Below are 57,671 nucleotides of genomic sequence, written 5' to 3'. Positions count from 1 at the left end.
TCCGGTGGGCGCGGCGTCGATGCTGGATGCGTTCGTGCCGCTAGATGCGTTTTTACTTTGAGTTCCAGCGTACCACTCTTCCCACTCCTCTTGCGGGAGCACCGTGATTTGACCAGTCATCGCGGAGTGACCGGCACCACATAGCTCAAAGCACTCAACCCTGTACGTTGCTTCGCCTCCCTGTTTTTCCACTTGTTCAGAACTTACAGAAAACCAGACATTGCTGTACTCTCCGGGGATGGCATCAGATTTTATCCGCAACTCCGACGATCCGAAGTTGTGCCACACATCGCGTGAGGTCACATTGAGATCAACACGCTGATCGGCCGGCACGATCATCTCGCCGGTCGTGGTGTGACCATTCGGGTACTCGTACTCCCAGCCGAACTGGTACCCCTCAACGAGAATCTCAATGTCACCCTCGTCGCTCGTGTCGGGCCCCTCTTCGACGTAGAGGAGAAGCCCATACGCGTACACCACGAGGCTGATGACGACGATCGCGCTCAACCCGAACGACAGGAAGAGCTTCTTGGCTTTGGGACCGCCCTGTCCTGTCGGAAGCTCTCCGACTGTGGGCGCGTCGAAGTCCGCTTTTGGTTCACTCCCATCGTCACGGTACTTATACACATTCCACAGTGTGTACGTGACGACAATCGTACCGACGAGCGTCCCGAGTGTGAGGAAGACGAGAAAGATCTCGTCAAAGACCTCAGCCTGTGCCCGCCAGTCACTTCCCTGTTGTAGGACGGTTGGGTTTATCATACGTGTCTCACGACTCTTGCGGGGCGCTTCACGAGGATTCACTTATTACTTTGTTTCGAATGCGTTATTCAATCCGATCACGGCGCCAAGACACTGTTGCCGTCTATCACGAATAGGATATCAAGTACGTCGACGACGAAAAATCCTCGCGGGACCGCATCGTCCTCGGTCACGAAAAACACCTCAACGCATCTACCTACGATACGCAGCTGGTCCGAGCTGTCGAGAGTATATTATTTCGCTTTGACTGGAACAGGAGCGACATCCGACACGAGCTCAGTGGAATACGTGTAGTTGATTTCACGGACTGGGTCTGACCTCCTCCCGATTTTGAGTTGTAAACTCGTGACGAGGGGAAGGAGTGAACAGGAAGAGGAACCACACGGGCTCGCAGTAAAGGCCGAACTCGACGACTACTACGAACAAGAGATCAACCACGGGCGGCTCTATCCAAACCTCGACGACCTCGTCAACAAAGGACTGCTCGAGAAAGGTGAACTCGACAAGCGGACGAACGTGTACACGGTCACGCAACGCGGATTGCGGGAGATCGAGGCGCGACGTGAGTGGGAAAGTCAGTATTTAGAAGACGTGAACGCACCCGCTACGTCGTAGAATCATTATAAAAGCGGGACTGCTTTACCCACTTCCCACGAATACACAGTAAGATGGCTCGGCTCGTCTTCTATCACCACCCACAGGCCGAGAATTTCTCACTCAAATATAGCTCGGCATCGGTAGCAGAAATCCTGTCTCAGCGAGAGCAATCCGACGAGTCGACAAAACTCATCGGGTACCCCTTCGAAACACCGGTCTATGTGCTCTACGAAGGCGATTCAGAGATCGAATCTGCCCAAGATATCGACTTCGATCAGGAATGGCTAAGCGACCGTATTCGTGACCTCCCCCGTCCTGGGCAAGTTGTCGCCTTCCGGTTAGTGGAGTTGCTCGAGGCAGCTGTCGATGTTCGAGATGAGGATGAGTTTCGGCTCTACAAGGAGTTCGAACCGCAAAAAATCCAACAGGCACTCGATCACGTGTCCTGGGGAGCCCCACTTCCGACCGTCGCTGGAGAGGTGATGTCAAATTTGATCCTCCGCCATTCCCTCCCGAATGCGAATCATCGAACTGGCATCGCGATGCTGCAGTTCTGTATTGAGAGTGTGGACCCGGATTTTGAGATGCCACGAACACACGTCGACGACGATACCTGGCGAGAGTGGGTCGATCCCTACATCGTTGATTCCAAGCGGCTCATCACGGTCCGCCGGAATAACCTCCGTTTCAAGCAACTCGAAGACTTGGACGTCGACGTCGTTGAACGGAAAGACGGGATCCAAATCCGATTAGCCGAGTTCGAGCTGGATATGCACTGGCGAGAAGCCCTCTCAGAATACGTTGAGCAGCACGAATCGCACTGTACGGACTTCGCTCAGGCGGTCCTCCAACGCGCAGAACGGGACGATCTGCTCGCTCGTCAGGGACCCACGAAACAAGAGTTCATCACGTATCTGGAGGACGGACTCGTCGAACGAGACTTCAGAGAAATGTTCTGATCAGTCGCGAAGCTCAGCGACCGACTGACCGACCTCACGGACGTGTTCACTTCGCTCGAGGTCAAGTTCCTCAGCGAGGTAGTCAACTGTCTCTTCCAGGCTCATATGCGAAGAAAGTCCGCGAAGAGGTATAAACCTAGTGCTGAACGCTTCAGCACAGGCTGGTTGTAATCAATCCATCATCTACCGAATACGAGAATATCGATAGCTGTCTTTGATTCGGCGATGGTGATACTTTCCGTGAGAGGATGCCGCCATCAGTCCTTGATAGATTCTCTTAGGGACGTTGTAGTATTGATAGACTCGGCCACTGTGGAATTCGATCTCGAGGGTGTTCGAACTCTGATCGTAGCCGACACTTTTCAGGTTACTCGACGAAACGGGTGTTCGGTTCATAGCTGTGGGATATAGCGGGCTACCGTACTCTTGATACGAGCGAGTAGGCTATCCTCTTTGGACGAGTCAGCACCTTCAGGTTCAGCCTTGTCCTCGGCTGGCTCTTTCTCGACGACAGCATCGAGACCCAGTTCTGCGACACTCCCCGTCTCGACAGTCGACGGCGTTGTCCGATAGAGTCCTGTCTTCGCTATTGGAACGCCACGATCGCCGGCAGCTGTGAACGCCCCATTACAGAACTGGCAGTCGGGAGCAGCCTCTGCGTCGCTCACAAGGCGGTCTGAAGTTGCGCTGTACGTGCCGGTTCGGAATCCGTGCCGGTCGGCGAGGAGTCCCGTGAGGAACCGGTGCAGCGCGAACGTCAACCGTTGTACTGGTTCCTGATTGATCGTGATGACCGACGGTTGCTCTCCGGCAACGAGTTCAAGCCCGTACTCGAGATTGTCTTCGTCTTCGCCTTCGGCATCAATTCGATCTTCGTTAATCGCATCCAAGCAGTCCAGACACGCCCGGTTCGCGCCGGACACCTGAAAGCTGGTCGCGATGCTTCGGAGTCCAGCGTCGTCGTCAACATCGATATCCGTGCCTGCGTTGAACAGTGGCCGAAGGTACTGCTGGGCGGCCTCCGACACGAATCGACGTGACGTGGCGGTATCGGTGCCAGTGACAATCACGTCTGCAGCGACGACCTGTTCCAGAGCTCTCGGAGCCTGTACTTCCTCGTGGATGCCGTGATAGTAGATCGACGGATCAATATCGGAGACAACGCGGCCCAAGACCTCCGCCTTGGGCGTCCCACATCCGTCGATGGCCTCGGCCCACGCAGCTGGGACGACACCATCCTCGTCGGGCGTCCGCTTGGGATCACCAGCATCAGCCGGGCGTGCGCCGACGATTCGCGAGCGGTTGGATTCTTCCACGACGTCGGGATCAACGACCGTGATTGCGCCAACGCCGAGGTGAGCGAGCGTCTGGACTATTGGTGCACCAAGTCCACCAGCACCGACTACGGCGACGTGAGCGTCCCGTAGCCGATTGTTACCGCCGTCTCCGTGGAGCAACGCCTGCCGGTCGCGCATCTCGTCGTCACGGTTTGAAACCGGAGAGAGTCGTGAATCCGTCGTCCGAATCCGCTCTAGTTCACGGTCGTGAATAACAACGAGTTCATCAATCGGCGACGCGGCGGCCGTAATTGGCTCATGCCTGATCGTCGGGACGTCAGAGAGCCACGCCCGGCCGGTCAGACCTCCTTGGCCAAAGATGAGGCTTCCGTGCGGACCAGCAGTTCGACCGGTCAGTGATGCCATATGGGCCGGTTCGTTCTCGTCGTCGGTGCCGGAGTAGCACGGCTGGCTCGAGCGGGGATGGCTATGGCACATCAGGAGGGCCATATCGTCGAGATACCGGTGGTCAGTCTCGCTCCCCCGCATCATCGACCGTATCGTTGTGTGATCGAATCGGACGATTCCGGTCGACTGGTCGAGATATTCATCCCGATCCAGCAGGTGAACCTCTCGAATGAGATACTCGAAGACCCGCTGCCCACGATGAGTGTACTCCTGTGTACCGGCAACGAGATAGGCGGCATGTTCTTTCGGACAGTTCTGCTCTGGACGTACGAGGTGCTCGCGTAGCCGCTGGTAGTCGGAGCCTCGGATCCGAACCCGTATCCGGTCAGCGACCGGCCACTCGTGATCAGGGTCTTCTAGCACAGAGCGAAGCCAGTGAGATACTCGTGACCTGCTCCCCGTCGCCCGCTCTCGGCTGCCGTCAGTCTCATGTCCCTGCATAGATGTATTATCGGAGGGGTGATCGCCAGCGGGAGGGGTCGCGTCAGTCACCCTGTCGGAGTCGTCCGTTCGCGACGGTCTCCAGATACCACTCGAGATCGGTCTCGTAGGGTTCCCACTCGATACCGTCCAGTTTGTTGATGTGCCAGGAAAGAGCCAACCAGCCCCGGACTTGGTCGTCGCGAGATTTCCGAAGCTCGCCGCCTCCTTCAAGCCGGAGATCCTCGTCGACGTAGACCCAGTCCGGAGCCTTCTGGGGGTAGTTCTCGTGGACGCGGATCATCACGTCTGTCGTGTCCGCACTGTAGGCATCCGACGGGATCTGGTAGTCCCGAACGGTGACGTGGACGAACTGCGCCTCGGCCTCGGTATCGACATCGACCTCGTGGTTTTCTCGAAGGGCTTCGATGTCCGCTGCGAGCACGTCGTCGAGCTGGGTGCTCCCGTAGGCAGTATCAACGGGGATCGCGTCGAAGACGTTCTCTTCGGCGAGGTTGATGTCGCTGTCTTTGGGGACTCGATCGTCCTCGTCTGGAGGGTAGAGGACGTATTGGTTGGGATCGTACTCGAACGTGCGCAGCAGTTCGATCGGCTCGATGTACTGCTGATCGAGTACTTTCGTTTCCCCACTGACGGTCACCTCGTAGCCGTCAGTCTCCTCGTCATCCTCATCATCATCACCTTCATCAACATCTTCGAGCGCCTCGTCAAGACCGTCCTCGACTTCTTCAATGGCCTCTTCGAGTGCTTCGAGTTCCTCGGCGTAGCTAACATCGAACCCAGCCGCGTCCTGGAGGGTGTCGATGTCGTCTTGTGCTGACTGAATGTAGTCGGCTGCCCGATGGAGCGCGTCGTAGCGGGATTGATCCTCGTCGGTATCTTGAGCCTCGTCGATAGCGTCCTCTGCGGCTTCGAGTGCGGCACGGAGGTCGTCGGCCGTCCCTTCGTCGAGAGACTCGAGCTGATCGTTCAGTCCTCGGTAGCGGTCTTGGGCATGCTGAGTTGCTTCCTCGAGATCAGTTGGTTGCATGCACTTTCGCCTAACAGCGTCATCCCCTTAAGCACCACGCGGACTCTACCATCAGTAGCAGCATTGAGCGCACAATCCGCACCAAACGCATAAATCACAGAATCCCCAACAGCGAGACATGCGCCCCAGTGAACGAGTCCATATCGCGCCACTCGGGTTCGAGCGCGATCGTGTTGTCGAGGCTGCGAAACAATTGAAAGCTGATCGATTAATCCTACTCGAATGGGGTGAAGGGGAACGACCGCCATTTGTCGAGGAGCTGTATGAGGATATCGAGGCGGCTGGGATTGACCGAGAGATCCGATCCTGCAACATTTTCGATCTGTATGAGGTTGTCCGGGTAACGGCACGAGAGATCCAACAGCACGCAGATGATGACGTGTTCGTGAACATTGCAACCGGGAGTAAAATATCCGCAATCGGCGGGATGATCGCGTGTATGGTAACCGACGCTGTGCCGTACTACGTCGAGCCAGAACGATATGGTGAAAAAGACGCTCAACGGGTCAAACCGGTTTCCCACGGGGTGAAGAACATCAAGGAACTGCCGGCGTACCCAATAGATGCCCCCGAGACACAGCTCATCTACGTGATGGAGTACATTTACCGAAATGGCCCGGTCACGAAGAAGGAACTAATCGACTTCGGCCAGGGGAACGGTAAATCAATCCCAGCAGGAACGCCCGCGGAAGGGCTGCCATTCATAACGGACCACGAGGCAGACTCAGACCGAGCTCGCTACCGATTACTCGAAACGCACGTACTAGAACCACTGGCCGAGAAAGGGTTCATTCAAACCAAAGAAGTGGGTCGAAGGACCGACGTAGATCTTACCGAGGAAGGAGAAAATACACTTTCCGCGTTTAGACACCTCATCGAAACGTGACCAATTCGCTCAGCCGTCTACCGAATCGACATCTTCGAGAGCTTCTGTAGCGACATCACCTAACTCGCCAGCTTCGATATGCGAATACCGTTCACGGACCATTTCCTCGGAGTTGTCGAGATATCGAGCCGCGACGGTATACCCGAACGCGCGGACTAGCACCTCGCCCATCCCACGACGGCCACCGTGTGGAGCAAGGTAATCGTGTTTCGGATGTTCGATGTCGATCTCTGCAGCCTCCGAAAGCCGTTGGAGAATCGACCGTGCACCGTCCGTCGTGATTGACGGCGGCCGGATATCCTCATCGAGCGCCAGCAGGAGGTCGCGAGCGTACTCATCACGCCGCTCAGCAATTGCCTCTGGGGGTTCCCCTCGGTCGGCGAGCTCTTCCCGGACGAGCTCCGCGAGCGTCCGTTGGTCGAACGTCGGAAACACCGGCCACCGCTCCGTCGCTGGGTCCATCAGCTGACGATAGCTCCGCAGCGGCGAGATCACCGGGTCGGGGAGGCTGGCGGCGTCCCACTGCTGTTTCTTGCGGTAGACGTCCATACTCCCGTCGTCGAGGGAAAGGTCCTCCCAGCGAACGCCGCGCCGTCGCGGATCGTTCGGATCCCGGAGTAGCTCCCCGACGCGGACGGCGGTGTACGCGAGGACGAACACCAGCGCTCGGTCACGAGCGGCTTTCAGCGCCGCGTAGCGCGCTCGCTGCTTGTCGAGGGGGTCAGTATCCTCTGGAAGGGTCGTGTACGCCTCGACGGCGTCGCGGGCCTGTTCGTCGACGTGGCGGGTGAGGGCGTGGCGCTGTTCGGACGTCCAGGCCTGCTGGTCACCGGGCTTGCGGCCGTCGTCCTCGGGCAGCGGCGCCATCGCACTGGCCCGCTGCGCGTAGTGGGCCTCTAGATAGCCCTCGTTGACGCACCAGCCACACCATGCAGAGATATAGCGGTAATAGGTTTGTACCGTGTTCTGCTTGAGTCCCCGATCTCCACTGAGATGCCGGGCGTACTCCCGGAACACGCGGTCGTCGAGATCGTCGAAGGTTGGCTCACGGTCGACGTCGTCGGGGACGATCCCGGTCCAGTCGTCGTCGCCGCGGTCGCCGGCGACCCACTCGGCGAACCGCTCGAGCTCGCGGGCTGCGTTACGTCGATAGTTCCCACCGTCCCCACCGCGGCCTTTCCCCTTGTCCTGGAGGTAGCGCTCGAAGGAACTCGCGAGTGACTGATTAGTGCGTTCTCGAGGTGTCATGGTTCTTCGTTCGCGTACTGGTAAGTCGGACGGACGTCCTCGAGGAGCGCTTCGACGATTTCCCAGAGGATTAGGGAAGGAGTCTCGTATTCAAATGTGATCCCCCAGCGGTCCTCCGTATTGGCGGCAGAGTACTGGAAATGCGCCCGTCCGAGATCGGGATGGTCCTCGTCCTGGTGCCAGCCGGCGTGAAAGCCCGTGTTCGGATCGGTGTAGTTGATACGGAACCAATCGTGTGGGTCCTGTCGATACCACTTGACGGTCAGTTCCGGCGAATCAGGGCCCGTTGGGGGATTAAGGCGGGCTGGATCAAAAACCGCCCGCAGCTGCTTGGCCTCGATATCGTCAGGAACGTACTCGACGGCCGTGATCTGGGGGACACGGTCGAGGACGTCCCGCTTCAATTGGGCGTAGAGGTTCGCGTTCGGGTCACCACCTGGATGCGGGACAGACATCCGTTAGCTGCTGGCCTCGGCAGGCTCTGTCGTTGGAGCGAGGAAGTCCCATTCGCGGATGGCGAAGCCAACGATCTGGATACGCCGTTGAAGGTGCTCCCACTCGCGGGCGATTTCACGGCGCCGATCTTCCTCGTCACCGTCAAGGGATTCGTCAGCGAGCGTCCCGCGAAGCTGGTTCGGTGACTCGACGCCGAATTCGTCCTCCCAGTCGCGGATCTGCGTCTTCATATCGGCGAGACGGTCCGTAAGCTCCTCGACAGTGTGTCCGCTGTCTCGAAGGCGCATCGCCTCCTGCATCGCTTGGCGGCGATAATCAGGGTAATACGTCGTGTGAGTACCGCTTTCGTCACGGTGGAGGATGCCATCGTCGACGAGCCGATCGAGGACGCGCTTAGTTGGTTCGTGTGACCAGCCCGCTTCGGAGGCGATCCAGTTGGCCGTCTGTGGCTCCGACAGCTGCCGAGCAACCATCCGCACGCGGTCTTCACCCGTGGTCTGGCGTTCCATCAGGCCCTCGGAGTTCGATTCGTCTTCGGTCATACAACACCCTTCGGACTGTGTCTTAATATAGATTGAGGTCATTAGTCCTATATCGAATCCTCTTTTTCGCCATCGCCCTGATCTCAGCTGAGGGTAGCCAGAGCAAACTCGGAGCCCGGTCTTGGCGGCTCTACCCCGGGGGAAGCGCCGTCGTGAGGTGGTTACAGCATTCGTGCTTACCCGACGGCGGCGGGGTACTTCAAAGTGGTCGTGATTATTGGCATAATCAGAACCACTTGTTATTTTCGAGCCATCGGGAGAATTCGGGGGTCTAGAGTCTCTTAGCGCCGGAACTCCGCACTTCAGAATATTGTATATCGTATATCGCTATACAAAAACTCGGTCCCCGGTCTGCCAGACAATCCGCGTTTACGAAACTACAAATTGGGATTCGAGTTGGCGATCTCTCGATAAAGGTCATGTACCACCACAGTTTTGAGAGGATTTGATCCGATCACTACTGTTGTATCGGAAATTCCGGAAGTTGGGTTGTTCCAACTGTTCCCAGAATCATAGAGCTAATAATTCGAGCGAAGAAAGATAGGACAAGCTCTCCATGAACGTTGCAAAACTACTCCCGGTGGTTGTAGCTGTTTACGCAGTCACGCTACTTGCTGGGTTCTTCGTCATCCACAAGATATGACTCTCGATGCTCATCGCCACCGCTTCGCTTCTCGTAGGTGCGATCGTGTACATGGCTCGGAAATACCTCAGAGGCTCAACTGGGAACCAAGGTAGCTAGAGTCTGTCACCGAATTTTGTACGATGCGCACCGTATTCAAGCACACTCGCTGAAACGTGTCACAGGTAGAGGATTTCAACAGAACCGAGTATATTTCTATTTTTCCTTAGATACTACAGGTGATAGGCTCGGGACAGATCGTCGTAACACATACGCAATAGTGGAGGTTATAATCCCTATTGGTGCACCATACATGATTGCTGTCCCCACCCCGGTTAAAAGTCCATAGTCAGGTTGAGGGTGACTAAGCGAGAGGACACCATACAGGGCATAACCGCTCATGGTGATGACGGCGACAGCGATGCTCACCAGTATTCCGTTGTTTCGATATGTATGTATCCCTGCCAAGATAATCGCTGATACTGTGACTCCAAGTGGACTCATAAGTAAACTAGATGAGTTTCCCATCTCAAAATTCCCAGCAAGATAGAGTTGACCGAAGAACAAGGCCATGAGAATGACTGAATACCCGAGATATCGAAGAGATAGTTTCACCGACTTGCCTAAAAGAAACGATTTTAACCGCGAGTCCATACATAATGATGGTTCGCTAATAGTATAAGCTTTTCATCTAGAGAGTTCCCGGGAAATCAGACATATAGATAGTAGGTATATGTAGCTCTGTCATCCATATCACCGACACGCGGTTTCGACACATGTGTTCTACACTCCGGAAATTCCGGAAACCTGGTCCATCCGCTTAATACGATCATCACGCTCGTGTCAACCATGATCACTGACGCGCGCGTTCTCGACCCGGAATTCCTCCCGAACGACGTGGTGCAACGAGACGCCGAAATTAACCTGCTATCAAGTATTCTCCGTCCAGCCGTCGAAGGGAACCCATCCGATTCAGCAGTGCTTCACGGCCCCTCTGGAACCGGAAAGACGTGCATCGCACAGTACACACTCGATAAACTCCACCAGTCTACACTCAAACTGAACACGCAGTACGTGAACTGCTGGGAAGACCACTCGCACTTCTCTGTTCTCTACCGCATCCTCGACGGCCTCGACAAAACGCTCGACATCCACCGGCAATCAACACCACAAGAAGTTCTCCTCGACCGCCTCCACGACTACGACGGCCCACCATACATCATCATTCTCGACGAGGCCGACCAGCTCGACACCACCGACGTCCTCTACGAACTCGTGCGCACGCGGAAGCTCTCGATGATTCTCATCGCGAACGACCCTGACGTGATGTACACAAGGTTCGACGACCGCCTAGACAGCCGACTTCGTACTGCAACACGCATCGAATTCGACGCGTACTCAATTGATGCACTCACCGCGATTTTAGAGGACCGAGCGCGCTGGGGGCTGCATCCGGATGCAGTCACGACTGAGCAGTTGCAGTGGATTGCAGACGCGGCGGTCGGTGATGCTCGCGTGGCAATCGGGACACTCCGGCAGGCTGCTCAGCGAGCGGCTAGAGAATCCGAGACGATTCTTGATGAGCATCTTGAGGCGGCGGTTCCGGAAGCGAAAGCGGAAATCAAACAGAAGAACATCAGCCGCCTCACCCGCGACCAGCGCATCCTCTACAACATTATCACCGACACAGACTCGATCTCGATGGGTGACCTGTACGACCAGTACACCGCCGAGGTTGAGAACCCGAAAACGAAACGCATGGTTCGAAACTACCTGCAGAAACTCACTCACTACAACCTCATCGAATCGATCGGCAAACATCGAGGAAGACGCTACCAGCCTGTATAGCGGTTTCCGGCTCTGTTGAAATCCTCTTTTTCAGACACAATACAGCATGAAACAGCCGGTCGCTGAAGAGTGCGAATTTAGCAATGGTTCCGATAATATAGACATATCTCCTACGAACACTTTTCTCTACAGCGACCAGATACATCATCATGGATAGAAATAGAATTGGAGTTTTAGCTGGACTTGTCGGCGTCTTCGGGCTTGTCATTCAGTCCGTACCGGATATTATTCTCGGACGGGGGATTGACCGTGGATTTGAGGGCGCAATCCCGATGATAGGGAGTGTCGGGCAGACCGTGACGGTCTACAATGACATGGGCGGAATCGTTGGGTCGTTGGTGACGCTCGCTATGGCAGTCGGCCTTGGTTTGTACGTCGCCCGACGAGTCGATTTCTCTACAGAGTATCGGCGGGTCGGTGAGGCAATCGCTATCGGGAGTACAACCGGCGTCCTCGTCGCCGCCGTTCCGATACTACTCCAAATGTCGGGCACAACGTCGATGAATCTCATTACCGGCATCATATTAGTCGCAACCGTCGTTAGGATGCTCGTTGAAGTGGCACTTCTCATCACAATCGGCGCTATTGCTGGAGGCGCAATCGTCACGTTCCAGACGGATGAGGGGCGACCGGTCACACCGACCGGTGCGGATGATTCTCCATCAACCTCCCCGTCTGGATCTACACAGGAGGACTCACGCCCTGAATCTCAGCCTGCTCACTAATCACCGACCGTTATCTAGCTGAGCTGTATTGACCGAAACAGTGTCAGAATATATCCCTTGCTGAGGATTTCAACAGAGTCCGGTTTCCGGAAGGTGCGCCCGTATTGATTCATTATCACCAGGGCATTCGTTCTCTATGATCGACCGAAACAATGGTCGGAATCATGTTGCATGGGATATCGAAACAACAGGGTTCGGTGCAGACGATGTGTTGAGTGTCGCGGGGTTCTGGTTCCCCGACGGTCACGCAGTGTTATTCCTCAACGTCTATACAGACACCGACGCTGACAAGAGTGAGCTCGAAGAGCAACTGAGTGATCGAACAGATGGATTAGATGTCACAGTTACGTGTGTGAAGGTGGACGAGACATCTTGGTTGGAATACGGGAGCTGATGTTCGACCGGTTTTCAAAGGACTACGACCGCCTGATAGCGTATAATGCTGAGTCGTGGAAAGGCGGGTTTGACCTTCCGTTCGTACGCACCCGCTGTATCAAATGCGACCTCGAATGGGTGTTTGATGGCATCCAGTTTGCCGATCTCTACGACCCGCTGGCCAAACGCATCAACACCACCGTCACGACTCATGGCGCATCTGCGGACGCTAATACACTCACAGGCAGCCACGAACTCCTCGCACCCTCTCAACACAGCCTAGATACTCTTTCCGAGTATGTCTCGAATGACCACCCGTGGTACGCTGAGCGGTGGTATGACCCATTCAAATCATCTGCAAGCGCGGTCGATGCCTACCACAACGATAGCCATCTCGATGTCCTTCTGCACAACCTCGCTGACATCCACCGAACGTGGGAGCTTGGCGAACTCATCCGCCACTACGTCCCCAGCAAAGACATCTCAACAAAGAAATTGTAGACAGGCTAAGCTCCTACATTCGCTATGTGGAAAGTTCCTCATCGTACATCTCAACCACTGCTTCTATCCCATGTTTCTTAATCATATTCGTCATCTGTTCTCTCTGACGTTCGAATTCCTTCTCTTTTGCTTTGAGCTCGGATACAATCTGTGGTAACTGATGAAAAGCTAGGAGAATCTGTATTTTCTGACCCATCTCAGTAAGGAAATAGTCGTACCGTCCACCCTCCTTTCGGTGGCTTGGTTTCCGTACCCAAATCTCCAAGTCCCGCCCGCGTTGGAGTCGAGAGCCAACGGTCTTATTCGTGATTCGAACTTTTGGCTCGATCTCCTTGCGAGATATCCCTTGAGTGGGAATTACACTTAGAATATCTATTGTTCCTTTCTCTTCTAAGAAGCTAGCCACTATCTCTTCCATTGATTAGTTACCACAACTTGCACATCGTGCCAATTATAGGTTACACTCAGACGTAATTTACACTCAGAAGTACCTTCTCATTCACCGCTCTCCCCACCAATATCACCCCCAAGTACGACTCTAAAGCTGGAATTACCGGAAACTACACGCGGAACTGTAAGTGTAAACTACATCTTGATCCAGAAAACGAGTCATCGATGACCCCAGACACAACCGAGGAACCGATCGATACCGTGGCCGAGCAGACAGAAGACCTCTGCCATATTCACGACCATATCACACGCGTCATCGCAGCTCTCGACATACCTACTAGCTCCTTCAGCGGGTACGAGGAAGAGTACCGGGCCAAGTACGACCTGGAGGGGATTATTAAGGTGTTCTTGTACCAGCATGCGCGCGATGTCAACCAATCAGAGCTATCCCGCCGACTCCAAGGTGTAGCCTTCATTTATCAGCGATTCAGACTCTCGTCCCCTCCGGTCCAGCAGATCATCAGCCACAACTGGCGAAATCGCTTCACTGGTGAAGAGCGGGCCAGAATTGTGGAAACTGCCGAGCGAATCAAAACGATCTGTGCAGAACACGACGTTATTAAACCGTACGAGCCCGCGCACCCACCGGACGACATCGAGGAGGACGTTGGCGAAGAGCAAATCCGTGAGTCAGTTCAACGCGCGGTGGACCTTGGCTTGGACGGCTTCATCGATCCTCGCGCCGACAACATCACCTATTCCCTCGAAGCGTACTTCGAGCGGCAGAGCTACCTCAATCTTGCTAAGGCGGGAACCACAACGAAAGCACGTCGATTCGCTCGACTCAGCAACCGTTCAAAAGTTCCGCACGGTACAACGCACAATCGTACCTTGAAGAAACTCGCCACTCCCGAAGAACAGACGAAGCTGTGGGACTTCATCGGTGACAAACGCCAAGACTGGAAAGCGATTCGCGATACAGTCCTCCCCGCCTTCCACATCGGGGTCGAGAACATTCTCAACGCTCTTGAAGAAGGCGACAGCCCAGGCATCCGAGAACCAGTTAACGTCGCCTTCGACATCACAACCTGGCCGTACTGGTCATCACCGTTTCGCGACGAGAATGACGTCGAGTGGTGGGAAGAGCCCGTCACAATTGAGTACGACAGCGGCGCAACGCGTGATGTCTATCCGAAAGAGGACTACCCAGAGATGGTGAGTGGCACCAAGGAATCGCACCAACGTGCATTCAAGTTCGCGACGCTCACCATCATCGCAAACGACACACCGATTGTCATCGCAGTCGAGCCGGTCCGCGACAAACGGCAGTGGGAGCCCGACAGCGTTGAAACGCGTACACGCGGTGAGCTCGTTGATGCCCTCCTCAAACAGGCGAAGCAGCACGTTGATATAAATAAGGTGCTTGCCGACCGTGAATTCGACAGCCTGGAAGTCAGGCATCAGATCGATCAACACAACGGGTACTACATTATCGGGAAGCGTAAGCAAGCAAATAGCGATAAGATTGCGATACAAAAGACCATTGAAGACGAAGTATCTGATGTGAGCGTTGAACAGGGGACACTCACATACGATGGTGAAACGCACGATATCTCGTTTATCTACGTGCCGAAAGACACAGCAAAAGACAGTGAGGAGTACATTGAAGGTGATTATGCGATATTCACGATCAATGCGCACGTGTCACCTGATCGGGCGCAAGGGCTTGCACAGCAGTACCGCGACCGCTGGATGATCGAAAATGAATACAAGACCATCAAGAAGCACTTTCTACCAACCTCAGCGACAGCTGACTTCCGTAATCGCCTCCTCTATTTTGTCATTGGTGTGGCGCTGTACAATGTTTGGCGGATGGCGAACTACCACCTACGAGATGAGGTGGATGTGAACTTAGGAGAAGATCCGCCGATCCTGGCTGGAGAGATCGTTGAGCTGGTCGGTCTCTGCCTCTTTGACCCTGGGGGGTAGCGAAGAACACTTTTTGTCAGGACGCGTTGTTGTGTAGCGACTGCTCTCGATCCAAGTTGTATATTTCTGTGTGATTGGATAGGAATATTCACAACACAACTTATCGTTTGGTAGCGCGCCGATCACACCCGGCGCTGACTCGGTGATTCAACACGCATAGATAATTCCATGCTGCCAGATTTGTGTATCAAGTTATCCTAATCAGGTTGTGGTCTGCGCGAGGTCATTCAGTCTCCGAGTTCCGAAAGCCGAGCCTGAATTTCCTCAGAATCCGCCTCAGAGAGCGCCTCAACACCGAACTGGACGAGTAGCGGGTAGAAGTGGCGATTTTTCTTGAACTCGTCCTGGCCCGCCTTGCGGAGCTTCAGCTGGGACTCGAGGTAGGTATCCTCCATCTCGTCGAGGACATCGTCGGGAATGTAGATCGTCCGCCCATTCCACTCGTCCTTGATGTTCGTCTTCGTTTTGCTCGTTTCGTTCGTTTCACTCGTTGAAGTCGATTCGGTCGTTTCGGTCGATGAACTGGTTTCCACCGTTTCACTCACCTCACTCGTTTCGCTGGATTCGACCTCATCGTCCTCCTCCTCGTAGTTGCCCTCGATGCCGGAAGCATCACCCCAGCCATCGCTCATGCTTCCACCTCCTCAGGTGCGGTCTTCTCAAACGTCTCGTCGAACAGGTCGGCGATTTCGTTGAACAGGTCGCGTGCATCCTCAACGCGCTGGTTCTCCTTGCCGAAACCGAAGACGGACACCCCTTCGCCAATCGACTGAGAGAGGTCGGTCCGCTTCGGGATCTCGAACACCGGGAGAGAGTACGCCGACTTGATCTCCTCGATGGTGTCGCGGTGTTCGGCGTTCTGCTCGACGCGGTTACAGACGATTGCGAGCCGATTGATGTCTCCGTACGCCTGTTCGAGGGAGCTCAGCTGCTTAGCGAAAATCTGGAGGCTGTTGGCGTTGAGTTTCTCGGGAATGACGGGGATGACAACGTTGCCAGTCGCGACGAGCGCGTTGTCGGTGAGGACGTTCAGAGATGGCGGCGTGTCGACGATAATGTAGTCGTAGTCCTTGTCGAGCTCGTCCAAAGTCATCTCCAATCGCTCGCGACTCTTCGGCGCCTCAAGCAGCGTCTGGATGTTCTTGTTGTTTGCGAGTTTCTCGCTGGCGGGAAGGATGTCGAATTCCTCGTGCTCGACGATGATGTCGTTCACCGATTCCATCTGGTCGAAGTCGAGAACGTCGAACAGCGTTGTACGGTCGGTGTCGTAGTACAGATCGTTGTAGCCAAGCGAGCAGGTGAGCCCTCCGTGGTAGTCGATATCGACTAGGAGGACGTCGTGGCCTCGGGCAGCGAGTGCGCCGCCAGTATGAATGACGTCGGTTGTCTTCCCCGCGCCTCCCTTCTGATTCGCCACCGTGATTCGTGCGGTGTTGGTGTCAGTCATTATCTTCGTTTCTCTCGTTGTGTTCGTTTCGTTCGTTTTGCTCGTTTAGTTCGGTGCGTTCGGTGAGGTTGTTTCACTCGGTGAGAGGATTACTACGATGTTAAAACCACTGTTCGTTTCGCTCGTTGAACTAATTGCGTTCATTTCTATCACTCAATTCGTTCCGTTCGTTTTGTTCGTTTCTGCTAAAGGCCAACCAGAGACAAACCAGTTCGTTTGAAGAGTTCAATTCATCAATCTCGTTTACTTCATTCCATTCATTCTATTCGTTTCGTTCGTTCCTTTCGTTTCGGCAAAGGAGGTCGACACCTTCTGTGGGGATGGCGAAGCTGGATAGGATAGTCAGCTGAGAAGGCTTCGACAGGTACTCGCAAAACCGACTTCTCAGAGGGGGTTAAAGCGATCGGATGGACAGACGTTTCTCAAACTCTTGGTCCGTCTTCTCTCGAATTTCGTGGCGTACCTCATCTTGGTCGGATTCAATCCCGAACTCGTCCTCAAACGAATCGAACCCAAGCGTCGACAGAATATCCAAGAGGAGCTCGATTCGTCGATCCTGCAGAGTCTCGTAGGTCCAGAAGGAGTTGAAATACGCCACTACATCGGCGTCCACATTCGAAACGTCACCGCCATCGTGCTGCTCACGGAGTTTGTCGAGGGAGTCGCGATCGACGTTGCCGTATTCGGCCGTGAAATACCGATTGGGGTAGATACTGGCGAAACCGTCGATCTCGGAGTAGTACTGCGTCATCTTCTCGGCGAGTGGCCGATTACTCGCCCCGATATTATCGGTGTCACGGAGCAGGAGGAAGTTCCCGATATCGTCGATGAACCCCTGCGTGATGAACTCCGAGATATTGTCTTTCAGTCGCTCCTCCTCTTCGTCGAGATCAGAGCGCTGCACCAGCTCGATATAGCGTTCGATCTCTGACGCGATCTCGATGTCCGGCTCCGAGTCGAGTTTGAAAAACTCCCGAAGCCACGTCGGGTCTTCCGGGTCGCTGACGGGAGTCTGCGGGAGGACGTGTTCGAGATGGATGTTCCCCATGTTCAGGTCTCGCTCGACGGCACGACTACTGTCGTCGAAGTGATCCTGGGCGAACTTCCCGAAGAGCAGTCGCGCCGTTCCGGTACTCCAGGACTGCGTCTGAACGACCGTATCGACGAACCGGTCGCCGAACAGCGTCGGCGTAGAGGAACGCATCTCGGTGATGAGGTACTCTCGAGAAGCCTCGTATACACTATCTGGAGTGGCGTCGGCAGTTGGTGCGAGATTGAACTCCTCGACGGCCTCGATGAAGACCTCGCGGAAAATACTCGGTCGTTCAGAGATGAGGAGGCGTCGCAGGTTGAGTTTCTCGATGGTCTCTAGTACGCGGTGGAACTGTGCTGCATCCGGTTCCGATTCAGGATTGGTGTGATAGTAGAGCGCCAGGACGAATGGCCGCCACTGGTCCATCTGTTGGTTATTGAGGCGAACAAGGATTTCCCGACACTGCTCTCGGTGACTGGCTAACTCAAGGTCCTCGGCGGCGAGCTCCGTGGTTGTGATATCTTGGTAGTAGTCGACGAGGTCGTGCGCGTAGTCGAGGAAGGCCTTCGCTTCATCGAGATTCCGAAGGCGCGGGACGACATCCGAGTCGATGTTCCGCGTGTCGAAGGCGTTGGTTAGTTCGGCGCTGGCGTCACCAATCCTGTCGATGCCATCGTCGACGATACTCAGATAGATCGAGAGGTAGTCGTCGATGGCATCACCATCGGTCGCGAACGCCACCACGATGTCCTCCCACTTGTCGACGTACTCGTCTTTCACGTCAGTATCGAAGAAGGCGTTCACAACCGCCGCCCTGATACGGTCGATCTTCGTCAGATCGACGCCGCGGTCGTTCAAAATCTCGAATATCTGCATCCGGAAGTCCGACTCCGCCTCTCGAATCAGGTACTCCCCGACGTGGTAGGAGTTGTAGACGTAGTTGAGGATGTTCACGAGCGCTCGCACCGTCTCGTCCGGCGTGGCGGCGTCGGCGACGACGCCGCTGATCTTCTCGTCGTAGAACTCGTAGGCCTTCAACAACCGCCGGTGTGAGCGGTACAGTTTGAAGAACGCCCCCAAGGAGAGCGAGTCAGTATCCAAGTCCGCGAGGTCATCGTCCGTGGTGCCGAACCGGTCCAGACACTCCGAGACTTGCACCGCATCGCTGTTGTTCCCGTGGATGCTGAAGTCGGCTTCATTCTTGAGATAGCCCACCTGGGCGGACGGCCCCATCATGAGGGCTTTGAAAAATTCAGCGTCGTGTTTGTTCAGCGTGAGCCGAGGCTCACGTTTGCCGAACGACTCCTCTACATAGAGGATATCGGTGATTCGCCCGATCCCGTAGTCCCGGAACTCCGCCAGGGTATCGTCCTCGATAGAGGCTGGATCGACGTCCTCGAGGTGCTCCATAAGGACGCGCAACAGCAGGTGCGTCGTCGTCAGCCGCTGTTGGCCGTCGATGACCTCATACACCTGTTTGTCGTCGTTGACCGCGAAGTACATCGAGCTGAAGAACACGTCAGACACTTCGCGTCGGTCAGCGACCAGGTCGGCATTCACGAACTGCTCGATGTCCGACCAATACTGTTCGTGGTGGATGTTCTTCCACGAGTACAGTCGTTGGTACTCTGGTACGTTGAACTTCTGATCGGTGAGGACCTCCCCCAGAGTCCGTTTCTCCATCTCGAAATTCTCGGCCGTAATCGGCCGAACTACCTTCCCATCACCGACATTCCGGGTATCGAGATCTCTGCCATCGTAGTCGATGTACTTATCATACAAATCGTCAGCCTCGTCCGACATTATTGACTGCTGTTTGTAGTCCGTCCATTTACCGTTGTGGGCGGGTTTCCGGGCGAGTCAGGTCACCCCAGATGGTTAGCCAGTTCGTGGAGACTCTCTTTGAGATTGCGCTTGAACTCGGTAGAGACGGTAATGAACTCGCCATCGTCGCTGTGTTCCTTGTACTTTCCCAGCGAAAGAGCGAGCTCCCCGCTCGGAGTTGCAACGAGCTTGAAGATAACTGAAGTGCTCTGTAAGCCGGTTTCCAGCCACGCCTTTTCGATATCTGCCCATTCGCCAGCGGAGGTATCTGCTGAATCCACCTCGTAAGCCAAGCTGTGAACCTTCCCCCGATTCCGAGAGTGTCCAGTCTGAACTGGAGCGAGCACGTGTTCAGTACCGCGGACCTGCTTCCCGAGCTGAAGCATCGTCCGCCCATCAGGCGTCTCGGTGAGTTTGAACCACTTCTGGTACGGGTCATACGAGGCACTCAACCACCAGAATCCGAGATCATTCCAGTCCGATTGGCCTCCCTGATCGAACTTCCCGTACTCCCATGCTCGACGAAGACCCTCGCTGTGTTCAGCTAGATATTCTCGCGGCAGGACGACGTCCATCGAGGGATTGGCTGGCTTTGATTGTCGGAGCCAGTGGATGACGCCGTGATACCCGTCGCTGAAGTCGTGTTGGACCGCGTGAGGCCAGGTCGGGAGAATGCCAGAGAGATCGACGTTGAGTCCGGAGAAGTCCTCTTCTCCCAACCAGAGGGCGCTGTACCCTGCAGCGAGATACTCAGCGGTTACTGCGTCGACATCCTTGTCCTCGTGTTTGTGCTGTACTTCGACGCCGATGCCACGGCCCTCAGGGAACCGAGGCTGTGGAAACTCAACGAGAATATCGGCACGCCGGTCACCCAGCTGCTGTTCTAGTCCTATTGTAGCGTCGGGATACTCGGTCGTGAGCTTCGAATACGCGATCGACTTCATCCGCAAATGAGGTGGAGATTCACCGCCACAGTCAGTCTCCTCTTCAGCAGCGTGGTAGAAATGCCGTGCGACGAACGATCCCTTACGGCGATGGGAATCGCGAATTTTCAATTGATCGCCGCACTTCGGGCACTCGAGGAGACTCCCTTTCTGTACCTGATTCGGAATGACCTCGGTGCCGTCGTGGAGGGCCAAGAACGGCATTCGAATTCTACATTCCTAGTGGTCACCGATATTGATTGATGAGGTTACGGATGTCATCAGAATCTACATAGAGACCTTGTAGCCGAGTGGTTCTGTCCGCTTCTTTCAGTAGCATGTCTCCGTCTCCGCCAAGTTCCTCTGCTCCACCTTCGTCGATTAGAATTCGAGAGTCAGACTGCTTTGGAAGCCGGAAAGCCACCCGAGTATCCAGATTAGCACGGAGGTCCGTGTCGATAGCTTCGTGTGAAGGTCGCTGGGTAGAGATGACGAGATGGATACCCTGTGCCCGTGCGATTTGGGCGATTCGGCGCACGTTGTCCTCGGTGTCGTCAGCGTCTTCTCCAAGTTGCTGGAGTAGGTCGCTGTATTCGTCGATGATGACGACGATCGGCTTCATCTGGTCATCAGGGTTCTGCTCGTTGTACTCTCCGATGTCACGGCATACGCTTTCCCGCAGCAGCTGTTTTCTACGTGGGATTTCGTCCTCGACGAGCCACTCGAACAGGTTGGCAGCATCTTCGGCGTCAGTGATCACTTCGCCGTTAGAAAGGTTTGGCAGAGCATCGAAGAAGATGAAGTCGGTCTCCTTCGGATCAACTAAGGCGAACTCGACGTTGTCTTCGCCTTTCTGCTCCATGAAGTTCATAATCAAGGAGTACAGGAACACGGTCTTCCCGCTGCCTGTTGCTCCGCCGACCAACATGTGTGGTGCTTCAGAGAGATCAGAACGGTAGACATCACCGTCTGGTGTAACGCCTGCTAGGAAGGGTAGTGAGGATGTCTCAATCTCGTCGGACGGCTTGTACCGGTCTCTGTAGTCGCGTTGAGGTACCACAACGTTGTTTTCCCGGGGGACGTCCAGAGCTACGTACTCTGTTCCAGGCAGTCGCTGGACGATCGGTTCTTTCTCGAACGCCATTTCCCGGGCGATGTCCTCTGTCCGTTGCTCCAGGGAACTCTGTTTCTCGCCTGGTGCCAGACGGATCTTGAAGCGTACCACGTTTGGTCCGACATCGATATCGTCGGGATCGATGTTCCGGATGTTGATCTTGAACTCGTTGAGAACCCGTTTCAGGGTTTCTACCAAGTCAGTGTATTCTTCGGGATCGCCGAACCGGTCAGCAGATTCAGTATTGACGTCTGTCTTTTCGTCGTCGCCGACGGTGTCTTCCTCTTCCCCACCGGTTTCCTCTCTGTCGACTTCCGTCTCGCTTTCGTCGATTTCGTCCGTTTCCTCTTCTGCGACAGCTTCCTCTTCGGCATCCTCTTCCGGCCGTTGGTCTTCCCGGTCCTCGATGCCGCTGACAATCAGCCGCTTGATTGATTGTCGGGGAAGCTTGTCAACCCTGATGGACTGGGCGTTCGGAGTTACGCCGTCAATCCGTTCGTCCGAAGTGGCTTCGCTGGTGACTTCGACCGATACGATCCTCGGGTTGATCTCGATTTGGGCATCCCCGTTGAATACGTCGTTAATCCGGTCTGCCCACTCCTGCTTACCCTCCATCCCTTCTGCGGAGGTCAATTCGTAGTACAGTTGTTCGCGGAGAGCCTCTTTCCGGGGCGACGTGGTGAGGTTTTTGTCGCCTGTGAACAGGCCACGGATTGTGTCTGTCGTCTCGAAGACTTGGTCGACAGCGTTTCCTTCCACGACCTTGGTGCCATCTTCGTCTTTGACGGTGTAGGCGCCGCTAGTTTCTTCCAGAGTCTTGATTTCGATGATGTCGAGGATAAGGCCACCATCATCGTCGAACTGGACAGTAAGGATGTCGGCCCGGCTTTCGCTGTCCCCCAGATTCAGCCATTCCCGGGTACGCGGGTTGTCGATGGAGAAGATCAGCTTGGGATCTGCCAGCGTCTGCTGGAGCCACTGGACGGCGATAATGGAGCCAAGCAGGCCCTTCGTATTTCTGGATTTCCCGCTGCCGAGGGTTTCCCGGGTGATGAGGCGGAGAAGGCCGCTTTGTTGTAGGTCAGCGATTCTCTCCGCGATATCCTCCAAGTCGGTGTCGTCAGGCGCGAGACGGTATTCGGTAATAATGCGGCGGAGAACCCGTCGGAAGTAGTCGATATCCTCTGAGTACGTGGCGAAGTCGCGTTCGCCGCGTCGTTCTCTGGAAATCAGGTTGTCCTTCCAGAATGGGTTGCCGTTCATCGGCGGTGAGGATATGGAGACCCAGATCGCGGAGTCGAGGAGGTCGTCGATAGTCTCCTTTTCGACGTTGAGTTCGTTGACCTCAGCATTGTGGATGGCCTGCCGCTGATTATACAGCTGGTTGATCAGGTCCTGGTATTCGGAGAAGAGGACTCCTTCCTTCGACGGCGAGATATTGATTTTGTCCTCAAGCAGGTCGTAGTCGAACTCTTTCGGGACGTACAGCGGGTGGATTGTGGTCTCAGCATCACGCTCAAAGGTCTGGATGCTGAAGTTGCTCTGGTCGTTAATCAGGATGAAGTGCTGTGGGTCGCCTTTCAGGCTCTCGGCGTATGAGTCATAGCTGGGATGTTCGGTTGTAACGATCTCGAACTCCCCAGAGTCGTTGTCTGGGCCGAACAGATTAGTGATATCCTCGGAGACGCTTGGTGAGGCAGTGCCGTTGAGGACAGGTTTCTCTTCGTCCTCGATGAAGGCGAACTCCACTGTTGCGCCTTGGATTTCTTCTTTCTCCGCTAAGTCAGCGATGTCAGAGAGAAGGTCCACAGGATCTAGAGGATCGATGACGCTGATCTTGAGGTGGCGTTGAGACGGTGGGTATGCTGACGTGAACTTGTCGAGGACGTAGTCGTAGAACTTGGAGTTCGTTCCTTCTGCAGCATTCTCGATTCGGGTATAGACAGGCAGCCTGTCGAGCTCCGCGGATTGTACGAGATAGGTCTCATCCGCCAGTCTGTAGTTCCCGCCGACGTGGATGCTACGGAGGACGTGTGGCTGTTCTTCGACGCTGTTGATGAGGAAGTTGCGTTCTTCCTCGGTCAGCGACTCTTTTTCGTCCTTCATCTCCCGCGCCAGTTCGGAGTACTTCCAGAGGTGGAGCGGGTGGAGTGGGGAGAGGACGAGTTCTCTATCGTCTTCGTATTCGAGAATGACGGTGTCGAATAGGAGGAAGTCGGAGAGAAGCTTGGAGGAGCCTTCAGAGCTAACGTCCTGAATCTCCCGGTACTTCTTGTCCAGTTTGTCCTGGACCTCACGGTAGGCCTCTATGTAGTTTTCTGCGGATTCGAGCAGGTCATCGTCTCCGAGAAGCCGGATAAGCGGTGCGGATAATAGTCCTGGTAGGGCGTCGACGAGTTCGCTACGGGCTGTTACGTATCGGTCGATGGATGCAACTAAGTCCTCGAACTTGCCGCTGTTCTCAGCCACTCTACGGAGTTTTTCGAAGCTGCTGTCTTCGCCTCGTGGCTGGAACTTCTCGGTTCTCAGAGCCTGGAAGTTCTTGATCGCGCTTTGCCTGTCCTCTGGGTTGTGGATGATACCACCGAAGGAGTCCTCGGTGACGAAGTGCTCAATAAAGTAGTAGAGGTCGTCGTTGACGTCAAAGGCCAACTGTTCATCTCCGGTGAACTCCATGTCGACCCGGTTTTCTTCTTCCTCGACGGCTTCTCGGTATTGGTCATCGAACTCTTCTGAAAGCCGTTCCAGTTCCTCGTTGTTGTCGTCGAAGACTGCCTCCACGCTAGCGGATTCGACGTCTCTCCGAGTGCTGGTGGTTGAACGTCGCTGGCTGGACTGGCCGGAGGTGGAGAATATCTCGTTGACCTCATTGTACGTCAGGTCGGCGAGGATCTCCGAGTCACCTGTTCGTTCGAACCGTCGAAGCTTGGCTACAGATTGTTCCCGTTCTTCCCTTTCGCTGTCATCGACTTTGGTGACACTGTTAGTGAGCCGGCGTCGATCCCTATTCGACATATGGGAGACCCGCAGCACGAGATCCAGGTTATCGGAAAGCCTGTCAGGGATTTCATCGGGGTTGTTAAGCCCCGGATCATTGAACAGCCGCAGTCTGTAGAGTTCGGTTCCGAGGGCGTCGAGTGAACCTTGTTCTGATTCTTTGAGCGTCGACGTTGCGTAGTCAGCAACTGCAGGGATTTCGAACCTGTCGTAGAGGTCGGAGCCAAGGGTTTCCCAGATAGCTTGGGCTGGGGGACTGTCGGTGAACTGTTTCTGGGCCTGCATCTGGTCGGTGATTTCTCGCGTGATTTCTGCCAGAGGCAAGTCGACCATACCCTCGAAATCTTTCATCGAATTCAGGCGGGCGTGGTCTCCCCGAACCAGAATCACCAGTTTCTCTGGTTCGATGCGTCCGTCCCATTCGAATCCGGTGTCGGTCCCATTCCGCCAGTTGACGGCGACACTAACTTTGTCTGTGAGTCTGACGGAGGAGTCCTCTGTCCGTGACTGGAGATCGTCGATGTCTGCTTCATCGATGCTGACCATAGCAAGGCCGACATCGTACCGTGCGTTACTGCAGAGAATATCGACGAACTCCTCAGCGTCGAATCGGGGTGGCGATTCGATTATAACTCCGATGTTTTCCTCGGTCAGCTGGTCGACTGTCTCGTTAGCGATTGCTTTGCCGATCAGATCCTCGTTGCTCTCGAATGAGCTGTCTTGTGTCTGTGTGGTTTCGCTCATATTTCCTCCTCGGGGACAGAGACGATGGTAACGCCGTCCGCGTATTCCTCAGCATATCCAAGGCTTGATACTGCTTCTTTGAAGCCCTCGTAGTTCTGGTTGTTCAGCGGATCACTTTCGGATGCGCTGGCACCGAGGCGGATGTCCCACTCCGCCAGGTGGCTACGGTCCTGTTCGGTTCCGCCCACGATGATCCCGTACCGTTCCCGGAGTTCTTCTGAGAGATCTTGGAGAGACATGCTCGTGCCTGGTTCGATTACGGAGAGTAGGACGGGTTCCAGCATCTCGGGGTCGGGCCGATACCTACGTTTGTTCGCCCGGTTTCCTCGTGGTTTGAGGATCCCGGCACGCCAGGCGAAGGTCTGGGCTGTGGATTGCGGTGTGTATGTGTCGAATCGGTTCGAGAAGTCGTGGATGACGTTGCTTACAGCATCCACCAGCCTGTGGAAGGTGGTATCCTTCTCGGGGTCTCGCGAGGCTCGGAATACCTGCTCGAATTTTTCGTAGTCCTGCTCGATCTTGTCCTCCTTATTCCGGTTCAGTTCTAGGAAATTGTGGTTCTCGAGCTCTCGGAGGACGTCTTCCTCGCTGTAGTCTTTGAAGCCCTGCAGGTCAAGGACGTGCTTGACACCAAGCCTAGTGGCTAACTGGATTTCCGACCCGACGACGCGGAATGATTCAAGGCTGGCGTCGGCTACCGGGTTGTTCCTGTTTCCGGTGTAGTTCAGCACGATTGGGACAGGTTCGTCTTTGCCCTCGTCATCCCGGATCTCATTATGCCGGTTGGCCATATAGACGTAGAGCAGGAACCCGCCGAATTTGATGGTGCGTCGAAGGTCACGGGCGTAGTTCAGGTCGTAGTCGCCGTTGGAGTCCTTCAGATGCTTCGACAGGGTTTCGAAGCCTTCGACGAATTCATCCGCAATCTTCCCGTCCCCGAATGCGTCTCCCAGGACAGGTTCTTCCCAGGGTGAGACCGTGACGTTGCCTTTCCCTCCGTCTTTGGCCAGTGGCCGGAACAGGAGAGAGATAGCGTCGTGGTGATCCTGAAGCTGGTCGGTCAGCTTCTGATTGATGTCACTGTCAGATTCGTCCAGTACGGTGTAGATGAACTGTGACGGTGTTACACCGATTCGGCGGTAGGCGACGAACCAGTCGCTCATAGAGGTCATTGCAGAGTGTCGTGGACTACTTGCGTAGAGGGCGTTGTCGTTGTCCAAGACCTTCCGCATCCTGTACCGAAGATTGTCCATTTGTTCGTCACTGAGATCGCGGGAGGACTCGAACAGGCCGTGGTATTTCTCGTCCAAGTCGCTGGAGGGGGTTTTCCCAGGTTTCTCGACGAATTTGAACAGGTCCTCCGACTGGTGAGTAGATCCCAGAACGTTACTGAAGACGACCTGGGAGAGATGCACCGGTTTTAGAGAGGCAGAGGTTGCTTTGAATCCGAATGCGGCTTCCGATGCGTCGGAGTTTACGTCGTTAAGTCTCATTGGCATTGGTGTTCACCTCCGCTCCATCTGGTACCGGTCATCGTTGACTGTCAGAATCTCGAGTTCGCCAGTTTCCGTGTCCATGATATGGACGGTGCCGTAATCTTCATCGTGGCTTTCCCTGTACTCGATTTCTTCCATAAATTCGAGCAACTGCTGTTCTTCTTCCCTTCCACGTAGGATGTAAGGGATGTTGCCGTTCAGGGCACCGAGTGTCTCTGATAGGTCTGGATCAATCCGAAGCCTGACTGTTGAGTCACGTCCTTCGTATTCGAGAACGTGGTGGTCGTGGTTGTAGTCCATTGCATCGCTGATTTCGGGATGGAGCTGCGGGACTCGGCGGTTCAACTCGCGCTTGGGAATTTCTGTCCGGGAGATAAGGGATAGGGAGCTTTTAGATCGATAGTTGTGGGAGAGCCAGACGCGGAGATCGGAGCCCTTGGAAGAATCCGGCATGAAATAGCTGTTAATCATCTCTATGACGTCCTCTTTCACGCTTTCAGCCGAACGGTCCCTGTTCCGCTGGTTATGGAAGGAGTAGTTGGTCTCGTGATAGAGGTCGCGAGCGTCGTAGTCTTTGATGGCTACGTCCTCAAAGTAGAACTGACGTTTCTTCTCGATGAATCGTTGGTCGACTTCTTCCTCTGAGTCTTCTTCGTCTCTCCGTGAAACCTCTTCTTCAGCGTCAGCCCAAAGTTTGCTGTCGATAAATGGATGAGTGAGGTCACGGGGATGGAAGTATTCGTTCAGGAGGGTGAAGATCTTCCCGCTGCCACTGAAGGCGAGGTTGTAGTATTTCAGATCTTCGTCAAACTCGGTGATGCTCTCTTCTTTGGCTCCAGTAATGCAGTAGGCGAGAAAGTTCAGGAGGTCACGAACGGTGACGTGGGCGTCCAGATGGCCCACGGACTGTAGGAGCCGGATTATATTTTCTCGGACACGATCATTCCTCATCTTATCCATATTGTAGGCGATGTGTCCGTCGATGTCGTCGCCGTTGTTCTCTTTGAGGAACTTATTCGAAGTCAGATTCTCGATGGCTTGGCCGATGACCTTTCGGGTGAGAATGTTTCTGTTGTTGAGATCGATGACGACGATAGAGTCGAAATCAGCGTTGCCAGCTTGATCTTCGTCGTAGATTATCTGGTTTTGGAACTGGCTCCGAACTTTTTCCAGGAAGGGATAGTCGTCGGCGTGTTGGGTAGTCATCTCGTAAAGAGGGCCGTCATTAATAGCGAGAATACCAGGTCGGTCGTCGTCGAGGGCGTCTTTCCATTTGTCAAGTAGGACAGTATAGTCGTCGTACTCGGAGGCGTCAGAGAGATAGAAATAGTCCGGTTCCGGGTACTCAGGCTTCATCTGCAGGATGTACTGTGTTTTACCGTCTCCAGGGTTCCCAGTGAGAATGACCTGCTTCCCATCTTCTAGTGCGTCCTGTAGGTATTCCTCACCATCTAGACGGGTTGTAATGTGTATTTCTCTGCGTTGCTCGTCAGTGAGCTGTTCAGCGAAGCCTCCCTGTGCCAGCTGTGAAAGGAATCGTAGATTCAGTGTCGATGCTTCAATTCCCATATTTATCGTTGATGTTGGTGACCGAATGTTCCCGTCATGTTAACTGTTGCTTATAATGAACTCACTGAGACTGGCTTGCCGTTTGTCGAAATCGATCTCGCTGCTCAATTTGAATTCTTGCTTGTCAAATTCCCTAATATTCTCCAAGACGTCTTGTTTCTGAGCTCTCATGCTTGCCCACCTATCAATCCAATACTGATAGATTGACTCCTGCTCCTTCTGTGGGTCGTCGAACTTCCAGTAGTATTCTGGGTTGTCGTCGATTCCCAGTAGATAGTCTTGGGAGTTCTCCGCCAGATCGATTCCGTACACAATCCGTCTAGACTCGTGTTTCAAGAGATCCGTCTCTAAACCGCAGTTCTTCAGGCCACGGCGGATTTTCCGGATGCGAGGAGAGACACCTTCTCCGAACCGACCTCGGACCACCTTGCGACCTTCCTCTAACTGTGTGACCTGACTAATCCGTTTTCGTGTTTCGGGACCGAACTGGATTGAACCGTATCCTTCAGTGTACCCGATCTGGTCGTATTCGATCTCGCCGTTTTCGGTTGGAACCCGGATACGGTCGTACTGGGCACTTCCAATCTCAAACAGGCCAGTGGTGTCGAGGAAAACCAGTTCATTCCGTTTACTCACTGCTTCGCCTTTCATCGAGCTGGCGATTTCGCTCTGGTAGTCGCCGTATTTGTCCTGGTACATGTCGATGACCTTGGGACCCGTCAAGGCCATCGCCACAAGCTTCCCTCCGAGAATACGGTTATAGGGAGGGATAGCGCCACAGACCATGATGTTCATCATCCCGGCACCGACCCGCTCCTTTTTGATCTCCTTCAGAGCTGTTTTGATAGCTCGCCGCCCGGAGTCGTTATTCAACCCAGTTCTGATGAACTCGACATCGTCCTCTTCGCTGTGTTCTTGGAAGTATTTTCGGTCGCGGAGAAGCTTTTGAAGTGCTCGAGCACGTTTTTTCCGGAACAGGGCTGTTTCACTTCTTTCCTCCCAAGACTCCATCTTCTCCGGGTTCTCGTCCTCACCATTTTCAATGGTCTGCTCGGCTTCCTCTTCTATCTGCTCAAGAATCTCGATAACCCGTTCGTCGGGATTGACGAAGCTTTCCTCAGAGAGTTCAGGGTGCTCCTCGGCAAAGTCGTCGTGTCGGATGTTGGATATTGCGTCCTTAATGGCGTCCTCTAGGGCTTCTCGTATATCGGAGCAGAACTCGCTGACCCTCTCTTCGTATTCTTCCTCGGTCTCTAGCCATTCTGTATTGGTGACTGTCCGAGTTTTCTTGTCCGGCGTCCGCTTCTCTTCTGGCAGCTGCTCCTCGTATTCGTGAACCCGTTTCTTCCGCTGGAGTTTATCTTCGACCGCGTCAATAGTCCAGCCGATATAGTCATCTCTGACTGACAGGTTCATCATCGGGCTTGCCAGTGTCGCAATCCCCATCACCGGGTCTTTCGGCTTCGCTGCATTTCTAATAAGGAAGTTGATGTTTCTTCCAGGGACCGTGTTATATGGTGTTAGCCAAGTGTAGCGGAAATACCGCCAGATATCCATCAGGTCCAACTCGGTGTGATCACATTTCTCCCCAGTCTCTACTTTCTGTATGTAGGGTTGGACAACGTCTTCTAGATCTTCGGCGATTTCCTCTTGGTCCTGGTCCTGAAGCGGTGCTAAGTCTTGGTAGAGTTCTTCCCCATCGGTTATTAGTTCAAGAACACTTCGCCCGCCATTCGTATTTACGCGGGTGTCTCGCTCCATTTTCCGGACGAACTCGCGGACGCTTTCCTCTCGGAACTGCGCCCGTCGTTCTTTCTGAAGGACAGCGCGTTCCTGTTTCTTGAACTCTTCTGGGTCGTCTTTGTAGCGATCAGGATCCGGCCGAACTACGTGTAGTTCGGAGTTTTTGCGAATGTCATAGTTGATCTCAATAAGATCTAGGAGAACCTCTAACGCTGCGAGATATCGAATCTGGCCTTCAGTTACTTCATCCTCGATTTCGTTCTCGATATAGCGAATCTCGTCCTTGATGGCAACTTCCCTGTCGAGGTCCTCCTGAAATTCGATCAGTTCATCGGTCAGAGCCTCAAATCGGCGTTGGTACTGGTCCGGGAGATTAGGCGAAAAATCCACTTCTCGTTCAGAATTCGCACCCATAGTAATCTGGTTGATGTGGCAAATCGTTCTCTGCTGAAATCCAAAAGAGTATCGACTCAGATCAGTCCACACCCCTAAACGACCCAAGGGGTCCTGCCACAATTGTTTGGAGGATTATATGTTTGTGTTTCTTCAATAGATTTATTCTATCTGTCCCTCAGGTTTGATAACACATGCGTAAGGGAACTATCAGGACTTACACCGGAGGGCTCCGATCCATTCGTGAGTAAACTTTCTATCCCCTTCGGACTCGACCCGGAGGGAACGAAAACTCCAATAGAAGAGGCCCAACGTAAGTCAGACTACTACCGGTGCCCAGAATGTGGTGAATTTCTAACCCCTCGTATTGGGACTCAGCGCCAGTACTTCGCTCATAAGCAAGGCGTTCTGGAGGACATTTCCTGTTCACTGTCCAGCGACGAGGGTGTTGAAAAGATGATCGAGGATCTCCGTACCTCGGACATCGAAGAGGGTGAGCGTGAGCGGTCGATTCGAACCTATCTAGGGCAACGCCATGACGGTGGCATCGAATTATTTGGCATCGTTCCATCACTCGATTGGGATCAAATCCAAGAAGATGAGGACGTGGACACACTCTTAGAAAACGTCGAAATCGAGGCAACAGGAATCACACATCCCCCCGTACCGAGTAACTTCCACCCATCGGAGGCAGAGGTCACGCTTGATCTTGACCCAACAGCGGATAGTTACGAACTTCAAATCTCAGGTCCAGATGCCCTCGGAAGTATCACCGGCACTTGGACTACTTCGGGGCTCCAACATGGTGATCTCTTTGTTGGTGACGAAACTCGGGCGCAGCGATATAACTCGGATCACCAAGTGCGCAAGGATATGTGGGTATATCTGGTCTCAAAGAATCCCCCGAAATCCGAAGTGTCGTTCGTGGACGTCTACGACTTCGCAGATGTATCCTTAGTCGGGTTCCGGGCGTCCGAAAAGACGGAACCATTTCTCGACCGCTATGGGGGAGGCCTTAGTACAGAAAACTACGGCTTCGATGCTGACGTTGTATTACCCGCACACACAAACCCAACCGTTGAGGCACCCCTATACGCACCACCAAAGGAACCAGTTCTCGTTGGAGTTACTCCCTCCGAGGAGGTCGATCCAATATTCGAGGTCGTTTCCATCCCCAAAGATGCAAACGAGACAGTCGAAATCGATCGGACTGGAGCGGGAAATCCTCGTTACTACACAACTGAGATACCCTCTGATGGATCGCGTCGTGTGAGTATCCACCAGCGGAACTCCGATCGGCATCGTCTGATTCACCTCCACCCATCCGAAGAATCGACGTTCATAGACGCAACCGAGCCAGAATCACGACGAATTGGTATTGAAATCCAAGATGAGGAACATCGTGACTTTCTCTCACCTATCGAAGGTCCGTCCTCAAAGCGTATGCCCGTTGGTTTCAATCCTCATTTATTACATACCAACCTCGAATATGTCGGGCCAGAAGACCTTGAACTGGAAGTGATCGCTACATTTGCTGAAGGCGCATCGCTCGGTCCGACAATCAGCCGAGACGTAACAGCAATCAGTGATATTATCTCGGAGGTCATCCACTGGGTAGAGAGCGGCTGTAATGAACTCGAGATCCGGTTCAATGGTATTGGGGCTGTATCGATCTGCTTTCCGCAGGGGGAACAATGAATCTGGAACCCGGTGACGAGTTTACAGCGGAAGTAGACAAGATTACGAAACGGAGAAAACGGAGAACTTGTACTGTCAAATACGAAGGAGAAGGAATTAATATCGGCCCGGTGACGTGCCAACCCGGTCGTTCGGTTCGATTGCGGTACCTTGGGGCAGATTCAGTAGCTGGAACATCGATTCATTTCGCACTTTGCCTGACCGAGGAAGTCCTCGCGGACGATTACAAAGACCACATTCGACGCCATGTAAGCGGCCTTCTTCCTGACCAACCTCCACAAGAGGGCGAACAAACCTATATTGAGGTGGATAAGATCGATGAGTATGGCCTCGGACTCGCCGTTGCCGGTGGTGAAGTCGTCGAACTCGGACCAGTACAAGCAGATGAAGGCGACTTAGTGCACGTTGTAGGACGCGAACCGGGATATGCAGAGATCCTGAACGCAAGAGCACGTGGGAAACGCTACAGGATCCGCTTCAATATCCTCCGTGAGCGCTGGGACAAACTCCCTATCAAAAAGGGCGAGTCATTCACGGCAACGATAGATGACACCGACGGCAGTAGTCTCATCGCGTATGTGGACGGGTTGCCTGTCTACTTTTCTGGAGAGAAAGCCCGAATCGGACAAAAAATCGAAGGGGAACTCATTAGATTTCACCGAGACCGCGGAGTTGGCAAAGTGACAAAAGTATATGATTCGGTGGGTGATATCGAAGATCCAGGGCACGATACTCGGATGCAGCAACTTCAGCAAGCGGGGTTCGGCCAAGAACCATTTCGTGCGTTTGCTATGCGGTTTACTGGCGTGAGTGGCGACCAACTACCATCAACTGAGATCGGTATCCGAGACGCCATAGCTGGTGAGGCAATCCGACTCGGTCTTGCGGAGAAAGCTGAATCGGGTGGCCAACAGTATCCACAAGCACACATCACCGCAATCCGCCACTGGGTTGTTCATAAGCTGGCAGCTGTTCTCGGACAGCCGGTCGCTGGTGCCGATGAAGTATCCGATGATGTCGGGTGGTTTCGGGCAGCATTAACAGAGCGTACCGGCCCCACAATCACGTTCCTCGGTGATGTGATACAACTCTCACAGGGGTACTATGCTCCAGCACCGACGCGAGCTGTAATGATCTCCGAATCTGAGGCCGTGCTCGTTTCAGGAGATCCAAGTCGTCTATTCATAGAGTCCGGTTTTGATATCGAATTCCGAGGGTTGACGCGGATTCTTACTGACACCAGTGAAGAAGAATTGCGTTCGAGAGAAATCCCTGTTCAATCTAAAGACGAATACATCGGTCTGGACGAGGCGCCGATTACGACGCCAGCCACACTACGTGAGTACATCGAACAGCGACCGCAGGAGTCGTGGGAACCGGAGGAGGATTGGGCACCATACACTGGACAGTACTATGGATTTACCGTAGACGGTGAGCCGCTCGTCATTGAAGAGGCAGACGGAACTGCGATCAGCTTGTGGCGAGTTCCAGTCGAATACGGTGCCGATACCTACCAGTTGAAGGTTCAATCGGGCGACGGCAAAACCAGGGCTGTCAGTGTTTCGCCGAAATACCGCAAGCATGCGTGCCTAATTCTTGACTCAATGGCTGAGGACCCACAGACTGTTGAACTCACCGGATATGAGGAGGAGGTCTTATTGAGTTGTGACTTTGCACCGCCGCGGGCACAGATGCGTTGGCTGTACGCAGTCGGAGCAGAGTGGCTTGAAACATCGTCGTATCAGCTTCAATGGCGAATTTCGGACACCGATGCTGATTCAGTGCGGGAGGTCTTTGACGAACTGCCCGTGACCATCATCGATAACACATAACATGAAATCAATCAAAGAAGTCTCGGAAGAGCTCGAGAACGACCTTCAACAGTACATCGAATCACGTTACCACCTCCATCATCCGCGGCTTCTCAAGGAACGTCGTGCCCTGATGGACGAGGGAGAGACGGCCACCGAACCGTGGGTCGAGGCTACTCCGACCTATGTTTCGGGGGATTCCCTCAGAGAGTTGGGCTTGCCGAGCGAAGTCGTCGATTTGCTGAAAGATCTCGAAAGCGACGATCTCGATATCTTCGATCCGCCGTACAAACACCAGGCCGACGCTCTCCAATCGTTCTTCAACGACGAGGACGACCTCATCGTATCCACTGGAACAGGATCCGGAAAAACCGAGATTTTCCTCTACTCAATTCTGGGTCAACTCGCACAAGAAGCAGCGCGAGGCGAAACAGCCGACAAACGTGGGATACGGACATTAGTTCTCTATCCAATGAACGCTCTCGTCGCGGATCAACTCTCGCGGATGCGCCTACTCTTCGGTAATGAGGACGGAGCAGATACACTTGAGGACTATATGGGTCGGCGGGTACAGTTTGGGATGTATACGAGTCGTACACCCTATCACGGGGAGTATGACACCAGCAAAAACGATAATTTGGTCAGGCCGGTCATCAAAAGGTACGTTGAGTTAGAAGAAGAGCAGCCAGACCTCTACGAACAACTCGCAGAGAAAGGCCGTATCCCGGCCAAGAATCTGGAAGGATTCTTGAATAATAATAACAGACCAAAAGAAACAAACTTTCGTACCCAACCAGGCGACACGGAACTCTTCACGCGTCAAGAGATGCACACTCGCGATGGAAGCAATCCCCATGGCGGGACGCCTGATCTCCTGATTACGAACTACTCGATGCTGGAGTACATGCTACTTCGGCCAATCGAACAACCCCTCTTTGAGGATACCCGTGAATGGCTGGCCGAGGACGAAGAGAACGAGTTGAATATCGTCCTCGACGAAGCTCACCTCTACCGAGGCGCCCAAGGAGCAGAGGTGGCACTCTTGTTGAGCCGCTTGCTCCAGAAGCTCGGGATATCTCGCGAACGTGTGCGCTTCATCCTCACGAGTGCGACGATGGGCGAAAACGTAGAGGAAGCAGCCCCAGAATTTGCGGCCCAGCTCACAACCGGAGATCCGGACGATTTCTCAGTAATCACCGGTGAGCAGGTGGAGTACGAAGGTGGAGAACCGAGCGAGAAACGCACGGCGCAACTCCTAGAGCGGGTTGGTTACCAACTCGATGATCCGTCGAAGATTCGTAACGTTGCGAGCGAACGAGGCTGGGATCCTCTTGAAAGTAATGACGTAGAATCGGTCCGTTCGTACCTCGCTGACCAGTTAGTCGATGACCCACTCTTCAGGTTAGCACACGAATATCTTCGTGAAGAGCCGCTGCGCCTATCGGCGCTTGCCGAAGAGTTGTTCGAGGACATCGATCAGGAGCTGGCTCGTGAGGCGACGGGTAATCTTCTGTATCTTTGTACCGAGGCCCGCCAGGGGGAGGATCAGGCGTTGCTTCCGACACGCCTGCATATGTTCCTCAAAGGGCTCCCCGCCCAGTATGCGTGTGTCAATCCTGAATGCAGCGGCCGCCGGGTAACAGAGGGGGAGAACCTCCTCGGGCGCATCTACAGTAATCCGCACACGACCTGTGAGTCCTGTGGCAGTCGAGTCTTCGAACTGATTAGCCACCGCACCTGTGGAGCAGCATATCTGCGTGCCTATCGACGCTCTGACGACGACCGCGGGCCGACGTTCCTGTGGTCAGATCCTGAGAGCAGCGAGGACTTGGACGAGCTTCATCTCTTAGTTGAGGAACCTCGGGATGACCCGAATCCAGACCACGAACACGGACGCTCGCTCGCCGAGACGACGACCTCACGAAACCTCTCGATTGCCTCCGGCCATCTTGTTGATGATCGGCATGTGGACGACGAAGGACCGACCACTCATATCGAGGTTCAGGTCCCGACTGAAGAGCCGCCGGACGAGGGCGGTGCATGGAGTTGGACCCAATGTCCGGCGTGCGGGATCAAAGAGCGACGTCGTCCGAATGGCGACACGAAGGTCGAAGATCTGGTCACCAAAGGTGAGGAACCATTCGCGCACAGCGTCCGCTCGATGTTCGGTATCCAGCCGACCGACCCACTCAAAGAGGAGTTCCCCAACGAGGGGCGCAAGGTATTGTGCTTCTCTGACGGTCGACAGAAGGCGGCCCGCTTAGCTCGCGACCTCCAATCGAACGTTGAATCCGACTCGTTCCGCGAGGTCTTAACCGACATTATTGGATCCGCGGATGATGAAATCACGATGGATCGGTTGTTCGCCGAGTTCGCAGTCTACTGTGCGAAAAACAACATCGTATTCTTCGACGACAGCGACCAATACACGAATCAGTCGGGTGTCGTGTATAAGGGTTCACGCTCCCACTTCGAGGATATTCGTGGGAACCTGTCCGATATTGTCGATGAGTACTACCTTGAGTCCATCGACGATATTCCGGAGGTGCCAGCCGCACGCAATGCGTTGTCGGAGCGTCCCCGCCAATATGAGGAACTTCTCCTCCGATCGTTGGGCGATGAACAGTACTCCATCACCGGCGCTCTCGTCGGGTACATTGCGCCGTCCGAGGAAGTGTTTGAGAAAATCGATGAGGCCGTCCCTGAAATTGAGACAGACCAACTCAAGAGCATCCTCATCGAGGCGCTTCGTCATGCCTGCGAGGAACGGGCATTTGATTCAAGCATTGAAGCCAGACGACGTTCGAACTCCTATCCCTACCAAAATTGGATTGACCCGGACGATACGGGGCTCCCCCACAGCGAGATAATCCCTGAATATGTTGTAGAATCACTCGACGACGAAGTGCCGGAAGAGGCGTGGAATAGTCTGAGACGGGCGTTGATGACGACAGAGCCTGTGTTGTTTGGGGCCTCCCACGGCAATTACTTTGTCAATCCAAAAGCAACGACAATCGATCTCCGACTCGACGACGATTGGTACCGGTGTGAAGGATGTCGCCGGTTCTCGGTAGTGTCTCTCAATGATTCGTGTCCCTACGATGGGTGTCGCGGAACTCTGAGTCCGGTTAGTGACGATGACATCCATCTCCAGGCACGGAAGAACTTCCTTCGGAACCCGCCACGCGAAGTGCTCCATGGCGAACGGGACCCGCTCACGCTGCGTTCAGAAGAGCACTCCGCACAGCTGAGTGCAAAGGACAACTCCGAGGCATTCGCACGCTCCGAAGAGTACGAACTGCTCTTTCAGGACATCCTTGTCGGGGACTCCGAGGCCGATCAGCCAATCGACGTGTTAAGCTGTACGACTACTATGGAAGTCGGGATTGACATCGGGAGTCTCACTGGCGTGGCCATGCGGACGGTCCCGCCAGGACCAGAGAATTATGAGCAACGTGCTGGTCGGGCAGGACGTCGCGGAGCTGGGCTCTCGACGATCGTCACCTTCGCGGACAACTCCCCTCACGAGTCACACTACTTCGAGAATCCAGAGGAGATGATAACGAGCGAGGGGAACGCACCGGTCATCTACGCCGGCAACGAAAAGATCGCCCGGCGGCACATCAACGCCTCGCTGCTTGCTCGGTTCTTCGATCCATCGGCCGTCGAGACGGAAGCTGCCGTATTCCGCTCGCTCAAAGGTACAGCCGAGTTCTTTGAAGGAGAAGGGGACCAAACCCTCGCCGCGTTCGAAGACTGGCTGGACGAAGAGATCTTCGCCGATTCATCGTCGACGCTCGAGCAATTGGGGGCCCTCCTTCCGGATGCACTAGGAGAGGGACGTTCATCCGACTGGGAGGTCGCATTAGTCCGCGACGCCGCTACAGAGTTCCTAAGCGAACTCCAGGAGCTACAAGCCAAGACAGAATGGGAAGAGCAATCCACGGAAGACGACGATTTACTTTCCGTCCTTCTCGATGCAGCCCTCCTTCCGACGTTCTCGTTCCCGACTGATGTGGCCGACTTCGTCGTGCGCGAAAATGAGCCCGGGTCGTCACAGCCGAAGAACAAGTACCAGATGTCTCGGGATCTGAAACAGGCTCTCTCAACGTACGTACCAGGCCGAGAGATCGTCGTTGACAAGAAGACCTACGAGTCCTACGGTGTCTATGTCAAATTCCCAGACAACCCGAAGAACCGAGTAGCTGGCGAAGACTGGGGAGACCTCGATTGGTTGAACTGGTGTGACGTCTGCAAGACGGTCTTTGACGAGCATAATGAGAGTCTGGCAGCCAGGGATATGGAATGTCCAGTCTGTGAGGGAGCGACCGTCAGTTCCCTTCAAATGTACACCCCGGAGGCATTTGCACCGAAAGTCGATGAGACAGGTGCAGCTGAGAAAGGATCGGACTACAACGAGAACCGCGCCTACGCGACACAGCCTAAATACCCGCTGACGTCGACTTCTCACGAGAGTGAGAACGCTAGCGAGATGGCAGAGGAGAAATCCATTGGCCATTCGATAGTGGGGAAGATGAATGACGAACAGCTTCTTGTCGCTAACTTTGGGGCTGATGAGGATGGATTCGAGGTCTGCACCGATTGTGGGGCCGTTAGCCGCGAAGGTCCGCTCTCGAACCCACACGCCCGTCCATACCCCAAGGATCTCCGATTTGTTGGAGAATATGACTGGGATGATCAGTGTACCGGCTCAACAGTCACGACGAGTTTCAGCCACCGCTTCCCCAGTGATTTGACCGTCCTCCAAATCCCGTTAGGTGATGAGATGGAGTTTGTTCCATCCGAAGCATGGTTCGAGACACCAGGACAGTCGTTAGCTGAAGCATTAGTCATGGGTGCATCTCGTGCGCTGGGCATCGAAGATGACGAACTCGAAGGTGGATTCCGTACTCGTTCGGCAGAGCACGCCGACATCGACGCACGGGGCGTTATCGAGGTCTTCCTCTTCGACACAACCGCTGGCGGTGCTGGCTTCTCATCGCGCGTCTGGGAGGAATTCGACGCCGTGTGTGCAGAAGCCCGTTCAATCCTCGAGAGTTGCTCATGCGATACGGCGTGTCACAACTGTCTGCGCCGGTATCAGAACCGCCATCTCCACGACTCGTTGAATCGCCACGAAGGCCTGGCCTTGCTCGATTACGCACAGACGGGGACTCCACCAACGCTTCGTCCTGATAAGACACAGAGCCTGATAAAGCAGCTCGAACGTGCCTTGGAGTTGAAGGAAGAAGATGTTGCACTCAGGGCGATTGACGACGATAAATGGGAAATCGAGATTGACGGGACGACGATGACATTTGGTATTCGTTCGAGTCTGCGGCGGTCACGTGCCCCGACGTCGGCGACGTACGACGAGGACTACTCAGACTACGAGTTGTCCCAACGGTTGCCAGAGGTGGCTCACTCAATCGTCGATCAACTCCAATAGCGGAATGGATGGGTCAGAACAGTTTGCACACGTAAACTGGTCGGCGTCGGCAGCACAGCTGTTCGAAGAGTGCCCCCGGCGGTTCTTTTATCGATACCAACAGACCGAGTCTACCGAGGACTATAGTGAGTATACACCGTCGCCAGGGGCCTATCTGGGAACTATCGTACACGAATCTCTCGCGGGGCAGGTTGCACGATGGGCTCGGGGTGAGAACATCCATCTTCAGACTGCAACTGAATATGCGAAAGACGAACTTGAGAGGTATGTCGAAGCGAATTCTGAGACGATTGCTGATCGGATTGACATTACGGATGGGGAATCCTTCGATAGCGATTCCTTCACTAGGTCATTAGTTCGTACAGCCCGTAATCACATCAGGCAGTTCTTCCGGGTGATTTGGCCCCACCTTGAGGACCACCAGTATATCGCCCACGAAACGCGCCAAACGTTCGAAGTCTCCGAAGAACCCGTCACCGTCCAGCCAGATCTCTGTACGCGAAACCCAGAGGGAGACTTTGTCGTTACTGACTGGAAGACAGGCACGTATGACCGGTTTAGTAACCCTACAATACAGATGCAAGCATATGCACTCTATGCTCACGAAGCGTATGAACCCGAACTCAGTCGGATTCGGGTCCAATTAGCCCATACTGGAAGTGGGGAGTTCGACCGAATGGTGCCGACCACGGAAGACATGAGACAGATCCGAGACCGGATTACGAATGATAGGGCCTTCTGGACGAGTATGGGGGACATCGAATCCTACAAGACCAATCCAGCAGTCCAGAAATGTAGCCAATGTTCGTACCTTCACCGGTGTATAGACGGACAAACCATCACGGGTGAAGAACCAGAACCAAACTAAGTAGTAAAGTGCGAATTAGGTCGTCTTATACCTCATCTACCGCATACAAATCAAATCGGATTATAGCACAATTCAATCACGCAATTGATAAATCCACTTGCGACGAACAAAATCATCGACGGAGGAACGCCCTTCGCGCGACTCCCAGCCATCTCCTTGAGCTTTCTCTTCCCGAACCAGTTTGAATCCTGCCGCTGAATAAATTGTTCCCTTGTTACCTGCTACTCCAGCGTGAGCAGAAATCCGTTGATATCCCTCTAAGAACGCCCACTTTCGCGCGCGTGCGATGAGCCAAGAACCCGTGTTTGATGGTCTTTCAGGTCGCGATCCGTACCGTGTAATTGAGATTTCTTTATCTTCGTCAACCATTCGAGCCACTGGACGGCCGAGAACACAGACTGCAATTAGATTAGACTTATAACGAGCTCCGAAAGCAGCTTTCCATCCAGGAATACCACCCAATTTGTGGTCTACCATATCCGACTCGAGGAAATCGTTGATCTCGTTTCGGCTTCTCTCTCGGGTTAGTTTGAGATCCGATACAGAGTCGGGTACTGATATTGGATTTTTCATCGTTTGCCTGAGGCAACTTGCGCCTCACCCAATCAGGCGCATAAAAAAACAAAACGAGACCACCAGAATGGACCCATATTTCTGCGGTAGTACGTTCGGATCAGAGATTATCGAGGAACCTCAAAACTCGTAAAGTAGACAAGTCGTGAATTCTGATCATCTAGGAATGCCTCTTTCCGAGAACATCCCTATGGAGAGACCTGTTAAGAGCCCAAGCGCTCTTAGAAGCTATCAAAACAGCGATCAAGCAGGGATAATGTAGGCCTTTCCGGAAACAACCCGGTCACGCTTTTATGACTAGACGGGAAACAGGTCGAACAGTAACAGATGATCCGCGATGCTCGCGTTCTCCGCGCCGGGTTCGTCCCTCGGGAAGTTGAGCATCGCGACGCCGAAGTCAACCACCTCTCCAGCGTCCTTGAGCCCATCACGAACGGTGAACCCGCCGATACAGCAATCGTCACCGGACCCAGCGGCGCCGGCAAGACCTGCATCTCGAAGTTCGTCACCGAAAGGCTCCGTGAAGAGGTCCTCGACGTCGAGACGACCTACGTCAACTGCTGGCGCAACTACACCAGATTCCGGACCCTATACCAGATTCTCGACGACCTCGGCGCCACCATCGACATCCACCGACAGTCGACACCGCACGACGAACTCGTCGACCGCCTTCAGCAACACGACGGTCCACGAACCGTCGTCATCCTCGATGAAGTCGACCAGCTCGAAGATCCCAGTGTCATTTACGACCTCCACAGCCTCCCGCAGTTCGCGATCATCTGCATCGCGAACAAGGAAGAGGAGCTGTTCAGCCGCGTCGACGACCGCCTCGTGAGCCGCCTGCGCTCCAGCGAGCACGTCCGGATGGACAAGTACCACGACGAGCAGCTGTACGACATCCTGAGTGCGCGGGCGAAGTGGGGGCTCGACGAGGACGTCATCACCGACGACCAGCTCTACCGGATCGCCGACGCGGCGGCCGGCGACGCCCGCCTCGCAATCGGCATCCTCCGAACGGCCGCCGGCAAGGCCGATCGCGAGAACCACGAGCGCATCACCGACGATATTCTCCTGGACGCCGCCGAGGATGCTCGGGCCCAGATCAAGCAGAAGAGCCTCGACTCGCTCACGCCGCACCAGCGCATCGTCTACGACATCGTTCGCGAGCACGGCCCGGTCGGGCCGAGCGAAATCCACGAGCGTTATTCCAAGGACGTCGATGATCCGCGGACGAAACGGACTATCCGCACGTACCTCTCGAAGATGGAGCAGTACAACCTCCTCGAGGCGGAGGGGACAAGTCGGGATCGAGAGTACTCGCTCGTCGACTCGGCAGCTGCGTCGCCGATGTAGTGATTAAGATGTATTACCTATCTGGAGTTGGAATCCGCTAGACAGGGCGTTCTGACTTCTCGTGGTCTAGCCGATTGGGTACGGGGGATTGCCGTCATCTAATTGCGGAATTGACAATTTCCACCTTTTGGTTTCCTAATTATGTGGTTTTAGTAGTGATGTTCTTTCACGTGAGAATAAGTGATGGATAACATAGAAGCGAATCACACTAATCGAAGGGGTTGAGAGTCACTCGCATACACTTATACGATTAGAGTTAGCTACATTACCCACTGATGAGTGGGATGTTTTTCGTTCCGGTCAACGATTCTTGGCTCGACCGATTTTCTAAGACCGTCTCAGATCCAGTCTCTGTTGATAGTAAATCTGCGCCAGAACCTCTCCAAGACTACGATAAGGTCCGTATCTGGGGAACCAGTGATAATGAGAAAACTCGGGCTTCGTTCAAGCATTTGGAAAACGGGGATCCTGTTCTATTCTATAATGATGGAGAATTCTTTGCTACTGGTCGAGTAAGGGAGGTTTTTGAAAACCCGGAGATTGCAGAATATCTCTGGGGAGAAGATGGAGGGAAGCTGATTTTCACTATAGATGACTACCAAGAAGTTTCCATAGATCCAGCTGAAGTCAACCGACTCTTCGGATACAAAGAAACTAACATACCGATGGGATTCAACCGGCCTTCAGATGACGCAATCTCTAATCTTCTACAGAAATACAACTCGGTTGAAGAGGCCTTTCAGGATCTCAACCCGGGGAAATCAGAAGAGGACACAGATAGAAAACTATCGAGTCAAGATGAGCCTGATGAAGAATCGGTGCGAACTCACACAGAAATCCAAGCCCTCCTCGTGGATTTAGGCCATCAACATGGATATGATGTATATGTAGCTAAGAACGATCAATCTACGACTTACCAAGGAACTGAACTCGGAGAGGATTGTATTGATAGTTTAAATCTGACTGGGTTTAGTGAGTCCGCGCTTGATATCATCGAATATGTTGATGTGATTTGGCTGAAGGATGATTACATCGTACAGATGTTTGAGGTCGAAAGCACGACTAGCATTTACAGTGGTATATTGAGAATGACTGATTTCGTTGTGAAGGTACCAAATTTAGCTGTTAAAATGAATATCGTCGCGTCGCAGGATGACGAGCAGAGGGTTCGACGTGAGATGAACCGGCCTACGTTCAAGCAGATCATGGATCGAAGTGACCACAATTCTTTGAATTATATATCTTTTAAGAAGGTAAGAGAGACAAATAATATTGTAGAAGAGGCTGGTCCACTACAGAACGTCTTCTAATAAACAAATCCTATTCAATCTATAAATGAATCAAAACCCCCTTTCTCCTCCGATTCTGCTGTAATTCTACACAAATTGCGTGCCCCCGTTCATTTTGGTGGCTTTCCGGAACTCCTTCACGAAACCGATGAAATAGAACTAAAACCCGCACGGAATAGCAGAAGGAACAATTATATCGATTCCATGAAATCCGGAAGCGACACGCCGCGGTTTATCCGGAATGTAGACCTCTAGTCGGGTATGGGAGAACATTCAACGTCGAACCGATTGGCGGTGGAACAGCCGACACGGGGCGCTGACCGCAATCGGTCCCTCGCTGACCAGGCCGATCCAGCTACGGACGAGATGTTGTTGCCGGCACTCGAGGACGGCATCACGCTACTCGACGTGGAAGGAGGCCGCGGCGTCCCGATCCTGCAGTCGCTCGTGCTCGACCATCTCCTCCTGCACGACGAGCCCGCCTTCTGGGTCGACGCAAATGGTCACGCGACAACGACGACACTCGCCCAGATCGCGCCCAGTCAACGGTTGCTCAACCGAATCCACGTCGCACGCGGATTTACCGCGTACCAGCACTACGGCGCCGTCTGTGATCTCCCGACGGCAGTGAACAAGTCGATCCAAATGTCCACCACCGATGCCGGGGCGGCCGGTCGACGGGCACCAAGTCGCGACGAGGACACGTCGCCCCACACACCCGCCCTCATCGTCGCGCCGGCCGTCGACGCCCAGTACCGCGCCGACGATACCCTCGGCGAAACCCACGCGAAAACCCTCCAGGCCCGCACCCTTGCCCGGTTGGCGACCTACGCCGATGGGTACGACATCCCGGTGCTCGTTACGCGAAACGAACGAAACGAATTCACCGAGTCAGTCGCGACGATCGCCGACCACCACCTGGAGTGCGAGCAGACCCGGATGGGCCCACGGGTCGTCGGCGAGGACTTCGAGACGCTCGTCTATCCCGTCGACGACGGCGCGTACTACCAGACGACGTTCGCGTACTGGCGGCAGCTGCTCGCGGCACGCGCCACGCAGGTCGGCGTGGAACCGACGACGCCGACGCCGTCGACGCCGACCCCGGAGGGTGTCGGAACGGGCGTCACAGCTGACGGTAAGACGGTGGCGGCCACCGCGGACCCCTTGCTCGATGCGTGGACCGCGACCGGGACAGGAGGCCGATAGCGATGGGGCGCACAAACCCGACGTACCGGGATGCGCTCCGGGCCATCGAAGAGCGCTGGACGGAGTTCCGGCGGGCACTGCGGCGTCGCGACAAGCCGCGCTTCGACCGGCTGTTCGAGTACGCCCGCGAGCACGCCGACGCGAGCGGGCTGTTGAACCACCAAAATCCGCTGCTGCCGGCGCTGCTCAGCATCGATCTCGAACAGGAGGCCCGCCTCGACGACCACGAGGAACGCCTCGAGGAGCTCGAAGCCGCGGTCGCAGCACGCGATGATCAAGAGAGTGCCCCACCGGACTCGAACCCGTGACGATGCCGTTCAGTATCGACTTTCTGGACGACGGCCGCGTCCTGGAGTGGGAGGCAACCGCCGACGGCGCCGTCGCGACCGAGCGCGATGACTACACCCCACGCTTCTACGTCGCCGCTCGCGACCCAGCGTCCGACATCGACCTCACGACACTCCAATCGGTGTACGACCAGCACCCGGATGTCGTCGCGACCGAGATGGATGCGCGACGCCCCGGCTTTCGACGAGACGAGGAGGCCGTTCTCGCCGTCGACGTCGCCCACATCGACCGCGTCACCCCACTCGCCCGGCAGGCACGCCAGCTGTCGGCCTATCCAGTCGGGGATCTCGCCTGTTTCAACGTCGACTTCTCGCGAGAGTTCCGGTACTGTCTGGAGACCGGCGCCGATCCGGCGCCGGCGAGCGAACTGTCGACGCTCCGGCTCAGCGTTCCGGTGACCGAAACGAGCAACGACGTCTACGAGAAACTGTCCGTCGCCGGCGACACCGTCACCGGCTCGCCGACGGATATCCTGACCGCCGTCCAAGGGGCACTCGAAGCGCACGATCCGGACGTCTTGGTCTGCTCGACGAGCGAGATCGTCCCGACCCTGTACGAGATGGCGACGGCTGCCGGCGTCGACGACTTCTCGCTGAGTCGGTGGCCAGATGTCGACTACCAGCAGCTCGCGAGCCGGTCGACGTACTCGAGCTACGGCCGCGTCGGCCACTCCCCAGCGCGGTACAACGTGCCTGGCCGGGCGATCATCGACGAGTCGAACACGTTCTTTTACGGGGAGACGAACCTCGAGGGCGTCCTCGACCTCGTGTCGCGCTCGAAAAAGCCCGTCCAGGAACTCGCGTGGGCGTCGATCGGGAACGTGCTCACGGCGATCCAGATCTGCGAGGCCCACGACCGCGGTGTCCTCGTGCCATGGAACTCCTGGCGCCACGAGTTCTACAAGCCGATGGGGACGCTCCACGACGCCGACCGTGGCGGCTTCATCTTCGCGCCCGAGGTCGGGCTTCACGAGAACGTCCACGAACTCGACTTCTCCTCGTTGTACCCGAACATCATCTGTACCCGGAACGTCTCACCGGATGTCATCCGATGTGACTGCCACAGCGACCGGGAGGATGTCCCCGGCCTCGGGTACTCGATCTGCGACGACCGGGGCTACCTCGTCGACGTGCTACAGCCGATCATCGACGCTCGCGACGAGATCAAGGCGGCCATCCGTCGCGAGAAGGAACGAGACGACCCCGACGAGGACCACCTGGCGGAACTCGAGGGGCGGTCGGGAGCGCTGAAGTGGATCCTCGTCGCCTGCTTCGGATATCAGGGGTTCAGCAACGCGAAGTTCGGCCGCATCGAGTGTCACGAGGCAATCAACGCGTTTGCTCGTGAGATTCTGCTGACGGCGAAACAGCGGCTGGAAGCCGGCGGCTGGCGGGTCGTCCACGGCATCGTTGACTCCATCTGGGTGACCCCAGATCCCGACGTCGACGACAAGGACCGCGAGGACCTCGAGGCGCTCGCGACGGAGATTACCGAGCGCGTCGAGATCCGCCTCGAACACGAGGCTCACTACGACTGGGTGGCGTTCGTGCCGCAGCGCGAGAGCGACGCCGGCGCGCTGACGAAGTACTTTGGGAAGGTCGCCAGTGACGACGACTTCAAGATCAGAGGTATCGAAGTCCGGCAGCGCTCAACCCCGCCGTTCATCGAGGACGTCCAGCGGGACTGTCTCGACCGGCTCGATGCCACGCGGTCACCGGACGCGGTGCTCGGGCGGCTCGAACGAGCAATCGACGAACTGCAGGCGGGCAACGTAGCAGTGGAGCGGCTCGTCGAGCGGAACCGTGTCTCCAAACCCCTGGAAGGCTACTCACAGAACACCCAGAACGTGGCCGCCTTGAAACGGGCTCGCGAGCAGGAACTGGCAGTCCACCCGGGCCAGGATATCGAGTACGTGGTCGTCGACGACGAGAAATCCTCGCGAGACCGGGTCGCCCTCGCCCACGAGGAGATCGAGACCTACGACGCCTCGTACTACGAGACGCAGCTGGTCAGAGCGGTCGAGAGCGTGCTTTCACCGCTCGGGCGGGATCGGAACGATATCCGACGAGAGCTCAACGGAACACGTGTAGTCGGTATCACGGACTGGACCTGACGAACCCCCTCCCCCCTTTTTCGAGTTGTAAACTCGTGGCCTCGGGGAGGGGGGTGAACAGCAAGAGGAACTGCAAAGCGGCCGATAGTGGCGAATATGCACAATAGACAGGGTGAACACCTCATCTTCTAACTTGTAACTAGAAATGCGAAAGTTTATGTTGTACGTTACCTTACCACAACCGCACTAGAGACAAAGAAAGCAAATCGTCTAGCCGGAGCTAGACGATTGAGAAATCTGGAGTAGATGACCTCTTCATCTCGTCCGTGGTTCTGATCCCGTGTACTATCACATCTCATCGCCTCTACGGCAACTTCTGTTACCTCAACGCTCGTTACATGGCGTCTGGTGTGGCCTGTTCCCATCGACTTACAACTCGAAAAAGGGGGGAGGGGGTGAACCTATTCGAGATCACCGAAGCGGCTTCACCAGCAATCATGTCCGAAACCCGGTATTCCTCTCACTCGTGAATGGATCCTACGAGCGTCGTTCTTTCGCAGCTATTCTGGCGCTTACTACTCGAAAACGGGGAGTGTGAGTAAGTCCGTATCACCCAGAGCATCATTTACAAAATCCAGATAATGTGGATTTTGCTTCGAGACTCACTTCGACTTCCTTCTCCTTACAACGTGAGGGTGGGAGCATCGAACCAAGTGTGTTACCGCCTCCCAAAATCTTACAACTCGAAAACGGGGGGTCCGGGTCATCGAGGAAGATCGACGACAGCGAGTTTCGTCGAACCGTTACAACTCGACAACGGAGGGTGATAGATTCCGAAGACGGTATCTGGCTCATCCAGAGGATACGGGGCTGTAGTCGTTAGATAGCCTGTTTTCGCCCGGTTACAACTCCACAAGGGTCCATATTTTTATACCCAGAGTTCGAGGGGGTTCATAATGGGACGAGAGGGACGTAGAGCAGGATCGAATAATCCGGAAGGTGAGGAGGATCGTGAATCATCTGCTGCTGATCCTGAAACTCCTGCATCGACGGATGAGGAGGTGGCCTCTCCTGGCACGTCACAATCGACCTTCGAAAACGGATTAGATCCCGCTGATTCGGCTCAAGAAGCAACTAATGGCGACGGTGGTGGCATCTCAATTCGTGATCGACTCCAAACCGAGTCGTCCGGTGGCGTTTTCGCGAACAAAGACCTCGTCCGGTCAGATACCATCATCGACGAGGACCGTATCGTCGGTCGTGACGACCAGCTAGGCCGTGTCGTCGACAATCTAAAACCGGTTCTCCAGAATGAAGGGATCCCCGATATGCTCCTGAGCGGGCCATCTGGAACTGGGAAGTCGCTCATCATTCATGCGGTCTGCAAACAGATCGTCGAACTGTGTGAATCCCAAGGCAAGACCTTCGGGGTTATTTCAATCAACTGCGAGGGGCCAAAGACCGCAGATCGGGCTGTCTATCGGTTAGTCAAAGCTGCTGCCGACGACCTCGGCGTTGATCCTGGTGTTCCCCAAACCGGTGTCTCAACGGATCAGAAGCTGGAGCGACTGTACGAACTCATGCGAGAGTATTACGACGGTGTCATTTTCATTCTCGATGAGATCGATATGCTCGAGGGGCCGTATCAGGAAGCAGAGTACAATTCTCTCATCTACCAGCTTTCACGGGCTCGCAAACTCGCCGACTTTGATGGTCCCATCTCGCTCACGACGATCACGAACTACGCCGACTTTATGAAGGATCTCAACAGCCGCGCACAGAGTTCTTACAACCCTGACGACATCTTCTTCGACGATTACGATGCGAACCAGCTCCGCAGTATTCTCCGCAACCGGCGGGACGCCTTCAAGCCAGACTCACTTGCAGATGACGTTGTTCCGCTTGTTGCTGCGTTCGGCTCCCAAACGCATGGGGATGCGCGGAAAGCGATTGACCTCCTCAGATGGGCTGGTGAATTAGCCGAGCGGCGTGGGGCTGACACGGTTATCGAGACTGATGTCCGTGATGCTCAGGAAAAATACACCGAAAACCGCAAGCTCCGCCATATCAGCGGCATTTCGACTCAAAAGAAACTCTCCATCTACGCTGTGGCGGCCACTGCCCACTACGCAAGAGAACATCCTGAGTGGATCCCTGCTGGACCTGCGTTCAAGACGTACCAATTCATTGCCGATACGATGGATGCGGACCAGTACAGCCGTGAGACGTTCGTAAATCACGTCACAGAGCAGAGTACGTACGGTGTACTGGACTTCGAGCGTCGGGGCAAGGGGCGAGGCAGAGGAGTGCATATGTATTTCTCCCTCTCCGAGGATCCGGAAACGATCATGGAGACGATCCGTGAGGATTCCCGGTTCGAAGATCTAGCTCACGAAGAGGCGACTATCAGCACGGTTGTCCGCGAACGGCTGAAGCAGTTCCGGAGTAAGAACTGATCTCGCCCGTATTCTCCCCGCACTTACTTCTCGAAAACGGGGGGTGCTCGTATCCCGCGCGATGCGTTACAACTCGAAAATGGGGGGTGTCATTCGTCGGGATGTCTCGTTACTACTCGAAAACGGGGAGTGGGTGAGCCAAGAGATTTGACGTGCCGGTCGATGGACTGTGCTATCTCCTTGCCCTCTCCCATTTACAACTCGAAAACGGAGGGTATCCTACGATTTCTTTGTCGTCGATGCCATCGATGATGCGGAGACGGTGGAGAAACAACGGAAATGCGGGGGTGTGGTGCCTTCAAAATCTGCCCCACCCCTCCACCCTCATCCAGTACCGACGGAAACGTGGGGTGGGTGTCCTCTCTTCGAGTTTTACTCGTCCGGGTTGACCGGACCCATTCACACTCTGGGGGGTGTCATCTGCTACGCTACGAATCACGTTGAAACGAACATCAGGCTACAGTTCCATCTCGTCTACTCGTCGGGATTCACCGGCCCTTTGTACTTCGACGTCACCGAATCGCCTTCCCGCCACTGCCAGTAGTAGTAGCGGTTGTCGTTGATCTCCTTGATCGTGATCGTCGCCTTCGCCGGCACGTCGTCTGGGAGGTCATCGGGGCGCTCCTCGACGTCGGCGTCGTCCGCTTCCTCCTCGAGACGAGCTTCCCGCTCTTTGTGTTCGGCCAACGCCTGGGCGTAGCTGGCAACGTCCCGAAGATGCTCCGGTGTGGCTTCATTGAGCGTGTTGACGATCTCCGCCGGGAGGTTCGCCGGTGGGGTCGGGGGTTCGTAGGACATCGGCTACTCTCGTGTTAACCAACACGGCCCATGAACGCATAGTTTTGTTGGTTAAGACGATGGGGGCGGTTCTCGCGATTGCTGGCTGTAACACTACTCGAAACTTCTTTATATACATGTTTCGTACTATGTTACACCGTGCTCCGGCGCATCGAACTCGAGGTCCTCGCTACGGTCGACCGCGGCGACACGATCTCCGAGCTCGCGACGAAGCTCAACCACAGCGAGAGTTACCTCTCGCGTGCCGTCGCCGACCTCGTCGAGAAGGGGCTCGTCTACACGGAACGCGACGGCCGCCGAAAACGAGTCGTCCCGTCGGATGCTCGCGCCGTCGAACTCTATCGGGACCTCGTCCGCCAGCACCCCCACATCGAGTTCCCTGAACTGCTGACCGGGAAAGCACTCGAGGTGCTGTACTACCTCGACCAGCCGCGAACCGTCTCCGAGATCGCCGACCAGAGCGACAACTACCGCAACACGGTCAACCGCGTCCTCAAGCGGTTTCGCGACCGTGGGCTCGTCGGGACGGCCGACGGCCATTATGACTTCAACGCTGACTTCGACCGCCTCCACGAGTTCGCCCGTGAACTCGCACACCATCTGCATCGTCAACGCCTCGAAGCCGTCGCCCCGAAGGGGACGATTCTCTGGGAGGACTACGACGAATTCCTCACCCAGACCGAGACGGAGATCGACGCGGAGCCGTTCCACGAAACCGGCCTCGCTCGATTCGCGGCCTTCGACCTCCAGTTCCTGCTCACCGGCCACCGCTACTACGTCTACTCCGAAGACCTCGACGCAGTCTCGCCGGCGGAGCTCTGCTGTCACACGCTGCTGATCGACGACGGCAGCCGCCACCGCTCGTACTGTCTCCTCCTGCTCAGCCACGTCGACGTCGACGAGGCGGACCTCCGAGAGCAGGCGGCGAAGTATGGTCTCGAAGACGAAATCGACGCCCTGCTCCGCTACCTCGAGACGCACGGCGAGGTCGACGACGACCGGCTCCCGGAGTGGGACGAGTTTCAGGAACTGGCGGCTGACTACGAGGTGCCACTACCACAATGAGACCAACATTTGGCCGCGAGTACATCGAGAACGAATTCCAGCGCATCGCAGATGGGCTATCTGAACCGCTCACGGTCTACCTGATCGGTGGTGGCGCGATGTCTCTGCGCGACCTCAAGGGGGCGACGAAAGACATTGACCTGGTCGTCCCGGATGGCGACGCGTACGGTCAGCTGTGGGCGGTCCTGATGGACCTCGGGTATGCGGAGGTCCAATCGCTGGATCCAGATTACCGGGCGCTGGGGGCGACGAGCTGCGTCGAAAACGACGATGGGTGTCGCCTCGACATCTTCAACCAGCAGGTCGCGAACAAGCTCGTGCTCACCGACGGGATGCAAGAGCGCAGCGAGCCGTTCCTCGACACAGATCAACTGACGGTCCGGCTGGTCAGCAACGAAGATATCTTCCTGTTCAAGGCGATCGCAGGCCGCGACGACGACATCGAGGACATGAATATGCTCGTACAGGCCGGTCTCGATTACGACGTCGTCCGGACTGAACTCGAAGCCCAGATCGAACGCCTGGGGGACGATCAGTTCGCCACGTTCGCGAACGAGGCCCTGGTCGAACTCGAGGAGCGGTACGGAGTAACCACGCCGATCGAGGGGCGCGTTCAGGAACTGACGAATAGGTACTACCGGGGGCTCGAAGTCCTCCAGGCACTCGATGAACCGATGACCGTCGACGAACTGGCCGCGGAACTGGAGCTGGATGACGAGGAGGTTCACGACCGGATCGCGTATCTCTCAACGTTCGACCGGGTCCGTCGGGATGGCGACACAGTCCGTCCCGTGGAGTAGTCTGGCCACGACTACGGGGAGGGAAGGCGGCCGTCTGGTCGGGGAACGCGGCCCCGTTTAATCTCGTGATCGACGCGGCGCAGGTGCTTGCAGCCGCCCTCGGGTGAACGTTGCTGCCAGTCGGGACAGGTACACGATTCGTCGATGACGTCGACTTCGTACCGGTTCCCTGACGCAGACTGTACCTCGTAGCGGCCACCCTTCGAGAGGAGTGAGACGTCCATCGCTTCGGCGACGGCACGCTTCGTGCGGGGCTCAAGATCGTCCTCCGACTGTGCGTTCTCGTCGACGACCAGTCGGTCGCGAACGTCGCCTGTTCGGCCACCGTCGGGAGCGACGGCTTCCGCAGGGCCACTGAGCCGCTCGTGAAGCACTTCCTCCACCGGATGGCCTTCCGGCCAGAGGTAGTGGACCTCGCGACGCTCGCGATGGTCGTAGGAGCCGCACGCGGCTGCGCTCCCAGTCCAGACGCGCCAGGCACCGAGCGCGGCCATCACGTCGACAATGGCGCGAGGAACTGCCTGGTGGTCGTCCGGGAAGAACACCCGGAAGCGGGTACACGCTTCTCGCGGCGGGACGGTCTCCCACCAGTCTTCGCTGGAGCCCCAGCTATCGAACATCGCCTCATCGCTCCCGTAGCCGACGGTCACGCCGTCGGTCGGCGTCCAGTCTGCTGGGAGGTGGTCCGCCTCGCCTTCAAGCACCCGAAGAACGGCGTATCGGAGGTACTCGTGGGCTTGGTTGTCTGTCGTACGAGCGACCTGGTCGTGCTGCTCGGCAACGTGCTCGGCTTCCTCGAGGACCGTCGTGAGATTGGGTTCAGTCATCATTCGACGGAGGTCTGAATGCGCCTCCGCCCCTCGGCGGGCGCTGAAAAACTTAACCAACAGAACGGAAGGAATCCATCACTCTGTTGGTTAACTATGTTGGGACGAGGAGTCTCCTTCGAGCACGTCGATGAGCTCTTCTGCTGTAGAACTGATCCGTCCGAGCCGCTCGCGAACGACCTCGGGATCGTCCGACTCCCACGCAGCGAGGTAGAACGCCGACCCGCTAGTGTCCAACCCACAGTACCGCCCGACGACATATGCGACGGCTTCGGCCTCGACCTCGCGTTTCGCCCGCTCGGTGTCGTCGTCGACGTCGAAGTGGAGCAGAGCGTGGGCGTACTCGTGAATTAGCGTCCGCGCGAGGTCGGCCTCGTTCTCCCGATCACGCACCTCGACGAGCGGCTGAACGTCGACGAGGCTCAGCTGCTCGCAGATGCCCTTTGCCTCGCCGTGGGTCCACTCCTCGGCTGGAACGATCTGCACCGTCACGCCGAGGTCGTCAGCGGCGTCAGTCAACTGTTCAACGAGATTGCCGGCGTCGCCGGTCGCTTCCGTGTCCAGGTCGGGAAGCGGCTCGCCCTCGGTCTGCGAGACGTCGAACACCGGCGCAGGCTTGAATCCGACCAGGCCCTCGGACCACTCCTCGGGCGGCGTCTCGTCGTACTCACAGTCACTGTCCTCGTGGTAGCTCGGCGAATTCTCGCACTCCGGGCACTGCTTGGTGATGATCGGCGCCCAGATCCAGATGGCTGATTCGCCCTCCGTGACGTGACGGTTGAACTCCTCCCGCCACGTCCGGTAGCCCGCCACCCGGCTCGCCTCGGGACACTGCCGCTTGATGAGGAGCGTGTTCCGGTAGGAGTAGTCGTGGAAACGACTCTGGACATCGAGCCACTCTTGGAACTCGTCGCTGGCCTGCGCGTCGTCGACGCCGGCGACGAGGTCGTCGATCCACTGTTCGATGGTACTGTTCATCTCGTCGGATCGCGTATCGGTCTGGTCGAAGGAGACCGACGAGTCTCTGGTCGTGGACATGGTGGTCACTGAATCGGACGAACGCGATTTCGCCAGTTCAGAACGCGCCGCACCCCTCAAGGGCGGATGAACAACCCTCGAGGAACGCTACCGAAGTTCGCCTGTATCGTCCGCGAAGCCGACTGTGACGAGATACTCGAGGAACTCGTCGAACCGATCCACGTCGCTGGGCGTGTCGGTCGCGAGGTGGCGGGCCCACTCGACTGCCCACTGAAACGCAGGATCAGCTCCGCCCTTCCCGTGAATGTACCACCAGCGCGCCGCTTTCAGCACGACGAGCGGGTTCGATGGCGGCTCCGTACTCGCCAGCGCACGGGTCAGCGATCCGATTTCCTCGGGAACGTCGCTTGCGTCGACGTCGCCGGACTGTGTGTTCGTGATATCGACGGGAATCTCGTCGATCGAGACATCGCTCGGTGACTGTTGTTGACTCACGGAAATCACCTGACTGCGAGGGCGTTCGCTGAAGCCCTCACCCTCTCAGGGGGCGAAAAAACAATCCACAGTCGGTCCGCCGGTGTCTCAGCGGCCGATGGTGCCCTGGCGTGTAATCGGCGCGTCCGGATTGATGCTGAACGCGACGATAGTCGCGTCCTCGGTTGCAGTGACGGCCACGTCGTCGTCGCCGGTTACGAGTGCGCTCTCGGTGTACCCGACCGACTCATCACCGACTTCGACGGCCCCGTTGAACACGTACAGGTAGGTGTGGCGGCCGGATTGCGACGGGAGCGTGGTAGTGGCCCCGGCAGCGAGTCGACAATCGTAGAAGTCGACCTCGTTCCGCACGTACAGCGGGGCGCCAGTGCCCTCGGGGCCGAACAGGTGGCGCCATTCGCCGGCGACCGGGTCGGGGATCGGTTCGTGCTGGATGCCCGGGTCGAGGTTGAGGCTGTGCGGGCGCACGAAGATCTGGAGCATCCGCAGGGGCGGGTCGTCGGCGAGCGTCTCCTCGGAATGCCAGAAGCCGCTGCCGGCGTTCATCACCATCAGATGGTCGGAGTCGGTGACCAACTGGTTGCCCTGGCGGTCGTCATGGCGCATCACGCCCTCAGGCACCCACGAGATGATCTCCTCGTTTTTGTGCTGGTGCATCCGGATCAGGGTTCCGGGGTCCATGAACGACTCCACGACGGTCGCCAAGGGCCCATAGCCGTGATCGTCGTGGTCGGGGACGGCACGGCCGGGGAAGTTGAAGTGGATCCGAAACTTGCCCTGGTTCTGCGAGACATCCGTTCGCGGCGCCGTGTAGATGCGAGAGTGGGTCTGTGCGGAAGGCGACTCGTCCATTACCCTGTGTAGTCGCTCACCCGCTAAATGGGTTCTGCGCTCCGATTCCTGGCTTCCCACTGAGTAGTGGATCGTATCCCTCACGCCGGCGGCAAGTAGACACTCTGCTCGCCGGCGATTTCCTCGAGGTTGTTCCGGTGACGGTGGCTGAAGTAGCACTCGTAGCTGCAGTAGCCACAGATCGTGCCGGTATCGTATTCGGCGACATAGGGACCGCGCCGGGTTCGCCAGACGTTCGTTCCGCACTCGGTACAGGCCGCTTGCTCGAGGTCGGCAGGCCGCGGTCCTTCGTACTCGACGCTCAACTCGTCGTCTTGGGGTGTCGATTCGGGCCAGACTCCGTGGGCCTCCCAGAACTCGCGGATGCGGGCGAGGCTGTGGCGCACGGTCTTTCGGACGGTGACGTGGTCGGCGTCGCGACCGCTGTCGTCCCAGCCGTCGGCCGTCCAGAACTCACCGAACTGTGCGCCGCGATGCAGTCCGTTCCAGTCGACGCCGACGATGTCGGCCGGTGGCTCGTCCGTGAGTGTCGGCCGGGTCAACTGTCGAATGGCGTCGAGCTGCTTGGGCGGACTCCCACCGAGAATATGGATGCGTCGCCCTCTCCAATCAGCCGGGTCGGAGAACTCGTGGGCCAGACGGTCGGCGTACCCGCGTGAATAGCCGAGAACGATATCATCTGGAATCGCGTCGATTACCGCCCGCGACTTCGGAACGACGATGAGCTCGGCCTCGGGGTAGCTCGCTTGGATCTCGCGAGCGGCAGCGACGTGGGCGTCGACGTCGTTGATGTCGTCGACGTCCCCGATGACTCCGACCTGTGGTTCGCACTCGAAGAAACGGTCGACGAACCGCTCCAGATTGGGATTCCGAAAGTCGTTGTCGAGCATCCCCACGGGAATCTCGAGGTTCAGGTACTGATCCGTCTGATACCCACAGTCTTCCCGAAACCCGGGAAGAAATCCGAGGGCGAGAGCATCGCCGGCAAAGGGAACTCGGTGGAGGAACGCCACGAAGTCTGTTTGTCTGGCGGCGGCGATTTCGCGGGCGGTGCTGGCGCTGGAGCTCAGCTCGAGAGACATGATTAGGCTCGCGAGGCCGCTGCTGGCTGCCCCGCACCCTTTCAGGGGTCCGAAAAACCGAGGCACAGCTGATTAACCAACAAAGTTGGAACTCAGGCAGAGTGTGTTGGTTAAGAATGGAGCTTACTCTTCGTTCTTACGCAGCTCTTCTGCCTTCCACTTGAGTCGGCGCAGAATCTGCGTTCGATTCTGGTGGGCGTTCTCGTAGGCAACACACTGCTGGAGGGTCTCCATATCCGGAATCGTCGCGATTCCTGCCTTGATCAGGCGCGTGTTCGATGGTTCAAGCCGCTTCTCTGGCGGGAATTCGTCATTCTCGGCGTCGTCAGCTCTCTCCATGTCGGGCCCCTCAACCCCTTGAGGGCCAACAAAAACGATACTCTCTACAGCGCCGGCTGGTTTTTCAAAAAAGGTGGCTGCCGAGCGATGATCCTCAGCTGGAATCCCAGACCAGAATTTCCTCCTCCTACGCAACTTCGAATTACTATATCTCGCTACTAGTGGCCATGAGCTCCTTTCATTCGATACAGCAGCTCATCGTTGATGTGTCCCGACGGAACGCCTGGCAGGCGTGTTTGAACGCCTCGCTGAACGTCGGGAACGGGTGGACGATGTCGATGATGTCGTCGACAGTTAGCCCGAACCTCACAGCCAGCGTGGCTTCCATGATCATGTCGGCGGCACGCGGCCCGACCATGTGGACGCCGACGATCTCGTCAGTCTCGTGGTGTTTGACGACCTGGACGAGACCATCCGTATTCTCGACGGCCTTCGCTCGCGGGACATCCGCCATCTGGACGGTTCGGCACGAACAGGTACCGTGCTCGTCGTTGTACTCCAGTTCGGTCGTCCCGACTGCGGCGACTTCCGGGCTGGTGAACACGACTGCTGGCACTGCGTCGTAGTCGATGCTGAACCCCTCGTCCCCGAAAGCGTTCTTGACGGCGTGATTGCCCTCCTTGGCGGCGACCGTCTCCAGTTCGGGCTCGCCGATCACGTCCCCCGCCGCGTAGATGTCGGAATTGGTCGTCTGGAAATGCTCGTCGACGCGAATCGCGCCATCGGATTCGGTCTCGACGCCGACTGCTTCCAAGCCGATGTCCTCGCTGTTGGGCTGGACGCCGGTCGCGACGAATAACGCCTCTGCGGTGAACGCTCGCTCCTCGCCCTCGATAACAGTCTCCACAGCGACGCCCTTCTGACCAGGGTCAGCACCACTGTCGGTAGCCACATCCTGAACCTGCTGGAAGTCGTTACTGGTCACGACGTCG

Annotated in this window: 47 protein-coding genes (1 of these 47 running past the window's edge); 21 read left to right on the top strand and 26 right to left on the bottom strand. The window is 55.8% G+C overall.

The genetic code is table 11. The features are described from left to right. Positions 1–762: the 5' portion of a cytochrome c oxidase subunit II gene (gene coxB, locus B4V06_RS12015; RefSeq protein WP_123115115.1), read on the bottom strand. 15 nt of this gene lie to the left of the window's left edge; 762 of the gene's 777 nt are visible here — the first part of the coding sequence; its start codon is at positions 760–762; its stop codon lies beyond the left edge, outside the window. A 345-nt stretch (positions 763–1,107) separates the two neighbouring features. Here coxB and B4V06_RS12010 point away from each other — a divergent pair, with 345 nt between their 5' ends. After that, positions 1,108–1,377: a PadR family transcriptional regulator gene (locus B4V06_RS12010; protein ID WP_255212615.1), complete on the top strand. Its 270-nt coding sequence runs from the start codon at positions 1,108–1,110 to the stop codon at positions 1,375–1,377. Between the two features lie 53 nt (positions 1,378–1,430). Beyond that, the gene (locus B4V06_RS12005; RefSeq protein WP_498166524.1) at positions 1,431–2,318 is read left to right on the top strand and encodes a DUF8172 family protein; all 888 of its coding nucleotides are present in this window, start codon (positions 1,431–1,433) and stop codon (positions 2,316–2,318) included. A 183-nt stretch (positions 2,319–2,501) separates the two neighbouring features. On the opposite strand, the gene B4V06_RS12000 is transcribed toward B4V06_RS12005, so the two are convergent. Both B4V06_RS12000 and B4V06_RS11995 read right to left on the bottom strand, forming a co-directional pair. Further along, a complete protein-coding gene (locus tag B4V06_RS12000; protein WP_123115117.1) occupies positions 2,502–2,714 on the bottom strand; it encodes a KTSC domain-containing protein in 213 nt (70 codons plus the stop codon). Next, positions 2,711–4,021, bottom strand: a complete 1,311-nt coding sequence (locus B4V06_RS11995) for a ThiF family adenylyltransferase (RefSeq protein WP_158606097.1) — start codon at positions 4,019–4,021, stop codon at positions 2,711–2,713. The genes B4V06_RS12000 and B4V06_RS11995 overlap by 4 nt, the downstream gene beginning before the upstream one ends. Between B4V06_RS11995 and B4V06_RS11990 the strand changes: the two genes are divergently transcribed. Then, positions 4,022–4,348 (top strand): hypothetical protein, encoded by a 327-nt coding sequence (locus B4V06_RS11990; protein ID WP_498166527.1) that lies wholly within the window; start codon positions 4,022–4,024, stop codon positions 4,346–4,348. A 199-nt stretch (positions 4,349–4,547) separates the two neighbouring features. Here B4V06_RS11990 and B4V06_RS11985 read toward each other — a convergent pair whose 3' ends face one another. Beyond that, positions 4,548–5,534 carry an E2/UBC family protein gene (locus B4V06_RS11985; RefSeq protein WP_123115119.1) on the bottom strand — a complete coding sequence of 329 codons (987 nt, stop codon included), beginning with the start codon at positions 5,532–5,534 and terminating at the stop codon, positions 4,548–4,550. Positions 5,535–5,652: 118 nt separating this feature from the next. Here B4V06_RS11985 and B4V06_RS11980 point away from each other — a divergent pair, with 118 nt between their 5' ends. After that, on the top strand, positions 5,653–6,420 hold the full coding sequence (locus B4V06_RS11980) for an HFX_2341 family transcriptional regulator domain-containing protein (RefSeq protein ID WP_123115120.1): 768 nt from the start codon (positions 5,653–5,655) through the stop codon (positions 6,418–6,420). Between the two features lie 9 nt (positions 6,421–6,429). Here the strand turns inward: B4V06_RS11980 and B4V06_RS11975 are convergent, their stop codons facing one another. The 4 genes from B4V06_RS11975 to B4V06_RS11960 all read right to left on the bottom strand — a co-directional run bounded on the left by B4V06_RS11975 (position 6,430) and on the right by B4V06_RS11960 (position 9,942). After that, positions 6,430–7,668, bottom strand: a complete 1,239-nt coding sequence (locus tag B4V06_RS11975) for a site-specific integrase (RefSeq protein WP_123115121.1) — start codon at positions 7,666–7,668, stop codon at positions 6,430–6,432. Further along, the gene (locus tag B4V06_RS11970) at positions 7,665–8,123 is read right to left on the bottom strand and encodes a hypothetical protein (RefSeq protein WP_115803908.1); all 459 of its coding nucleotides are present in this window, start codon (positions 8,121–8,123) and stop codon (positions 7,665–7,667) included. Before B4V06_RS11970 ends, B4V06_RS11975 begins: the two co-directional genes overlap by 4 nt. Positions 8,124–8,126: 3 nt before the next feature. Next, positions 8,127–8,708 (bottom strand): DUF7342 family protein, encoded by a 582-nt coding sequence (locus B4V06_RS11965; protein WP_115803907.1) that lies wholly within the window; start codon positions 8,706–8,708, stop codon positions 8,127–8,129. Positions 8,709–9,504: 796 nt separating this feature from the next. Next, positions 9,505–9,942: a hypothetical protein gene (locus B4V06_RS11960; RefSeq protein ID WP_498166532.1), complete on the bottom strand. Its 438-nt coding sequence runs from the start codon at positions 9,940–9,942 to the stop codon at positions 9,505–9,507. A 195-nt stretch (positions 9,943–10,137) separates the two neighbouring features. Between B4V06_RS11960 and B4V06_RS11955 the strand changes: the two genes are divergently transcribed. From B4V06_RS11955 to B4V06_RS11940, 4 genes are all read left to right on the top strand, one after another. After that, positions 10,138–11,136: a Cdc6/Cdc18 family protein gene (locus B4V06_RS11955; RefSeq protein ID WP_498166535.1), complete on the top strand. Its 999-nt coding sequence runs from the start codon at positions 10,138–10,140 to the stop codon at positions 11,134–11,136. 149 nt (positions 11,137–11,285) lie between these two features. Next, positions 11,286–11,861, top strand: a complete 576-nt coding sequence (locus tag B4V06_RS11950) for a hypothetical protein (protein WP_498166537.1) — start codon at positions 11,286–11,288, stop codon at positions 11,859–11,861. Between the two features lie 136 nt (positions 11,862–11,997). Beyond that, entirely contained in the window at positions 11,998–12,255 is a 258-nt protein-coding gene (locus tag B4V06_RS11945) for a hypothetical protein (protein ID WP_498166540.1), read from the top strand. Beyond that, positions 12,255–12,737: a hypothetical protein gene (locus B4V06_RS11940; protein WP_498166542.1), complete on the top strand. Its 483-nt coding sequence runs from the start codon at positions 12,255–12,257 to the stop codon at positions 12,735–12,737. The genes B4V06_RS11945 and B4V06_RS11940 overlap by 1 nt, the downstream gene beginning before the upstream one ends. Positions 12,738–12,759: 22 nt before the next feature. On the opposite strand, the gene B4V06_RS11935 is transcribed toward B4V06_RS11940, so the two are convergent. Next, positions 12,760–13,155, bottom strand: a complete 396-nt coding sequence (locus B4V06_RS11935) for a hypothetical protein (RefSeq protein ID WP_498166544.1) — start codon at positions 13,153–13,155, stop codon at positions 12,760–12,762. A 197-nt stretch (positions 13,156–13,352) separates the two neighbouring features. On the opposite strand from B4V06_RS11935, the gene B4V06_RS11930 reads away from it, so the two are divergent. Continuing rightward, entirely contained in the window at positions 13,353–15,116 is a 1,764-nt protein-coding gene (locus B4V06_RS11930) for a transposase (protein ID WP_498166547.1), read from the top strand. A gap of 227 nt (positions 15,117–15,343) precedes the next feature. Here the strand turns inward: B4V06_RS11930 and B4V06_RS11925 are convergent, their stop codons facing one another. From B4V06_RS11925 to B4V06_RS11890, 8 genes are all read right to left on the bottom strand, one after another. Next, complete coding sequence (locus B4V06_RS11925; protein WP_251344705.1) at positions 15,344–15,748, bottom strand: DUF8160 family protein; 405 nt, start codon at positions 15,746–15,748, stop codon at positions 15,344–15,346. Then, entirely contained in the window at positions 15,745–16,563 is an 819-nt protein-coding gene (locus B4V06_RS11920; RefSeq protein WP_095637937.1) for a ParA family protein, read from the bottom strand. The genes B4V06_RS11925 and B4V06_RS11920 overlap by 4 nt, the downstream gene beginning before the upstream one ends. 394 nt (positions 16,564–16,957) lie before the next feature. Further along, positions 16,958–19,279, bottom strand: a complete 2,322-nt coding sequence (locus B4V06_RS11915; protein ID WP_498166552.1) for a DUF262 domain-containing protein — start codon at positions 19,277–19,279, stop codon at positions 16,958–16,960. A gap of 182 nt (positions 19,280–19,461) precedes the next feature. Continuing rightward, positions 19,462–20,568, bottom strand: coding sequence for a competence protein CoiA family protein (locus B4V06_RS11910; RefSeq protein ID WP_498166554.1), 1,107 nt, complete (start codon positions 20,566–20,568; stop codon positions 19,462–19,464). Positions 20,569–20,590: 22 nt separating this feature from the next. Then, positions 20,591–25,198 (bottom strand): DNA translocase FtsK, encoded by a 4,608-nt coding sequence (locus B4V06_RS11905; protein ID WP_498166557.1) that lies wholly within the window; start codon positions 25,196–25,198, stop codon positions 20,591–20,593. Then, positions 25,195–26,691 (bottom strand): hypothetical protein, encoded by a 1,497-nt coding sequence (locus B4V06_RS11900; RefSeq protein ID WP_498166560.1) that lies wholly within the window; start codon positions 26,689–26,691, stop codon positions 25,195–25,197. Before B4V06_RS11900 ends, B4V06_RS11905 begins: the two co-directional genes overlap by 4 nt. A 12-nt stretch (positions 26,692–26,703) precedes the next feature. After that, a complete protein-coding gene (locus B4V06_RS11895) occupies positions 26,704–28,263 on the bottom strand; it encodes a hypothetical protein (protein WP_498166562.1) in 1,560 nt (519 codons plus the stop codon). A gap of 39 nt (positions 28,264–28,302) precedes the next feature. After that, positions 28,303–30,420, bottom strand: coding sequence for a Druantia anti-phage system protein DruA (locus tag B4V06_RS11890; RefSeq protein WP_277524533.1), 2,118 nt, complete (start codon positions 30,418–30,420; stop codon positions 28,303–28,305). A 222-nt stretch (positions 30,421–30,642) separates the two neighbouring features. On the opposite strand from B4V06_RS11890, the gene B4V06_RS11885 reads away from it, so the two are divergent. The 4 genes from B4V06_RS11885 to B4V06_RS11870 all read left to right on the top strand — a co-directional run bounded on the left by B4V06_RS11885 (position 30,643) and on the right by B4V06_RS11870 (position 40,225). After that, complete coding sequence (locus tag B4V06_RS11885; protein WP_498166566.1) at positions 30,643–32,097, top strand: competence protein CoiA family protein; 1,455 nt, start codon at positions 30,643–30,645, stop codon at positions 32,095–32,097. Next, positions 32,094–33,929, top strand: a complete 1,836-nt coding sequence (gene druD, locus B4V06_RS11880) for a Druantia-type antiviral defence protein DruD (RefSeq protein ID WP_498166568.1) — start codon at positions 32,094–32,096, stop codon at positions 33,927–33,929. The genes B4V06_RS11885 and druD overlap by 4 nt, the downstream gene beginning before the upstream one ends. Before the next feature lie 112 nt (positions 33,930–34,041). Then, positions 34,042–39,357 carry a DEAD/DEAH box helicase gene (locus tag B4V06_RS11875; protein WP_498166571.1) on the top strand — a complete coding sequence of 1,772 codons (5,316 nt, stop codon included), beginning with the start codon at positions 34,042–34,044 and terminating at the stop codon, positions 39,355–39,357. 4 nt (positions 39,358–39,361) lie between these two features. Further along, positions 39,362–40,225, top strand: a complete 864-nt coding sequence (locus B4V06_RS11870) for a RecB family exonuclease (protein ID WP_498166574.1) — start codon at positions 39,362–39,364, stop codon at positions 40,223–40,225. A gap of 72 nt (positions 40,226–40,297) precedes the next feature. Here B4V06_RS11870 and B4V06_RS11865 read toward each other — a convergent pair whose 3' ends face one another. Next, a complete protein-coding gene (locus B4V06_RS11865; protein WP_498166576.1) occupies positions 40,298–40,702 on the bottom strand; it encodes an XF1762 family protein in 405 nt (134 codons plus the stop codon). A 423-nt stretch (positions 40,703–41,125) separates the two neighbouring features. Between B4V06_RS11865 and B4V06_RS11860 the strand changes: the two genes are divergently transcribed. The 6 genes from B4V06_RS11860 (at position 41,126) to B4V06_RS11835 (ending at position 49,503) form a co-directional block, all read left to right on the top strand. Then, entirely contained in the window at positions 41,126–42,151 is a 1,026-nt protein-coding gene (locus B4V06_RS11860; RefSeq protein ID WP_498166579.1) for a Cdc6/Cdc18 family protein, read from the top strand. 275 nt (positions 42,152–42,426) lie between these two features. Continuing rightward, the gene (locus B4V06_RS11855) at positions 42,427–43,461 is read left to right on the top strand and encodes a type II restriction enzyme NmeDI-related protein (RefSeq protein WP_498166582.1); all 1,035 of its coding nucleotides are present in this window, start codon (positions 42,427–42,429) and stop codon (positions 43,459–43,461) included. 240 nt (positions 43,462–43,701) lie between these two features. After that, the gene (locus B4V06_RS11850; protein ID WP_498166584.1) at positions 43,702–44,646 is read left to right on the top strand and encodes a hypothetical protein; all 945 of its coding nucleotides are present in this window, start codon (positions 43,702–43,704) and stop codon (positions 44,644–44,646) included. A 2-nt stretch (positions 44,647–44,648) separates the two neighbouring features. Further along, positions 44,649–44,954, top strand: a complete 306-nt coding sequence (locus B4V06_RS11845) for a DUF8156 family protein (protein WP_498166587.1) — start codon at positions 44,649–44,651, stop codon at positions 44,952–44,954. Between the two features lie 2 nt (positions 44,955–44,956). Next, entirely contained in the window at positions 44,957–47,107 is a 2,151-nt protein-coding gene (locus B4V06_RS11840) for a type B DNA-directed DNA polymerase (RefSeq protein WP_498166590.1), read from the top strand. An 896-nt stretch (positions 47,108–48,003) separates the two neighbouring features. Beyond that, positions 48,004–49,503: a Cdc6/Cdc18 family protein gene (locus B4V06_RS11835; RefSeq protein WP_498166593.1), complete on the top strand. Its 1,500-nt coding sequence runs from the start codon at positions 48,004–48,006 to the stop codon at positions 49,501–49,503. Between the two features lie 474 nt (positions 49,504–49,977). On the opposite strand, the gene B4V06_RS11830 is transcribed toward B4V06_RS11835, so the two are convergent. After that, positions 49,978–50,301, bottom strand: a complete 324-nt coding sequence (locus tag B4V06_RS11830; RefSeq protein ID WP_498166595.1) for a DUF6788 family protein — start codon at positions 50,299–50,301, stop codon at positions 49,978–49,980. Between the two features lie 138 nt (positions 50,302–50,439). Between B4V06_RS11830 and B4V06_RS11825 the strand changes: the two genes are divergently transcribed. Then, positions 50,440–51,366: a helix-turn-helix transcriptional regulator gene (locus B4V06_RS11825; RefSeq protein ID WP_498166597.1), complete on the top strand. Its 927-nt coding sequence runs from the start codon at positions 50,440–50,442 to the stop codon at positions 51,364–51,366. After that, positions 51,363–52,166 carry a DUF6036 family nucleotidyltransferase gene (locus B4V06_RS11820; protein ID WP_498166600.1) on the top strand — a complete coding sequence of 268 codons (804 nt, stop codon included), beginning with the start codon at positions 51,363–51,365 and terminating at the stop codon, positions 52,164–52,166. The genes B4V06_RS11825 and B4V06_RS11820 overlap by 4 nt, the downstream gene beginning before the upstream one ends. Before the next feature lie 11 nt (positions 52,167–52,177). Here the strand turns inward: B4V06_RS11820 and B4V06_RS11815 are convergent, their stop codons facing one another. The 7 genes from B4V06_RS11815 to B4V06_RS11785 form a co-directional block, all read right to left on the bottom strand. After that, entirely contained in the window at positions 52,178–52,993 is an 816-nt protein-coding gene (locus tag B4V06_RS11815; protein WP_144800149.1) for a hypothetical protein, read from the bottom strand. A gap of 90 nt (positions 52,994–53,083) precedes the next feature. After that, positions 53,084–54,031, bottom strand: coding sequence for an ArdC-like ssDNA-binding domain-containing protein (locus B4V06_RS11810; protein WP_310902052.1), 948 nt, complete (start codon positions 54,029–54,031; stop codon positions 53,084–53,086). 87 nt (positions 54,032–54,118) lie between these two features. Beyond that, positions 54,119–54,466: a DUF8013 domain-containing protein gene (locus B4V06_RS11805; RefSeq protein WP_498166603.1), complete on the bottom strand. Its 348-nt coding sequence runs from the start codon at positions 54,464–54,466 to the stop codon at positions 54,119–54,121. 87 nt (positions 54,467–54,553) lie between these two features. Next, positions 54,554–55,318, bottom strand: coding sequence for a pirin family protein (locus B4V06_RS11800; protein WP_498166606.1), 765 nt, complete (start codon positions 55,316–55,318; stop codon positions 54,554–54,556). Between the two features lie 80 nt (positions 55,319–55,398). Continuing rightward, complete coding sequence (locus B4V06_RS11795; RefSeq protein WP_498166609.1) at positions 55,399–56,400, bottom strand: DUF6610 family protein; 1,002 nt, start codon at positions 56,398–56,400, stop codon at positions 55,399–55,401. Positions 56,401–56,523: 123 nt separating this feature from the next. Then, positions 56,524–56,739 carry a DUF8129 domain-containing protein gene (locus B4V06_RS11790; protein ID WP_271904300.1) on the bottom strand — a complete coding sequence of 72 codons (216 nt, stop codon included), beginning with the start codon at positions 56,737–56,739 and terminating at the stop codon, positions 56,524–56,526. A 178-nt stretch (positions 56,740–56,917) separates the two neighbouring features. Next, a partial coding sequence (locus tag B4V06_RS11785; protein ID WP_498170071.1) for an oxidoreductase dimerization domain-containing protein occupies positions 56,918–57,671 on the bottom strand: 754 nt, incomplete at its 5' end.

Source organism: Halorubrum sp. B53 (assembly GCF_059752395.1).
Note: the sequence above shows the minus strand (reverse complement) of the source record. Positions and strands in the feature narration are given on the sequence as shown.

Bases quoted from the DNA above. Each gene is read 5' to 3' on its own strand.
- B4V06_RS12005 (WP_498166524.1), top strand. From the start codon at position 1,431: ATGGCTCGGCTCGTCTTCTATCACCACCCACAGGCCGAGAATTTCTCA.
- B4V06_RS12000 (WP_123115117.1), bottom strand. From the start codon at position 2,714: ATGAACCGAACACCCGTTTCGTCGAGTAACCTGAAAAGTGTCGGCTAC.
- B4V06_RS11995 (WP_158606097.1), bottom strand. From the start codon at position 4,021: ATGGCATCACTGACCGGTCGAACTGCTGGTCCGCACGGAAGCCTCATC.
- B4V06_RS11990 (WP_498166527.1), top strand. From the start codon at position 4,022: ATGGGCCGGTTCGTTCTCGTCGTCGGTGCCGGAGTAGCACGGCTGGCT.
- B4V06_RS11985 (WP_123115119.1), bottom strand. From the start codon at position 5,534: ATGCAACCAACTGATCTCGAGGAAGCAACTCAGCATGCCCAAGACCGC.
- B4V06_RS11980 (WP_123115120.1), top strand. From the start codon at position 5,653: ATGCGCCCCAGTGAACGAGTCCATATCGCGCCACTCGGGTTCGAGCGC.
- B4V06_RS11975 (WP_123115121.1), bottom strand. From the start codon at position 7,668: ATGACACCTCGAGAACGCACTAATCAGTCACTCGCGAGTTCCTTCGAG.
- B4V06_RS11970 (WP_115803908.1), bottom strand. From the start codon at position 8,123: ATGTCTGTCCCGCATCCAGGTGGTGACCCGAACGCGAACCTCTACGCC.
- B4V06_RS11965 (WP_115803907.1), bottom strand. From the start codon at position 8,708: ATGACCTCAATCTATATTAAGACACAGTCCGAAGGGTGTTGTATGACC.
- B4V06_RS11960 (WP_498166532.1), bottom strand. From the start codon at position 9,942: ATGGACTCGCGGTTAAAATCGTTTCTTTTAGGCAAGTCGGTGAAACTA.
- B4V06_RS11955 (WP_498166535.1), top strand. From the start codon at position 10,138: ATGATCACTGACGCGCGCGTTCTCGACCCGGAATTCCTCCCGAACGAC.
- B4V06_RS11950 (WP_498166537.1), top strand. From the start codon at position 11,286: ATGGATAGAAATAGAATTGGAGTTTTAGCTGGACTTGTCGGCGTCTTC.
- B4V06_RS11945 (WP_498166540.1), top strand. From the start codon at position 11,998: ATGATCGACCGAAACAATGGTCGGAATCATGTTGCATGGGATATCGAA.
- B4V06_RS11940 (WP_498166542.1), top strand. From the start codon at position 12,255: ATGTTCGACCGGTTTTCAAAGGACTACGACCGCCTGATAGCGTATAAT.
- B4V06_RS11935 (WP_498166544.1), bottom strand. From the start codon at position 13,155: ATGGAAGAGATAGTGGCTAGCTTCTTAGAAGAGAAAGGAACAATAGAT.
- B4V06_RS11930 (WP_498166547.1), top strand. From the start codon at position 13,353: ATGACCCCAGACACAACCGAGGAACCGATCGATACCGTGGCCGAGCAG.
- B4V06_RS11925 (WP_251344705.1), bottom strand. From the start codon at position 15,748: ATGAGCGATGGCTGGGGTGATGCTTCCGGCATCGAGGGCAACTACGAG.
- B4V06_RS11920 (WP_095637937.1), bottom strand. From the start codon at position 16,563: ATGACTGACACCAACACCGCACGAATCACGGTGGCGAATCAGAAGGGA.
- B4V06_RS11915 (WP_498166552.1), bottom strand. From the start codon at position 19,279: ATGGAGAAACGGACTCTGGGGGAGGTCCTCACCGATCAGAAGTTCAAC.
- B4V06_RS11910 (WP_498166554.1), bottom strand. From the start codon at position 20,568: ATGCCGTTCTTGGCCCTCCACGACGGCACCGAGGTCATTCCGAATCAG.
- B4V06_RS11905 (WP_498166557.1), bottom strand. From the start codon at position 25,198: ATGAGCGAAACCACACAGACACAAGACAGCTCATTCGAGAGCAACGAG.
- B4V06_RS11900 (WP_498166560.1), bottom strand. From the start codon at position 26,691: ATGAGACTTAACGACGTAAACTCCGACGCATCGGAAGCCGCATTCGGA.
- B4V06_RS11895 (WP_498166562.1), bottom strand. From the start codon at position 28,263: ATGGGAATTGAAGCATCGACACTGAATCTACGATTCCTTTCACAGCTG.
- B4V06_RS11890 (WP_277524533.1), bottom strand. From the start codon at position 30,420: ATGGGTGCGAATTCTGAACGAGAAGTGGATTTTTCGCCTAATCTCCCG.
- druD (WP_498166568.1), top strand. From the start codon at position 32,094: ATGAATCTGGAACCCGGTGACGAGTTTACAGCGGAAGTAGACAAGATT.
- B4V06_RS11875 (WP_498166571.1), top strand. From the start codon at position 34,042: ATGGACGAGGGAGAGACGGCCACCGAACCGTGGGTCGAGGCTACTCCG.
- B4V06_RS11870 (WP_498166574.1), top strand. From the start codon at position 39,362: ATGGATGGGTCAGAACAGTTTGCACACGTAAACTGGTCGGCGTCGGCA.
- B4V06_RS11865 (WP_498166576.1), bottom strand. From the start codon at position 40,702: ATGGTAGACCACAAATTGGGTGGTATTCCTGGATGGAAAGCTGCTTTC.
- B4V06_RS11860 (WP_498166579.1), top strand. From the start codon at position 41,126: ATGATCCGCGATGCTCGCGTTCTCCGCGCCGGGTTCGTCCCTCGGGAA.
- B4V06_RS11855 (WP_498166582.1), top strand. From the start codon at position 42,427: ATGAGTGGGATGTTTTTCGTTCCGGTCAACGATTCTTGGCTCGACCGA.
- B4V06_RS11850 (WP_498166584.1), top strand. From the start codon at position 43,702: ATGGGAGAACATTCAACGTCGAACCGATTGGCGGTGGAACAGCCGACA.
- B4V06_RS11845 (WP_498166587.1), top strand. From the start codon at position 44,649: ATGGGGCGCACAAACCCGACGTACCGGGATGCGCTCCGGGCCATCGAA.
- B4V06_RS11840 (WP_498166590.1), top strand. From the start codon at position 44,957: ATGCCGTTCAGTATCGACTTTCTGGACGACGGCCGCGTCCTGGAGTGG.
- B4V06_RS11835 (WP_498166593.1), top strand. From the start codon at position 48,004: ATGGGACGAGAGGGACGTAGAGCAGGATCGAATAATCCGGAAGGTGAG.
- B4V06_RS11830 (WP_498166595.1), bottom strand. From the start codon at position 50,301: ATGTCCTACGAACCCCCGACCCCACCGGCGAACCTCCCGGCGGAGATC.
- B4V06_RS11820 (WP_498166600.1), top strand. From the start codon at position 51,363: ATGAGACCAACATTTGGCCGCGAGTACATCGAGAACGAATTCCAGCGC.
- B4V06_RS11815 (WP_144800149.1), bottom strand. From the start codon at position 52,993: ATGACTGAACCCAATCTCACGACGGTCCTCGAGGAAGCCGAGCACGTT.
- B4V06_RS11810 (WP_310902052.1), bottom strand. From the start codon at position 54,031: ATGTCCACGACCAGAGACTCGTCGGTCTCCTTCGACCAGACCGATACG.
- B4V06_RS11800 (WP_498166606.1), bottom strand. From the start codon at position 55,318: ATGGACGAGTCGCCTTCCGCACAGACCCACTCTCGCATCTACACGGCG.
- B4V06_RS11795 (WP_498166609.1), bottom strand. From the start codon at position 56,400: ATGTCTCTCGAGCTGAGCTCCAGCGCCAGCACCGCCCGCGAAATCGCC.
- B4V06_RS11790 (WP_271904300.1), bottom strand. From the start codon at position 56,739: ATGGAGAGAGCTGACGACGCCGAGAATGACGAATTCCCGCCAGAGAAG.